The following is a 57,671-nucleotide window of genomic DNA, read 5'->3' as shown; positions in this document are numbered from 1 at the left end:
AATCCTAAGCGAAACAAAGTAAGCCTGACTATCGATGAGCCGAAGATTACGGTCAACGGTGAGAGCATGACGATTGACCAAGCCCCGGTACTCATTAGCGGAAATACATTGGTGCCTGTTCGTTTTGTAGTGGAGGCCCTCGGCGGCGAGGTCATTCCTTGGAACGAAGGGGATACCGAACGGAAAGTGACGATTTTTAAAGACGGACAGATGGCTGAACTATGGCTGGATCAACTGGATCTGGTGGTTAACGGCAAAGTGGTTACCGCCGAAGTACCTCCACAATTAATGAATGAGCGCACAATGATGCCTCTAAGAATTTTGACAGAAAACTTTGGCTGGAAAGTTTCTTGGGATCAGGAGACACTTACTGTCACACTGGAGTAGTTTGAACTAGAAATTCCAATAAGGGTTGGAACTAAATTAAGCTTATAGATCGATAAAACAAGGTCGAATTTTTGAAAAATTCGACAATTCTTGTAAAACTTCTGCATGGCGTCCTTTAAGTGGCATGTAAATATGGTAAAATAGTTCCATCGAAACTCTTCAAATGTTTCCGAAATGTGTTAGTATAGTATCATTGAGGGAATAACCCGATGAGTTAAAGGGGTAAAGGATAGAGTGGGATAGAGTGAAGGTAGATGCCATAGATCGTGTCATTAAGGACGCCATTCATGTAATGGAAAGCAGCAAGTATAAAATATATGAGATCAGTGAAAGCGCCCGCAATGAACTGGATGCCCTGAACCGTGAGCTTCAACAGGTGATAGAGGAGACCACGTTGACCATTCAACAAGTGGATAAGCTTGAGCTGGACTACCGAAGATCGAGAATTCGGCTTACGGAGGTAAGCCGGGATTTTCACCGCTTCACGGAAGAGGATATCCGGATTGCTTACGAAGCGGCAACCCAATTACAATTGCAGCTAACCATATACAGGGAGAAGGAGCATCATTTGAAGATGCGCCGGGATGATCTGCAGAAGCGGATTCGCAGTGTGGAACGGCAGGTGGAACGTGCGGAGACGCTGGTTTCCCAGATGAATGTCGTTCTGGAGTACTTATCCGGTGATTTAAATCAGGTTACGCGTATGTTGGAATCAGCCAAGAACAGACAGATGCTTGGCTTGAAAATTATTATGGCACAGGAAGAAGAACGGAAGCGGATTGCGCGGGAAATTCATGACGGTTTAGCTCAAACGATGGCCCATGTTGTTCTGAGAACGGAGATAGCGGAACGGATGCTGAGTCAAGAAAATCTAGATTCGGTAAAGGAAGAACTGAGCGATCTTAAAGGTCAGGTAAGAGACGGGCTGGAAGAGGTCCGCAAAATGATTTTCAACCTCCGCCCTATGGCCCTGGACGATTTAGGCCTAATCCCCACCCTTCACAAATTTGTACAGGATTTTGAAGAGAAATCGAAAATAAGAACGCGATTTGAATTAGCGGGAAGGGAGAAACGGCTTCCATCCGAGATGGAGGTAGCCGTATACCGTCTGATTCAAGAGGCATTCTCCAATGTATTGAAGCATGCTAAAGCCACCTATATCTCATTAACGATAACCTTTCAGAAGCATATGACCCAAATCGTTATTAAAGATAACGGAATTGGGTTTAATGTCGAGGAGATGGAGTCTAAGATGATCACTAGCAGCCACTACGGTCTGATAGGGATGCAGGAACGGATCGACTTGCTGGAAGGGAAAATCGACATTGAGTCGAAAAAAGGCGAAGGCACCAAAATTACAATGCTGATTCCGATTAATCCTGAGCAAAGGGAGGAATGAAATGGATGGTCATTACCGAAAATCCTAAGAAAACCGTTAAGCTGCTGCTTGCTGACGACCATCAGCTATTTCGTGAAGGTGTCAAAAGAATTATCAATATGGAAAGCGATCTCGAAGTCATTGGAGAATGCGGGGACGGTATTCAGGTCATCGAGCTGTGCAATTCGTTAAATCCGGATATTGTTCTAATGGACATTAATATGCCGGTAGAGAACGGAGTCACCGCGACCCAAAGATTGAAGGAAATTTTTCCATCGATTAAAGTAATTATCCTTTCGATTCATGATGATGAAAGCTATGTTTTTGAAACTTTGCGGAAAGGGGCTTCCGGTTATCTGCTGAAGGATATGGAAGCTGAATCTCTAATCAATGCAATCCGATCCGTCGTTTCTGGACATGCCTATATTCATCCTAAAGTAACCGGTAAACTGATTAATCAGTTGCGGCGCATGACCTACCTGGAAGATAGCGGGAATTCCTCGGACGGTTCCGTAGTTAATGAAGCAGGGGTCAAATATATTCATTCACCTAATAGTCCGCTGACGCGGAGAGAAGCGGAAGTGCTTCGATTAATGGCGGAAGGCAAGAGCAACAAGGCAATAGGGGAATTTTTATTCATTAGCGAGAAAACAGTAAAGAACCATGTGAGCAGCATTTTGCAAAAATTGGAAGTGGACGATCGTACCCAAGCGGTAATCATTGCGATTAAGAATGGCTGGGTAACGTTGTAGGAACCCGATTGCTCATGGCGGCATATACTATCTCCATAAGGAGGGTAGCCGCTATGGGGATTGGGTTGCTTTTTATAGGCGGAGTTTATGGGGCCGCTGTTTTGGTTGTCCACCTGGTCTGCTATTTCCAACAACAACGAGGAACGTCGAAGGTTACGAGGTTTATTTTCACTACGAAAAATAATGCGAACTTAATAGAGTGGTATTTATATTCCTTATTATTTACTTCCTGGTTGAGGGGACGCCAAATTAAGGTTGCCGTATTCGACGATGGTTCGACGGATGAAACGCTGGAGATTGCCCGCAGGGTAAGAAGGAGCCGGGAGGATTTAGAAATCTATGAATCTGTCGCCGGTTTTGAGGAGTACATTCGGGCTCACCAGGAAGAGACGCTTCATATCGTATCGTTGCAGCAAAGTACGCAGAAACCATTAACAACCTTGCGTTGGTAAACGCTTACGTGGAAAAGGAAGGAATTCATGAAAGTAACTGTATACTCGGTTCAAATCCAGGGAGAATGGAGATGGAAGCTCTCGCTGGATTTTCAAATGGATGTCTCTTATTGGTTAGGCGGGCAAGGCCGTAGGGCAAATCGTTTGATTCGAATAGAGCCGGAGCTATCTGTTGGACAGGCTGCCTGGTTGATAGAGAATTTGTCGAATCAGCCGATTTCCCTTCATCAGCTTTCCTCCGCTAAGGAGGAGTTGGAGCGCCGAATCCGCAAGGAACCTGTAGGCTTGCAAATAAACCCTATTCAATTTCAGCTAATAGAAAGCGAAGAAAATGACGAAATAATAGATACGGAGATTCTTCAAATAACCAAGAAAGCGGCAGGACGGTTGCAGGGCCGGTCTCTTTTGTATGAAGAGATTCAGTCGTTGCTTGGCTACGATAATCTATTATTGGGAAAGAGGGAGCTCCGCCGCGCTATTCAGTTGGCTTATTTGCAGGGATGGATCTTGTTGGGAAATGGGATGGATAAAGTCGTTCGAAGGAAAGGCTGGAAAAAAACGCTGGGCTACCGGTGCAGAAGATGCGGAACCGATGAAAGCCGGATGTTCTGGTCTGAATGTCTCCACTGCGGACAGCCCTGTCCGTACTGCGAAGAATGCCTCAATATGGGGCGAGTCCGGTTTTGTTCTTTATTTGTCCAGGGAATCCGGATGCAAGGCAGTCCATCTGCATCGGATGATACCGTGCCTCTGGGAGAGCAATTGAAGCAGCATCTCCAGGAACGGTGGGGTCTAAGTCCGGCTCAAACGGAAGCGTCCTATGCCGGATTAGATTTCCTGGCTTCACGATCAGGTGCCAGGAAGCATTCCAGACAATCAGAGGACAATACGTTCCTGATTTGGGCCGTCACGGGGGCAGGGAAGACGGAGATGATTTTTCCATTAATAGAACATGAGCTCCATCGCGGCCATCGGGTGCTGATAGCGACTCCGCGCAAGGATGTTGTATTGGAATTGATGCCGAGACTCCAAGCTGCCTTTCCCGAATATTCCCTCGTGACACTATACGGAGGGAGCCCGCAGAAGTGGGAGCAGGGGGATATTACTCTGGCCACGACCCATCAGCTTCTTCGCTTTCACGGATATTTTGACATGGCCATTATCGACGAACTCGATGCTTTCCCGTATCATAACAATCCCATGCTACAGTACGCGGCGCGCAAAGCCTTGGCTGAGCAAGGAAGAACGATATTCCTCTCAGCAACCCCTCCTCCACCGATGCAAAAGGCCGCAGCCCGCAAAAAGCTTCCACATGTCAAAGTACCTGTTCGATATCACAGACACCCGCTTCCTGTCCCGAACCTTATTCGAATGAAATCGGTGGCTTCTTGTGTTCAGAAGCAGTCGCTGCCCGCAAATTTGCTGAAGGAACTGCAATTATCCGTAGAAAGAGGGGCTCAGCTGTTTATCTTCATCTCGAAGATTAAATGGGTCGAGCCGCTAGTGAAGCTGTTGAGAGAAGCTTTCCCGAACATTGTGATCGAGGGGACCTCCTCCATGGATCCTTTTAGAGCGGAGAAGGTCATCCTCTTCCGTCAGAGCAAGATCAGAATGCTGGTGACAACGACCATTCTGGAGAGGGGAGTAACGGTTCCGCGGACCGATGTATTTATTCTGAATGCGGATGCCGAATTATTCGATGAAGCTTCCCTTGTGCAGATGGCCGGACGAGCTGGAAGATCGAAGGATGACCCAGACGGAAGGGTATTCTTCGCGGCGGAAGACAGAACCCGCTCCCAGATCGGGGCAATTCGCCAGATAAAGCAGATGAACCGATTAGCCATGTCCAAAGGGTATCTTCTTCAAACGAAAGGGGAATGAACGATGCCGCAAACTCCCGTTTCATCCTTCCGCAGCAAGCTAAAGGAGTGGATCCACAAAGCCGGAGGAATTTTGGCGCCTCCATTTGAGGTATGTTCTTATTGCAGGTCTCATACTCGTGCACAACCTAATGAGCTGGGGTTGTGTGAAGCTTGTTTTAGTCAAATCCCATGGATCATCAATGTTGAATGTGATCGTTGTGGAAGGGCGGAACAGTGTCCGGATTGTACTCGGCGCCAGGAGACTTATTTTGTGAGAAATCGCAGTGCCGTGAAGTACGACTCTGTGATGAAGGACTTGCTGGCGCTGTATAAATACCGGGGAGATGAACGGCTTCAAACGATTTTTTCTACGATGCTTGTTCATGCTTTTCACCTTCTTCTGCAAAGCGAGAAGCTGTCGATTGAAGATTTCCGCTGTATTACATATGTTCCGGTGAATGAGGAACGCCTGGAGGAACGGGGGTTTAATCAGGCGGAGAGGTTTGCGTCCGGGTTGGCGAACAAGCTTCGGCTTCCCGTCCGGTGTACGCTTATACGTACTCGCAACACCCCCAAGCAGAGCTTTAAAACAAGGCAAGAGCGGTTATCCGATCTGCAGGATGCTTTCGCCCTTCATCCGTCCTTGTATGATGATCCCTTATGGCTGGACAACCCTTCCCAAAGGCCAATGAAAGTTATTTTGGTCGATGATGTTTATACAACCGGAAGCACCTTGAATCAATGCAGCCGGCTATTGGCTTCATATAGGAATGCACAAGTGTATGGTTTGACCTGGGCCAGATAGCATCGGGCGCTTGATGGGAATGACTGATGGATTGTCGGGCAAATCTTTATCGTAGTATATACGAAAAGCTATACAAAGACGTTAAAAGCCGATAAACTATATATAAAGAAAATCAGCTTAAGCGAAGCTGATTTAGAGAAAACTTGATCCGATCGATGTGATATCGGGAACAGAGAGTAAGGGAAGGGTCGTTGAGGATGGGAGGTTGCTTCATTGGGATTGAACGTTGATAATTGTCCCCGCTGTGGCAAAGTCTATGTGAAAAATTATAAAGACGTATGTCCGTCATGCATCAAAGAAATTGAAAAGCAGTATGAGACTTGCTATCACTATTTAAGGGAGAACCGGAAGGCCAATTTACAGGAGCTGCATGAGGCTACGGAAGTCCCTTATAAACAAATAATCAGGTTTATCAAGGAAGGCCGGATATCGATTCATAATATGCCTAACATGTCTTATCCTTGCGAGGTATGCGGAACGATGATCCGCGAACATACGATGTGCGACTCCTGCCGTAGAAGGCTGGTGAAGGACATTCAGCATACACTGGCGGAAGAGAAGGAGAACGAAGACAAGGAGGCAGGGATGGGATTTAACATACAGGATCGGCTCAAGAACCGTTTTAAATAAATCTAAACTATGAAGTATTTCGTGCCGATAAAGAGGGTGAAGGGTTTATCGGCTTTTTTTATTTGCAAATGAGGTGAGATTATGAAAATTAACGATATACAGCGCATAGGAGCGATCAATCCTTATCAGAGGAATCAGAACGCCTATGCCCAAATACAAGCGGGCAAGAAGGGCAAGCCGAAGGATGAAGTTCAGATTTCACCTGAAGCGAAGGAGCTCTTAAGCTCCAGGACCGAGCCGGCCTCATCGGAGGTCAGCGAAGCCAGGAAGAAGAAGGTGGAGGATCTTAAGAACGCCGTATCTACCGGGACGTACCATGTGGAAGCAGGCAAGATAGCGGAGAAGCTCTATCCTTATATTAAATAAAGCTTTATGGAGATCAGGTGAACCTTATGGCAATAAAGCAGTTAGTTCATGTATTGAACAAGCTGGACGAAATTCATGCCCTGCTTCTGGAATCCGGTGAACAGAAGAAGCAAGCCCTCATTCGGAATGATGTCGCCGCCCTCAACCAATTGGTTCATAACGAGAACAAGTTGATTAAACAGATCGGTCAGCTTGAACAGCAGAGAGCGGTGGTAACGAACGATTTTCTGTTGTCCAAGGGATATAAGCCGAGTGATCGGATTACGGTAGCCGAAATAGCCAAGCTTATATTTAATGCGGAGGAGAAGGGTGCTCTGCTGGAGGCCCAGGGGAGACTTGTAGACACACTGCACCAGCTTAAGCAGCTTAATGAAGCGAATCAGGAGCTGGTGAAGCAATCTTTGGCCTTCATTGAATTTTCCATCGATGTGATGTCGGGTTCCGAGGAAGACTGGTCCTATCGGCATCCCGATCAAACAGCGTCTAAAATACAGAGATCCGGGCTTTTTGACACGAGAGCGTAAAGGAGGCAGCCATCAACGTGAGATCTACTTTTCATAATCTGGAGACGATCCGCAGAAGTTTATTTACTCACCAGACTGCACTGTCTACAACCGGGCATAATGTGGCGAATGTAAATACCCCCGGTTATTCCAGACAAGTGGTCAATATGAGGACATCCCTGCCGTTGGAGCCGGTAGGAATGCAGCGGACGAACATTCCGGGACAGTTGGGGACCGGGGTGGAGTTTGATTCGATTACCCGGGTGCGAAACCAATTTCTGGACGACCAATTCCGCAATGAGGTCAAACACTTCGGAAGCTGGTCCATACGGGCGGATGCATTAAGCAAGCTCGAGGGGGTCGTTAACGAGCCATCCGATACCGGACTAAGAACGGTGATCGACAAGTTCTGGAAATCGTGGAACGACCTGGCCAAGGATCCGGAGAATCCGACCGGACGCAAGCTGGTTAAGGAATCGGCGATTGCGCTCGCGGATGCCTTTAATTTTGCCAGCAAGCAGCTTAAAGATCTTCATGCGGATTTAACGAGCAGCATTGAAGTAAGAGTGACCGAGATCAATTCTCTGGCTGAGGGCATTGCGAGCTTGAACCGGGAGATTCAGAGGATCGAGGGGCTGGGTCATAATGCCAATGACTTGCGGGATCAGAGAGATTTACTGACCGACCAATTGGCGCAGATTGCCAACATTCAGGTTCAGGACGGCCCTCAAGGGTATACCATTGATTTGGCCGGGGCTAATTTGGTTCAATACAACAATGTGACTCCGACAACTGCGGCCAATTTGGAAGCGGCTTTCACCTCCGGAGCGCTGAACGGCGGAGAGGTTCACGGGATGATTGTTTCCCGGGATCGGTATGTTGCCGACTATTTGAATCAACTGAATCAACTGGCCAATACGATTGCAAACGGAGAGGTCACCATCACTCTGCCTGAAGGATCCGTGCTGCCGAATAATACAACCGTCAATCGAGTCATGCCGGACGGTACGGTGCAGCCGGTTACTCTGACCGGAGCCAACAGGGAGATTGGTCCGGGCGGGATGAAGATTGTCGTCAACGGACTTAACGGCTTGCACAAGCTTGGCTATACGCTGGGAGACCCGATTCAGGCGGGCGGGGATTTCTTCACCTCCAAGGATGGCGGGCCGATTACAGCGGAGAGCTTTCAGCTCAATCCGGATATTGCCGCTAACCCCGAGAAGATCGCCTCCTCCCTGCGGACGGATACATCAGGCGGAAGCGAGAAAGTGGTCAAGGGGAATAATACTCTGGCTCTGTTGATGAGCGGCTTGCGGGACGCCTCTTTTCAATTCGGGACGGGGGCCAATGCCTCTTCTGGTTCGATAGACGAGCATTTTCGCTCCATTGTAGGGCAATTGGGCGTTCAAGCCCAGGAAGCGAACCGTTACCTGGATAATCAGATTTCGAAAGTGGCCCAGATTGACGGAGGCCGGCAATCCGTCAGCGGAGTGTCCATAGACGAAGAAATGGGCGACATGATCCGTTTCCAGCATGCTTATACGGCGGCAGCGCGGATGATGACGGCTTTCGACGAGATGCTGGACAAAGTGATCAACGGCATGGGAGTCGTTGGCAGATAAAGCTTAAGATAAAGGAGGGAACGGAATGTCCTTGAGAATTACCCAAGGCATGATGCACACTCAGCTCATGCGCGACCTGAATCGGAACCTGGGCCGGATGCAGAAGCTGCAGGAACAAATGAACAGCGGAATGAAAATCAATCGACCGTCCGACGATCCGGTAGGAATCACCTACGGCTTGAGATACCGGAGCGAGCTGTCTACCAATGAGCAGTATCGGGGGAATGTAAGCATGACTACTTCATGGCTCGAGCATACCGACTCATTGCTTAGTCAGACAGAGGGTATCTTTCATCGATTGAAAGAACTAACCGTGAACGGCTCAACGGATTCGAACTCGGATGAAGCTCGTGATGCGCTCCATAAAGAGATTAAGGAGCTCCGGGAGCAATTACTAGACATTGCCAACAGCAGATTGAGCGGAAAATATGTATTTAACGGACAGCTTACCGATCAACCACCATATACGTCTGACAATGCAGCAAATGACATAACAGATGCGACATTGATTCCTTTGGAACTCGGTACCAAGGTTAAAGTTCCGATTAATCTGTCGGGGAATGATATTTTTGGAAAACCAGGGGCCGATGATAATGCGTTTCAAATCATTGATCAGTTGCTGGTCTCTTTAGAGGAAGGTAAAGTAGAGGACATAGGAAATGCTTTAGACAAAATTGACTCCAGACTGGATCAAATTCTATCCATGCACGCTGAAGTAGGAGCCAGAATGAATCGGGTTGAGCTTATAGACAGCCGATTGAAGGATCTGGAGATCAATCTGGAAACGATGCAATCGAAGGTAGAGGATGCCAACTACCATGAACTTCTCATTAAATCCAAAATCAATGAAAGCATTTATCAGGCATCCTTGTCCGTCGGAGCGAAAATTATTACTCCCACTCTAGTAGACTTCTTAAGATAAGGAGAGGGATGGATGATGCTTCCTTTCCCTTCGATTGAGATTCGTCAACAGTTCGCCAAGATTGGGATAGAAACAAGTCAGGGGAGTATGTCGATCAGACAACACAGGGCAGATATGGAGATCGAAACGACCCCGGCGAAGTGGGAAATCGAGACTCGCCAAGGAGAGTTGTTCATAGATCAAAGCGGAGTATGGGCATCTATGGGACTGGACAGCACTCTTGAGCTGAATCAAAGAATCTATTCCCAGTCGAAGGAAATTGCTTTGCAAGGGTTAGCTCGTATAGTAGAGGACGGAAATCGGATGGCAGCCATTCATCTCGAGGGCAACGCCTTTGCGGAAATTGCCCAAGAACGCATGTTTCAAGAGGTAGGTGTCGAGGTACGGGCGCCTGCCAGCTATCCGATGGTGAAGATGGAATATAAGGTACATAAACCAGATATTCAAGTAAAAGAAGGCTTTTTAAATATACAAGCTCGCGTCAATCCTCCTGAGATTGAATATACACGCGGCAAGCTGGATATTTATATGCGGCAATATGCATCGGTAGATATTATTCCACCACAAATCGATTTGACGAAGTAATCCTTTATAATGAGCTATAGATGAGAAAGGTCTATAGCTTTTTTGTTTTTTTAATTACATGCAATCGGGAGAGTGAGAAGCTATGAAATTATCGACCATACGGTTAGGAGAATTAGAGATTGAGGAAGATCAGCTTATTTATTTCAGACAAGGGCTTCCTGGCTTTGAACGCTTACGCCAATTTGTTATACTTCAGCCGGATGAACAAATTCCTTTTTCCTATTTGCAATCGGTGGAAGATGGAAATATATCGTTTATCATCACAGATCCTTTCATATTCTATCCGGAGTATTCCTTTGAACTCCCTGAGAGTATTAAAGAGGAGTTGGAAATAAAGGATGAGAAGGTCGTTCAGGTCGCAGCTATTATCTCTGTTCGGGAACAATTGGAATCGGCCACTATTAACTTGCAGGCCCCTCTCGTCATCAATACTGCTCGAAAGCTAGGGAAACAAGTGATTCTTCATGATTCAGCCTATAAGCCTAAGCATGCGTTGATTCGTAATAAAGATGAGATGGGGGAGGGCTAAGTCATGTTAGTGTTGACTCGCAAACCGGGAGAATCAATCATGCTAGGGGATGATATTGAATTAACGGTCATTGGAATAGAGGGGGAACAGATCAAGCTTGGTATTAGTGCGCCTAAAGAAATCAATATCTATCGTAAAGAAGTGTATCTGAACATTAAAGAATCAAATAGGGAAGCGGTCGATAGCAGGATTTCGATTGGACAGATAAAGAATCTGATGAAAAAAAGAGGATTGGGTAGATAAAGGTAGGTATATAGGATGATGGGGGCGGAAAATGTCGAAAATTGAGGGATTAAAAGCGAATTTAGGGTTTTTACCTCCTTCATGAAAACCTTCCATCTAACGATAAATATGTATAGAAGCTATTTCTATCAGGTGCGGCCGACCTGATGGGGAAAGCGACCACATGGATGTGGACTATACAAATTTCAAGGAGGAAGAACTCGATGATTATCAATCACAACATTTCTGCTCTGAACACTCACCGTCAATTGGGTGTGAACACAAGCAACTCTGCCAAAAACCTGGAGAAACTGTCTTCCGGTTACCGCATCAACCGTGCTGGGGATGACGCTGCCGGTCTGGCCATTTCCGAAAAAATGCGCGGACAAATTCGCGGTCTGCAAATGGCTTCCAAGAACGCTCAAGACGGAATTTCCCTGATTCAAACGGCTGAAGGCGCTTTGACTGAAACTCACGCAGCTCTGCAACGTATGCGTGAACTGGCTGTTCAAGCTGCCACAGATACTAACGAGGGAGTAGACCGTCAAAAGCTGCAAGCTGAGATTGATGAGCTATCTAAAGAAATCCAGCGGATTTCTACGGATACAGAGTTCAACAATCAAAAAGTTCTGAATGGATCTTTTAAAGACAAAGTTTTCCACATTGGTGCGAACTCTGGACAAAACATTAAATTAACGATTGAAAACATGGGTAATGAAGCTCTTGGTATAAACGGTTATAAAATCAAGGCAGGTACTAAAGATTCTACTGATCTTGGTATTACTATTAATAACGCAAGTCTTGAAAAAGAAATTAAAATTTCTTTTGCAGCATTACAAGGTAATGGCGGGGAAGAGGTTTCAGAGACAACCGCAAAAATTTTAGAAGATGGTACTATAGAAATTACTCTGGCACAAGAAGCAGGTGCGGATGAAAATAATGCGGGAGATATCACTGCAACAAAAAAAGATGTTCTTGATGCTCTTAAAGCGTTGGGCGTTGATGCATATGCTACCGATGCAACGGTTGATTTATCTGATACCCTTACTACTCTTCCCGCGAGTGTAACTGTGGGAGTTGCAACAGAGGATTTCACAACCGTAGACAAAAACAGGGGTGTAAACATCTCCACTCAAGCAGCTGCTGACAAAGCTATCACTACGATCAACAACGCTCTGAACAAAGTATCCGAAGAGCGTTCTAAGCTCGGTGCTAACCAAAACCGCTTGGAGCATACGATCAACAACCTGGGTGCAACTGCTGAGAACTTGGCAGCTGCCGAATCCCGTATCCGTGACGTAGATATGGCGAAAGAGATGATGGAGTTCACGAAGAACAACATCCTTACTCAAGCAGCACAAGCTATGTTGGCTCAAGCGAATAGTCTGCCTCAAGGAGTACTTCAACTTCTAAGGTAATCTATTCAAGGGCGTCTTGGCGGGCAACGGCCAAGAGAATGACTGGGTGAATTGCTGGAACGTCCTTAGAGCCGCTTCTCGACTGCGGAACCGGAAACGGTAAACGTGAACGATGAACAAGCAAGCGGATTGGATAATCAGCAGCCAAGCTCCTGTTTCGAAAGAATGGAGAAGGTTCAACGACTAGGGTAGACCACCTAAGGCAGATGCTATGGTGATGAAATCCGTAGGATGGCTTTTTGACAGGCCATTCGAAGTGCCCAGCCCCTTATTCTAATAGTGAGTTCAAAAAGTAGAGCTTCTCAGCAACTAGAAGATAGGAGCGACTGAAGAAGGAGAGCAAAATGCAGGTACACCTGCATGAGCACCGGAATTCGATGCTGCATGGAAGGGTCGAATTTGCTTCTTGCCCAACTTTACTAACATAAGGACTTTTTGAAATTACCTCTTTTCAGATGAGGGTGAAGATATAGTCTACGCAATGCTCGAAAGACATTGATGCGCGGCAAGCAAACCAACAACCTCAAGGTGTTCTGCAACTTCTTCGTTAATTTATACTTATCAAGAGTGGCGGCTGTTTACAAGCTGCCGCTCTTTTCTTATTTTGCTGCTTGTTTACAGACAGTAGGTTTGGTCCAGATTTTCCGTTTTAATCTTCCAAAAAACATGGGGCATACGATCTTGATCTATTTTTAAATAAAAATCTTATAAAATCTCATTATTTTTATTTAAACTACCGATAAAAAAGATAAGATGTATAAATTAACGGGTTGATATATTGAATAACTAAAAGAAGGTGATAGTTTTGGTAATGAGAGTTGGCGGGTTGGCCACGGGTATGGACATCGATATGATGGTCAAGGAATTGATGAAAGCGGAACGGATGCCTTACGAGAAGTTGAATCAGAAGAAACAAACCTTGGACTGGCAGAGATCGGCTTATCGCGAAATTAACAGCAAGCTATTGGAGTTCCGTAACTTGGCGTTCGATATGACGCTTAACAAGACCTTTAACGTTTCCAAATTTCATTCTTCGGATGATAGTGTTGTTTCGGTCACCGGAAATGCAGCGATAAATGGGAGTTTTAATATTTTTATCAAACAGGTGGCTACTTCTGCTTCCATTACGTCCGAGCAACTCAAGAAAGATGGTCAAGACGGAAAAGTAGACTTTTCAACTACACTAAAAGATTTAGGGTTTAATGGAGAAGGTAGTTTCAAGATAAATGATGTTGAAATTAATGTTAAGGATACGGATAAAATTGCTAATTTATTGGACAAGGTCAACAGTCAAGCAGGGAAGACAGGAGTAAAGCTAAATTACGATGCTACTCTGGAGCGATTGTTCTTTACATCAAGTAAAACCGGCAGTGAATCCAAAATAAAATTAACAGGTAATTCGGATTTGTTTAATTCTTTGGGATTGGCTAATGCCGATTCAGTGGAAGTGAAAGGCGACGATGCAATTGTCGAATATAATAAGCAAAGGTTCGAGTTTTCCACCAACGTTTTTACCATTAATGGAATGACCTTTACGGCCAAAAAGGCTCAGAATACAGGGGATCAACCGATTAATATTTCGGTGACTCATAACACCGATGCCGTAGTAGACAAGATTAAAACCTTCGTAGAGAAATACAACGAATTGGTTGATCTGGTCCACGGGAAATTAACGGAGAAGAAATATCGTGATTTCCACCCGCTATCCGATGAAGAAAAAGAAGCCATGAAAGAAAAAGATATAGAGCGTTGGGAGTCAAAAGCCAAAAGCGGACTTCTTCAGAGCGATCCTCTGTTGAGGACGGTTATGAGCGAGATGAGACTAGCCTTGTCCGAGCCTTTCAAAGGAAAGCAGGGCGAGCTTTCTATTCTGAAAGAAATAGGTATCACCACAGGGGATTACCGCGAGAATGGAAAGCTTCATCTGGATGAGGAGAAGCTTCGTCAGGCGGTTACCGAGCGCCCAGAGGAGGTCACCAAGCTATTCACTTCCGATGATGGTATTAAGTCGACAGCGGGTGACGGGTTTGCAACGCGGTTAAACAACGTATTGAAAGCTTCTTTGGAACATTTAACCAAAAAGGCAGGAACAGCCGACAATTTAACCGACAACAGCTTTTTAAGTAAAGATATTCGCGGCATTGAAGACAAATTAAAAGAGATGTCTAAACGCCTGTTAAGCGTCGAAGAACGATATTATCGGCAGTTTACGGCAATGGAAAAAGCGATAAACCAACTGAATAGTCAAAGTGCTTGGCTGGCACAACAATTTGGCGGTTAATATCCAACCATTAAGCTATGTTCAGGAAACGGAGGAATTCAATTGAACGCGAATTTGCCAATCCATGATAAGACTGGGAATGGCGTGGTGGAGAGGATAATCCCTCTCTCCACTTCCCAAAGCATCTCTGATCGAATGTTATCTTCAATAAAGACACTCAAGCAATTAAAGATGGCAGAGATGAATGGAGAAAAAATCTCCATCAGTGACGAACAGCTGATACTTGCTATTGATCGGGCAATCAAATCTATGCAGGGAAGGCCTACTTCGTTGGAAGTCTCGGTTCATGAGAAGACCAACCAAATCATGGTTAAAGTTTTGGATAATGAAACAGGTGACACAATTAGGGAAATTCCTCCGGAAAAGACACTGGACTTTATTGCAAAAATATGGGAATTGGCTGGGTTAATTGTAGATGAGAGAAGATAGTTTCTATCGCTAGACTGGAGGTTTACAAAATGTATCAAGCGCAGGCGAACAGAAACAAATATTTGGAAACGTCAATTCAGACGGCAACTCCCGCTCAACTGCTAATCATGTTATGTGACGGGGCAATACGGTTCTGCAGAGCGGCAATAGAGGCTATTAAAGCTAACGATACGCCCAACGCCCACCAGAATTTGCGCAAGGCCCAGGATATCATTTCAGAGTTTGCCGCTACGTTGGATAAGAATACGTCTTTTTCTGAAGATTTGCTTAGACTCTATGATTATTTTCTTCATCGATTAGTTGAAGCCAATATGAAGAAGGAGATTGAACCGATTGAAGAAGTGATGGGCTATTTAATAGAATTGAGAGAGACTTGGGTGAAGGCTTCCAAGCTTTCCACTGTTTCTTGAGGGCAGACTCATGGAAAATTTAATTGCTAATTTGGAAAAATTGACGAAAGGCATTGTGGATAATTTAGATGGTGTTACTTATGAACAATTAGAAGATTTCGTGCAGCGGAGAGGCGAAATTATTGCGAAGCTTCAATCCATTCCTTTTTCCCAAATATCCATAAATCCTTATCGTGTGCAGATCCAAAGCCTCCTAAAGTACGATTCAATCATTATTGCCAAGATGGAGGAAATAAGACAGGAAGCAAATGAAGGCTTATCCAAAATTTCCATTGGAAGGCAGCAGAAGGTCGGGTATGAGGCGGTTGGCCCTTATGACAGCGTATTTTTCGACCAGAAAAAATAACCATTTCAAGCGTACCGTTGGAGAAAATCCGGCGGTTATTTTTTTTGCATATACTCCCAATCCAAGCCGAGATATACACACAACAGGTTATCCTCAGCCTGTGGATAATGTGCATAACTTTGTGAATAACTAATGAAAATAAGTTTTCAGCCTGTGTATAAAAACGTTAATGAAATGTGAATTGTGTATTTTCTGATAATTGTCCTTAATTGTATATTATTGACAATCTCTTGAAACGGGTGGTATAGTCAAGGTGTGAATGCGTTTCACATTCAATTGAATAAGAAGGGAATGTTTCGAATGCAAGGTAAAGTTAAATGGTTTAACGCGGAAAAAGGATACGGTTTCATTGAAACAGAAGAGGGCGGGGACGTATTCGTACATTTCTCAGCAATTCAACAAGAAGGCTTCAAATCCTTGGACGAAGGACAAGCCGTAGAATTTGATATTGTAGAAGGCGCTCGTGGGCCTCAAGCAGCTAACGTAACCAAACTGTAATTTATCCGGTTGTCTGCCGATATCTCATATAGAAGGTTACTTTGGAAGCTATTTCTACCCCGGACATCCCGGGGTTTTTTCGTGTTCTTATGCTTTGAAGTATGGCGTAAAATGGATTATAATAGGAATTAGAAGGGAGGAGTTGTTACCATGAAATATAACATTCGCGGCAAGAATATTGAAGTGACCAATGCATTAAGGGAATATGTTCAGAAGAAGCTGGACAGGCTCGAAAGGTATTTTGAGCAACCCGTCGCTTCTGAGGCCAATGTGACCTTGAGTGTGGTCAAAGACAAGCAAAACGTGGAAGTAACGATCCCTCTAACCGGCGTATTGTTAAGGGCTGAGGTCCGGGGAAGTGACATGTATGCTTCCATCGACCTGGTCGTGGACAAGCTGGAACGACAAATCCGCAAGTATAAAACAAGAGTAAACCGTAAGCTCCGCCAAGAAAGCGGAATGAAGAACTATTTTATCGAGGATTCCGAAACTCAAGCTGTTGCACAGGAAGAAGAGGAATTTGAACTCGTTCGTACTAAGCGTTTTACTTTGAAGCCGATGAATGTGGAGGAAGCCATTCTCCAGATGAACATGATTGGCCACAGCTTCTTCGTCTTCTCCAACTCGGACGACTCCGAGAATGTAAATGTAGTCTACCGGCGCCAAGACGGCACCTACGGGTTGATCGAACCTGCCAGATAACCGTTTTCCCAATGCCTGGTCCTCTTATGACGGATCGGGCTTTTTTTGATATCCCATATCCAGGAAATATTCAGGACAAGGGCCTTATTACATCCGGTCTTCCTATGCAGTCATTATGTAATGGCGGCCCCTTTTCTTTCCTGTTGTTGCGGCTTTAAGAGCAAACTGTTACAATTTCTGTATACTTGTCTTTTGTGAATTTTCACTGTTGAAAGGGGCAAACCCATGCTAGGACTTGTTAAGAAAATATTTGGCGATTCAAACGAACGTGAAATAAAAAGAATGCTCAAGACCGTAGAACAGATTAATCAGATGGAGCCTAAGTTCGAGGTGCTGTCCGATGAACAGCTGCGGGCTAAGACCGACGAGTTCAAAGAGCGGCTGGATAAAGGGGAAACGCTGGATGACCTGCTTCCTGAAGCTTATGCGACCGTGCGGGAGGCTTCCAAGAGAACTTTGGGCAAGCGGCATTTTGACGTCCAGTTAATTGGAGGCATGGTTCTGCACGAAGGACGCATAGCGGAGATGAAGACCGGGGAAGGGAAGACATTGGTGGCTACCCTGCCGGTTTATCTTAATGCTCTGTCCGGTAAAGGAGTCCATCTGGTTACCGTCAACGATTATTTGGCGACCGTTGGTTGTGAGGAAATGGGCAAAATTTATACCTTCCTGGGTATGACCGTCGGGCTTAACCTCAATAATATGGACCATGCTCAGAAGCAGGCGGCTTATGCCTGTGATATTACTTACGGGACGAACAACGAATTCGGCTTCGATTATCTCCGCGATAACATGGTTCTGTATAAGGAACAGATGGTCCAGCGTCCATTGAATTTTGCCATCATCGATGAGGTCGATTCAATCTTGATTGACGAAGCCCGGACCCCTCTGATCATCTCGGGGCAGGCGGCCAAATCGACAGATCTGTATTATGCAGCTGACCGGTTCGTAAGCGGACTGAAGGCGGAAGAGGACTACACCGTAGATATCAAGATGCGTTCCGTTACTTTGACCGAAGAGGGCGTAGCCAAGGCGGAAAGAGCCTTCGGCATCGAAAACCTGTTTGACCACCAGAATGTCACGCTCAACCACCATGTCACGCAAGCTTTGAAAGCACATGTAATAATGAAGAGAGATATCGACTACGTCGTTCAAGACGATGAAGTCGTTATTGTTGATGAGTTTACGGGGCGCCTTATGACTGGCCGACGCTATAGCGAAGGCCTCCACCAGGCTATTGAAGCGAAGGAGAAGCTTAAGGTTCAGAATGAAAGCATGACCCTGGCGACTATAACCTTCCAGAACTATTTCCGCATGTATCAGAAGCTGGCGGGAATGACCGGAACGGCCAAGACGGAAGAAGAGGAATTCAAGAAAATTTACGGCCTCGATGTTATTGTCGTCCCGACAAATCGTCCGATGATTCGTAAAGATATGCCGGACGTAGTCTATAAATCCATCAACAGCAAATTTAGGGCAGTGGTGGATCAAATAGTAGAGCGGCACAAGAATAAGCAGCCTGTGCTCGTAGGTACCGTATCGATCGAGAATTCCGAGCGCCTGTCGGATATGCTTAAGAAGAAGGGCGTGCCCCATAAGGTTCTGAACGCGAAATATCATGCGGAAGAAGCGGAAATCGTCTCTCGGGCCGGTCAACCCGGTGCCGTAACGATTGCCACCAACATGGCGGGACGCGGAACCGACATCTTGCTCGGGGAAGGAGTAGCCGAGCTTGGCGGTCTGCATATTATAGGTACGGAAAGACACGAGAGCCGCAGGATTGATAACCAGCTTCGTGGACGTTCCGGACGTCAGGGAGACCCAGGCTCCTCTCAGTTCTTCCTGTCACTCGAGGATGAATTGATGCGCCGTTTCGGTGCAGAGAATATTATGGGAATGATGGACCGGCTTGGGTTCGAGGAAGATCAGGAAATCGAAAGCCGCCTCATTACGAAGGCTATCGAATCTGCGCAGAAACGCGTGGAAGGCAACAACTTCGATGTGCGCAAGATCGTCCTGCAGTATGACGACGTCATGAACCAACAGCGGAATATTATCTATAAGCAGCGCCGGGAAGTGCTCGAATCGGAGAATATCCGTGAGATCACTCTTAATATGATCTACCCGGTCATCGAGAGAATAGTCGAAGCACATTGTCCGGGCGACCAGGTTCCCGAAGAATGGGATTTGCAGGCCGTTGCCGATTATGCCAACGCCACCTTCCTCAAAGAAGGAACGCTTACCGCAGATGAGCTGTGGGGCAAAGAGAAGGAAGAAATCATTGAGAATATTAAAGCCAAGGTTCTCGAGCAGTACGAGGAAAGAGAACAGGAAATTGGCCAAGAATATATGCGCGAGTTTGAGAAGGTCGTTGTGCTTCGGGCAGTGGATAGCAAGTGGATGGACCATATCGACGCGATGGACCAGCTTCGCCAAGGAATTCACCTCAGAGCCTACGGCGGAACAGACCCGCTGAGAGAGTATCAATTCGAAGGGTTCGAAATGTTCCAACAAATGATCGAGAGCATTCAGGAAGAAGTTGCTACTTATATAATGAAAGCTCACGTCGAGACGAACCTCGAAAGAAAGGCTGTGGCTGAAGGTCAGGCGGTCAATCCGAGCGGTGAGCCTCAAGCTAAGCGGCCTGTAGTTAAGAAAGAGGATAAAATCGGCCGCAACGACGCTTGTCCTTGCGGAAGCGGGAAGAAATATAAGCAATGCTGCGGCAAGTAAGCGAAATTCGTCAGCATAAACTATCCAGACACTGAACAGCCGGGTATCAGCTCCATGGATACCCCAATAACATCGATGACTAATTATGAAAGAGGTGTATGCTATGATCGACAGCAGTTGGAAGCATAGCTTGAAAGAAATGGCAAGGCGAATACTTGAATTACGGGGGTCTCTTTGACTTAGATTACAAGCATGAACAGATTGCCGATTTCGAGGAAAAGATGAGCGCTCCCGATTTCTGGGACGATAATGAGCGTGCTCAGAAGCTGATCGCCGAGCTCAATGCGGTCAAGGATGTGGTGGCCGAATTCGAAGCTCTGTCCAAAGAATACGAAGACCTGGAAGTTATGATGATGCTGGCCGAAGAGGAAAACGATGAGGGCATGCTCGAAGAACTCGAGGCAGGCGTTGCTCAACTTGAGGAGAAGCTTCAGAACTATGAGCTTCAGCTTCTGCTCAATGAGCCTTACGACCGGATGAACGCTATTCTCGAGCTTCATCCGGGGGCCGGCGGCACCGAATCCCAGGATTGGGCGGAGCTGCTGCTCCGGATGTATAGGAGATGGGCGGAGAAGCACAACTTTAAGGTCGAGGTACTGGATTATCTGCCTGGAGACGAGGCTGGGGTGAAGAGCGTCACTCTGCTGATTAAGGGCTACAATGCTTATGGGTATCTGAAGGCCGAGAAGGGAGTTCACCGTCTGGTCCGGATTTCGCCTTTTGACGCGTCGGGAAGAAGGCATACTTCTTTCGTATCCTGCGACGTCGTTCCGGAAATCGATGATGATGTAGAGGTGGGGATCCGCCCGGAGGAGCTGAAGATCGATACGTACCGTTCCAGCGGGGCCGGAGGCCAGCACGTCAATACAACCGATTCCGCGGTCCGGATTACCCACTTGCCTACTGGAATCGTGGTAACCTGCCAGACGGAACGGTCCCAGATCAAGAATAGGGAACGTGCGATGAAAATTCTTCGCTCCAAGCTTTACGAGAAGAAAATTGAGGAACAACGTCAGCATTTGGCGGAAATTCGTGGAGAGCAGCGGGAGATCGGCTGGGGAAGCCAGATTCGTTCCTACGTTTTCCACCCATACAGTATGGTTAAGGATCACAGGACCCAAGCGGAATCCGGAAACATTGGAGCAGTCATGGACGGAGAAATCGATTTTCTGATCGATGCCTATCTTCGCCACCAGATTGACAAGAAACCGGATCGGGAATCGACATAAACTTAACATCTATGTAACATCCTACACATAAATGAAATGTGTAGGATGTTTTTATGCAGATGCGAAAGAGCTGTCTTAAGCGATTTATAAAGAGGTGGGACTGTTGAGCAGGGACAATGACAACAACAGAGAAGGAAATCAGGGGGGAGGGATGGAAAGAAGCGGGGGGTCAAATAAAAATAGAGACAGATTCAAATCCCCGGCTCTTTCCGCTCCTTCGCTGATAACAGAGTACGTACTGCTGTTCATCGGTGCTTTCATTATGGCTCTTAGCTTTAATGTGTTCCTGAACCCGAATCAGGTCGCTTCCGGCGGGGTTGCGGGAATATCGACTATCGTTCAGCATGTAACGGGCATCAAGCCGGCTTTCATCCAATGGACCCTTAATGTCCTGCTTTTTGTCGCGGGCTTTAAATTTCTGGGTCGGGATTTCGCCATTAAAACCGCAATCGGCACGGTAGCGTTTCCCTTATTCGTGCTTCTGACGGAAGGAATGCCTTCTCCGACAGATAACGTGCTGCTGGCGTCCTTATACGGAGGGATTCTGACGGGGATCGGATTGGGGGTCGTCTTCAGGGCCAGGGGATCAACAGGAGGATTGGCGCTGGCTTCCCAACTAATTCACCGTTATACAGGCCTCAGCCTGGGAGTAGCCGTGGCTTTGCTGGATGGACTGGTAATATTGACGGCCGGCCTTGTTTTTTCTCCCGAGAAGGCTCTGTATGCCTTGATCGGACTGTACGTCACGAGTAAAACGATCGACCTTATCCAATCGGGCTTTAATTTCTCTAAAGTAGCCTTCATTATATCTAAGGAAGTCGACAGTCTATCCCAGGCGGTGCTGGTCGACCTAGACCGTGGCTTGACCAAGCTGCAGGGGCTGGGGGGCTATACGGGTGATGAGAGAATGGTCCTCATGGTCGTCTTGAATCAATCTGAAGTCTCGCGGTTAAAGACCATTGTCAAGACGGTAGACCCGAATGCATTTGTCATCATCAGCGATACTAAGGAAGTTTTGGGAGAAGGGTTTAAAGTGAACGGCTAAATATGTAAAATAGAAGGGTCGATAAAATAGCTGATTGAATTTTTATACCACAGGACGTATAATAATACATAAGTTTTTTTATTCAAATATAAGAAAGTATAAGTTTCACCTTATACTTGTTCTTATAATTTCATCGGTAAACGCGATTGTCCAAAGGACGGCAGTAGCCGTTTATCCTTGGTTGCATGGAGGAGGGGCTTAGATTATGAATTCATCGATAAGAGCGGCCATTATTGGTTCCACCGGATATGGCGGGGTGGAGCTGATTCGTTTTTTGTTAAGGCATCCCAATGTGGAGATTACATCGGTTATATCTTCATCGAGTGCGGGAAAACCGCTGTCTGACGGGTTTCCCCATTTAAGAGAAATTATAGTAGATCATTTGGATGCCGTTGATATTCCTTTAATCAAGCAGAAGGCGGATGTTGTGTTCGCGGCGACACCGCACGGAGTAAGTGCCGAGCTTGTTCCCCAGCTGCTGGATGCAGGGCTGAAGGTTATTGACCTGTCCGGGGATTTCCGTTTGAAGTCGCCGGCTGTCTATGAAAAGTATTATAAGCGCAAAGCGGCGGATGAGGTCTACTTGGCGAAGGCGGTTTACGGTCTGGCCGAAGTGTTCGGTGAACAATGCCGCGATGCCGATTTTATTTCGAACCCGGGCTGCTACCCGACGGCCACCCTGTTGGGTCTGATCCCGGCCGTGAATGCCGGCTGGATTGATCCTTCGACGATTATAGTTGACGCTAAATCGGGTGTATCCGGTGCAGGCAGGGGGTTAAGCCAATCGTTCCATTATTCGGAAATGAACGAGAATTTCCTGGCCTACAAGGTGAACCGGCACCAGCATACGCCTGAGATTGAGCAGGTGTTAAGCCAGATTGCCGGCAAGGAAGTGCTGACGACATTCACTACCCACCTGGTTCCAATGACTAGAGGGATTCTCAGCACGATGTATGCCCAGTTGACGGATTCCAAAAGCGATGAGGAGTTCATCGACTTGTATCGCGAATATTATAAAGGCCGGCCGTTTGTCCGAATTCGTCCATCCGGCCAATGGCCCGCAACTAAAGAGGTATGGGGCTCCAATTATTGCGATATCGGATTTTCCGTAGACGAGCGTACGGGCCGGGTGACGATCGTTTCTGTCATTGACAACCTGGTTAAGGGCGCTGCCGGGCAAGCGATTCAAAATTTGAATCTGATGATGGGTTGGGATGAGACTACCGGTTTGGAATTTACTCCGGTCTACCCGTAATGATGAGGAAAGGTGAACCAGAATGAATGATCATGAGCAATTTACTGTCGTGCCCGACGGCGGCCTGACGACGCCCGCGGGTTTTCGGGCAGGCGGCCTTCATTGCGGGCTGAAGAAGGTGGAACGCTACGACTTGGGTGCGGTCGTTTGCGAGGTACCGGCGGCTGCGGCCGCGGTTTACACGCTTAACGCTTTTCAGGCGGCACCGCTTAAGGTAACCCGGGAGAGCCTGGCTGCCGGAGGCAAGCTGCAGGCTGTCGTTGTCAACAGCGGTAACGCTAACGCATGCACGGGCAAGCAAGGAGAAGAGGATGCCCGAACTATGCGTGCGGCCGCGGCCCAAGCGTTCGGCGTGGAGGAGCATCTTGTCGGGGTCGCCTCCACCGGCGTTATCGGCGAGCTGCTGCCGATGGATAAATTGGGTGCGGGCATCGCCCGACTTCCGGAGCGGGTAAAGCTTGACGGCAGCGACGATTTCTGCCAGGCCATTCTGACGACCGATCTGGTTCAGAAGATGATCTGCGTCAAGGTTACAGTGGATGGACGTCCGGTTTATATCGCCGGAGCGGCTAAAGGTTCGGGGATGATACATCCGAACATGGCCACGATGCTCGGGTTTATTACGACCGATGCGAATATCGATGCGGATCCATTGCAGAAGCTGCTCAGCGGGGTGACGGATTCTACGTTCAACATGATTACGGTGGACGGGGATACGAGCACGAACGACATGGTCGTGGCCATGGCAAGCGGATTGTCCGGCAGTGCAAAGCTGGCGCCGGGCCATCCGGACTGGGAGGCCTTCGCGGCAGGCTTCCGGCATGTGAGCGAATATTTGGCGAAGGCAATTGCCCGGGACGGAGAAGGAGCGACCAAGCTGGTCGAGGTGCAGGTGAACGGAGCGGCCTCGATAGAGGCGGCGCGGGCTATCGCCAAGACCATCGTGGGATCGAGCCTCGTCAAGTCTGCCTGTTTCGGGGCCGATGCGAACTGGGGACGGATTATTGCAGCCGCCGGCCGAGCCGGTCAGCCGCTCAACACGGAGACGGTCGATATACGCATTGGCGACATATCGGTGCTTGAGCAATCGCGACCCGTGAAATTCGATGAGGAGCGGGCTGCCGAGTATTTAAAGGGCGATCTGGTAGAGATCCATGTCGATCTTCATATGGGAACACATCAGGCTACGGCCTGGGGCTGCGATTTAACCTATGATTACGTGCGGATTAATGCGGCTTATCGGACTTAATAAGGCATTTATTAACTCTAATAGATATATAGGCAAGAAAGCAGTCTGGACGCCAATATGTCAAGAACGTGAGGGGTAGGTGTCCACTGCTCCTGCAAGGGTCGTTTTCATCCTGAAGGATGAAGGATTCAGAATAACGCTACGACATAACTTGTGTTGATAGCAGCGTGAGGAAAGCAGGTGGAGTTATGAGTTACCATTGTTTTGTTATTAAATGCGGAGGCAGCACTCTGGCGGCTCTTCCGTCTTCTTTCTTTGACGACATGAGGAAGCTGCAGCAGGAAGGAGCTATCCCGGTCATCGTACACGGCGGCGGACCGGCTATTTCCAGCACACTTGAGCAATTGGGCATTGAATCCGTGTTCGTTAACGGTCTGCGCAAAACAAGCGAAGAGGTGCTGGATGTCGTTGAGATGGTGCTTGCCGGACGGATTAATAAAGAAATTGTACGTAAAATCCAAGAATCGGGGGCTAAAGCCCTTGGTTTGTCCGGAGTCGATGGCCAACTGATTCAAGCCAAACCGGTGGATAACACGGAAGAGGTCGGCTGGGTCGGGGACGTTACGGCCGTCAATGCTGAACTGATCCAGGGGATTGTCTCCATGGGGTATATTCCGGTCATTGCTCCGATAGGAATCGGCGAGGACGGAAGCCAGCGGTTTAATATTAATGCGGATACGGCTGCAGGGGCGGTCGCTTCCCGAGTCGGAGTGGAGCGTATGATCGTCGTTACCGACGTGCCGGGGGTTATGAAAACCGTTGACGGGGAAAAGAAGGTTCTGCCATCTGTAACCGTGCAGGAAATCGATCAAATGATCGAGAGCGGGGAAATCTACGGCGGAATGATTCCGAAGGTTCGGGCGGCTGTGCAGTGCATACAGGGGCAGGTACGGGAAGTCGTCATTGTCGACGGCACGGTGCCGGAAGTGCTGAGCAAAGTCATACAAGGCGAAGCCATCGGGACGAGGATTGTTAAGGAAGCATGATCGTTATTTAACTAAAAATGGGAAATCCAGACTAAGTTCTGGATGAACATAATATATGCATTTTTAGACGGGAGGGAACAAACGATGGGGGAAGCAAGCAATAAGAGCTCTTTATTTCCAACCTATGCCCGGTATCCGATAACCTTGGTTAAGGGAGAGGGCAGCCGGCTTTGGGATGATACGGGCAAATGTTATTTGGATTTGATGAGCGGTTTAGCCGTCACCAGCCTGGGGCATTCTCCCGCCCAAGTGAAGGAGAAGCTTGTAGCGCAGTTGGATGACTTATGGCATGTCAGTAATTTATTTCATATTCCTAATCAGGAGAAGCTTGCTAAGCTGCTGACAGATGTAAGCTGTGCGGATGCCGTCTTCTTCTGCAACAGCGGAGCGGAAGCTAATGAAGCGGCGATCAAGCTGGCGCGTAGATATCATCAGAAGGTGCTCGGAACCGGACGGTACGAGATCATCACCTTCAGACAGTCCTTTCATGGCCGGACCTTGGCTACCTTGACCGCAACCGGTCAGGAGAAAGTGCAGGAGGGGTTCCAGCCTCTTCCTCAAGGCTTTGTTTATGCACCGTTTAACGATGCATCTGCGCTATCCGGTTACATTACCGACAAGACGTGTGCTATCATGCTGGAGATGGTTCAGGCTGAGGGCGGGGTACGGATAGCGGAGCCCGAATTTGTTCAAGAAGTGGCCAGATTGTGCAAGGAGCACAACCTGCTGCTCATCGTTGATGAAATCCAAACCGGAATGGGCCGCACAGGGAAATGGTTCGCCCATGAGCATTACGGAATTGAACCGGATATCTTTACCTTAGCGAAGGCTCTGGGCAGCGGCTTCCCAATAGGGGCCATGCTCGGCAAGGAGAAGCTGAATGAGGCCTTCGGCGCAGGAAGCCACGGATCTACCTTCGGAGGAACGCCTATAGCTACGGCCGCAGGGATAGCTACCGTAGAGACGCTTCTGGAAGGCAAGCTGTCCGAGCGGGCAGCGGAAATGGGACAATACGCCATGAACCGGCTGAGGGAAGAGTTGAACGGTCATCCTTTGGTTAAGGAAGTCCGCGGTCTTGGGCTGTTGATCGGTATCGAATGTCACGAGCCGGTAGCCGACATTTTGGCGAAGATTCATGAGCAAGGGGTACTGGTAGTATCGGCGGGCCCCAATGTTATTCGTCTGCTTCCGAGCCTGCTGGTTACGAAGGAAGAGCTCGATGAAGGCATTGCCGTCATCAGCAAGGTGATGGCCGGCTATTCGCTCGCCGTTAAAGAGTGAGAAACGATTACTAAATAATTATTTGTGCTTTGAGGCGCTGTCCATAGATCGGCATGAACAATTTCTTTTGAACTGCCGAAACTATTTTGAAGGAATCAACTTGAAAGGAGCGATGACATGACAAATTTAACATCATCCGAAAATGGGCTGAATTTGAAGGGAAGAGACTTTCTCGGGTTAGCCGATTACACCACAGAAGAAATCCAATACTTGATCGACTTGGCCGTAGAGCTGAAACGGAAAAATAAAGAGGGAGAAGTTTATCAGCCACTCAAAGGGAAAACTTTGGGCATGATCTTCGAAAAATCTTCGACCCGTACGCGGGTATCGTTCGAGGTGGGGATGTACCAGCTTGGCGGGCACGCACTATTCCTGAGCCGCAATGATTTGCAGATCGGCCGCGGGGAAACAATCTGGGACACGGCTCAGACCCTGTCCCGTTATCTGGACGGCATTATGTTCCGCACGTTTGCACACCGGACTGTTATTGAGTTGGCTAGAGGGGCTACCATCCCGGTTATTAACGGTTTGTCCGATCTGTCCCATCCTTGCCAGGCGCTGGCTGACTACCAGACCATCTTCGAGAAGAAGGGCAAGCTTCAGGGGCTTAAGCTGGCTTATATCGGCGATGGCAACAATATGGCCCACTCTCTGATGGTGGGAGGCTGTAAACTGGGACTGGACGTCTCTGTGGCTTCTCCGGAAGGCTATGGACCCGATCGCGAAATGGTTGATGTCTCTAGGGAAATCGCTGCGCAAACCGGCTCCAAGCTGGAAATTGTGACCGATCCGAAAGAAGCGGTAGCGGATGCGGACATCATATATACAGATGTATGGGCGAGCATGGGGCAAGAAGAGGAGCAGGCTCAACGAGTCGCCGCTTTCAGCCAATATCAGGTTAATGAGGAACTGGTTAAGTACGCGAAGCCGGATTACCTATTCATGCATTGCCTGCCGGCTCATCGTGGCGAAGAGGTTAGCGAAGGCATCATAGACGGAAATCATTCCATCGTATTCGATCAGGCGGAAAACCGGCTGCATGCGCAGAAGGCAATTATGGCCGCCATTATGTAGCTCACGGACCCATGTGCTTAAGGCAGCAAAGCTTAGGCACCATGCGAACAAGTATAGAGAAGGGTGAAATAGTCATGGCAAAAGATAAAATTGTTCTCGCCTATTCCGGCGGATTGGATACTTCTGTAATTCTGGCATGGTTGAAGGAAACCTATGATGCGGAGATTATCGCGTTCACGGCGGATATCGGACAGAAGGACGAGTTGGACGGACTGGAGGAAAAAGCACTGCGGACCGGGGCATCGAAAGTGTATATCGATGATTTGCGCGACGAGTTTGCCCGTGACTTTATCTTCCCGATGTTTCAGGCAGGTGCTTTGTACGAAGGTCAGTATTTGCTGGGCACCAGCATCGCACGCCCCCTTATCGCCAAGCGGATGGTGGAGATCGCCAGAGCGGAAGGAGCGACGGCTATCGCTCATGGTGCTACGGGCAAGGGGAATGACCAGGTCCGCTTCGAGCTGGCAGCCGCGGCGTTGGCTCCTGAAATTTCCGTGATCGCTCCGTGGCGTCTTGAGTCGTTCCGTGAGCAATTCCCGGGACGCGCCGAAATGATCGCGTATGCGGAGAAGCACGGCATTCCGGTGCAGGCGACGGCTTCCAAGCCTTATTCAACGGACCGCAATTTGCTTCATATCAGCTTTGAGAGCGGCATGCTGGAAGACCCTTGGTTTGACGCAAGCGCCGATTCTTGCAAAGATATGTACGTATTAAGCGTATCTCCGGAGGACGCTCCCGACACCCCGGAATACCTGGAGCTGGAGTTTGAACAGGGGAACTGCGTCGCTCTAAACGGGAAGAAAATGACTCCGCTTGAAGTTATGGATACCTTGAACGAGCTCGGCGGCAAGCATGGAATTGGCCGCGTCGATATGGTCGAGAACCGGTTCGTCGGCATGAAAAGCCGCGGCGTTTACGAGACCCCGGGCGGAACGATCTTATTCCATGCCCACCGCAAAATGGAGTCTCTGACAATGGACCGGGACGTTATGCATCTGCGTGATTCCTTGATTTCCAAGTACAGCACTTTGGTCTATAACGGATTCTGGTTTGCTCCGGAGCGGCTTGCGCTTCAGGCATTGGTGACGGAAAGCCAGAAGAATGTAACGGGTACCGTGCGCATCAAGCTGTATAAAGGCAACGTCATTGCCGCTGGAGTGAAGAGCCCGGTGAGCCTGTACAATCCGGATATTGCAACGATGGAGGCGGATCCGACCCAAGCCTACAATCAGTCGGATGCCACCGGATTTATTCACCTGAACGCACTGCGTTTGAAGGTAGGTTCGGGTGTCGAGCAGAGCAAGCAGAAATAGGAAAACAGCGGGCCGCCTGGTGCGGCTCGCTTGTTGATGGAAAGGGGAAGTACAGTGTCAAAATTATGGGGTGGCCGGTTCACCAAAAAAACGGATCAGCTCGTCGAAGAGTATACCGCTTCGATTCTATTTGATAAAGAGCTTGCGGAAGAAGACATTCAAGGCAGCCTTGCCCATATTGCCATGCTGGCCAAGTGCGGCATCGTTCCGGAGGCCGATGCCGAGCGGATCAAGGAAGGACTGCTCAAGGTTCAGGAGCGGATTCAGCGCGGTGAGATGGAATTTTCGGTGAGTGACGAAGATATCCATATGAACATTGAGAAGGCCTTGATCGAGGAAATCGGTCCTGTAGGAGGCAAGCTGCATACAGGCCGCAGCCGGAACGATCAGGTAGCTACGGATATGCATCTGTACCTGCGCAGAAGAGTAGTGGAATTTGTCGGCATGCTGCATAAGCTTCAATTAGCCTTATTGGAACAGGCCAAGGCCAACCTGGACACAATCATTCCGGGCTATACCCATTTGCAAAGGGCCCAGCCGATCCTGTTCGCCCATCATCTGATGGCTTATGTGTCCATGTTTCAACGGGATATCGAACGGCTTCAGGACAGCTACAAACGGATTAATGTTCTCCCGCTTGGGGCAGGGGCATTAGCCGGTACGACTTTCCCGATCGACCGCCATTTCGTGGCCGAACAGCTTGGCTTTGACCGCGTATATGAAAACAGTCTGGATGCGGTTAGCGACCGGGATTTCATTATCGAATTTCTGTCCAATGCTTCTATGATAATGATGCATTTGTCCCGTCTGTGCGAGGAGATGGTGATGTGGTCCAGCACCGAGTTTGCCTTTATCGAGCTGGATGACGCCTTCTGCACCGGCAGCAGCATCATGCCGCAGAAGAAGAATCCGGACGTGGCCGAATTGGTAAGGGGCAAGACCGGACGGGTCTACGGCAATCTTGTCGGCTTGCTGACGGTCCTTAAGGCGCTTCCGTTAGCCTATAACAAGGACATGCAGGAAGATAAGGAAGGAATGTTCGATACCGTCAAGACGCTGCAGGGGGCCCTGCAATTATTCGCCCCTATGGTTTCGACCATGAAGGTAAACCGGGACCGAATGAGACAAGCAGTCAATCAGGATTTCTCCAACGCGACCGATATTGCCGATTACCTGGTGAATAAAGGGATTCCGTTCCGTCAAGCCCATGAAATTATCGGGAAGACAGTGCTTTACTGCATTCAGAACAAAAAATATTTGCTTGACCTGACTTTGGACGAGTTCAAGCAGTTTTCCGAGCTGTTCGACGACAATATTTATCAGGTGCTGCAGCCGGAACAGGTGGTCAATGCCCGCAACGTCTACGGAGGAACAGCCTCCGAGCAAGTAGCGCAAGCGATTGGCCGGGCGGAGGAAGCCGTCGGGAAGACGGAAGAATGGGTTCAGACCCATCTGGATAAATAGCAAGCAACCATCCATAAACAAGCCCCCCTGCGTGAACAGCAAGGGGGCTTATTAGGTAAGTATTCGAACGGCGCGCAAGATTCTATTATTTGGATAGAACGCTTATACTGCCGATCTCCGTATTTATTTTCACCGATGGACCGTTATTCCCGTAGGATCCTTTCCAGTAGGTGCGGCGGCGTTCTTCCTCTGTCATCCCCGGGAGGTTGGTATGGATACTGCCCATACTGGTTGTAAGCTCCATCGTCATAGGCGCCACTTCGCTAACGATTAGCTCGACCTTGCCAATTTCGTTCTTGATGTTCAGTGGATGGAGAATGGAGGACTGTTCAACGGAGATACTCCCTATATCGCTGCTAACGTTAATCTCCGCATCAATTTCCTTTAACTGAATGCTGCCTATATTGGTATTAACCTCCAATTTCTTTCCAACATAATCATTCAGGTGAACGGAGCCTGCATCGCTTCGGATATGAAGCTTATCAGCTTTCATTCCTCCCAAAGCAATACTCCCCATATCGGACACCAGTCTGACTTCGGAGAAAACTTTATCAGGCAGCGCTACCTCCACGGTCATCGTCAGAGACTGATTATTATTGTTCTGAAGCAAATCCTGAATCCGATCAAGGCCAAACCCTGTCTGTTCGGGATGGAGGACCTCTACGCTTAATTGATCACCCCGCTGCTCAGCTTTGATTTCAGGCTTATATTTTTCGGAAGACTGGCTGGTCAAACGGACAGTAATCGTATCGGACGGGCTGGTAACAAACTGAAGCTTGGCCAAATCGGTCCTTAGGGAAAAGCGGGAAATGTCAGACGAATCGAACGTCTGCTCCTCCTCGGAGCTCTCGGACGTTAACGGTTTCCAGCCATCAGCCGAATCCCGGGTCTGGCCAAATTCCGTACTAATGGCATGGGTGCTTGCTCCCCGCTTCCAGACATAGGTAGCGGCAAAGCCGATGGAACCAATCAGGAAGCATGCAAATGAAAAGAGGGCGAGAAAGGCGACTGCTTTACGTTTCAAGACTTATTCCCCCTTTATCAGATTAACGTTAATTTGGATATATTTCCGTACGGCAATGAAGTACCACTTGACGGAATACCATGACGCGATGCCCGTAAGCATGCCCAGACCGAACACGGCCATAGTTAAGAACAGCTTGTGAATAAAAAGAATATCCCCATAGGGGAACCACCAAATGAACAGCGGCAGAGCCAGCAGGACGAACGTCATGATGCAGAAGGCTAACAGTAATGCGCTAATGGCCAGAAACGGCGGCAGAACAATAATCAGATTAAATAATCCGAGAGCTACGCTGGCTATCAACGGCCGAATCCCTTGGTGCGAGCTATCGATAGCTGGATGCGGATAAACAGCTAGATGGTCATGGGGGGGATGATCCGAAGCGAATCCCAGATAAGCGGTTACCTCGCGTTCATCCTTGCCATTCTCGGCGGCCGTCCGAAACAGGTCTTCATACACTTGCAGAATTTGTCGCCGTTCCTGTTCCGGCAAGCCCTTCAGCTTATATTCAAGGTCTCGGAAGAAATCTTCCTTGGACATCGGTTGCTCACCTCTTTGTTCCATTTCACTAAACTTAGATTACTAGAAGAAGATAGCGCTGCCAAGTCACCGAAGTCATATGACTTGTCATAAATAAAAGACCCTGGTCCAATGTAATTGGACCAGGGCCAGCTTTGCCTTCCTGGATATCAGCGTCCCCTTACCCCGTCTTCTACCATGGGTGCCGGCTGGGAAGGGTTCTCGGCTTTGGCGTCATGAGGAGTAGCGATGAGAGTTGGCTGGGCGGCATAGGTGTCTTTGGAAATGAGTTGGGAATCCGTCCGTTGCCCATTTTCAATCTTATGCCGATAAGTTTCGACAATATAGCCGGGCTTGCCTTTTTGAATCTGCTGCTCTCTGGTCAGGCCGGGATTATACACGTATTTCACCGAAGGCTCCACTTCTTTCACTATAACCGATTCTACATCGTAAGTAATATGACTTGGAGTATGACCGAACAATTTGATGGTCAGCCGGTTTTCGATCAAGGTTGTCTTAATCAGCAAATGACGGCCGGTATTGTTGCGGAACTTGAAATTAATATATCCGTCCGCATAAGTGGCGTCCTGACCCAATTCGACATAGCTGACGGGAAGGGTATGATTCCTTCTTTCCACAATTTCCAGGCCGCCACGCAGAGCGGCATTATACAACGTGCTGGACACCTGGCAAATCCCGCCGCCGATTCCGGTTACAAGCTGCCCGTTCACAATAACGGGGGCTTCCTTAAAGCCGAATTCCGTTTCAGCCCTATGGACGATTTGGCCGTAGTCGAAGACCTCCTGCGGACCCAGCAGCATGTTATCCATTATGCGGGCGGCGGATTGAATATTGTGCATTCGGCCTTCCTCATTAGTCATGAATACTGTGGTAAATTCACTAAACTTGCGGTCAATGCCTTGGGCATTCAGATCTGCAGCCGTCACTTGCGGGTTCTCGGCAAGCAGGGGCAGATGGATGGAAGCCTGGGCGATCTCGCCGTTTAGGCCATTCCACTCTTTATCAAACCATTCCATAATTCTGCGCTTAAGCTCCTGTTCATCTATACGGTATGCCGTTTGCTCGGGTATGATTTCAATCCGGTCATCTTCCGTAATCATTCTTCGGGCATCCTGGGGAGTTTGGCTGTACATATCCGACCATACAGATTTCAACATATTGTGCATTGCATTGTCATTAAAAAATAAGGTAAGCTTTAAGGATGACCCGGAAAGTCTCCAGCGGTTCCCTACTTGTTCGAAACGGTTTCCAGAGCGAAGCTGCTGCAGGACAGTGAAGAAGGGATCCATATCGATTCTGATTCCAAGCTGCTCCATAGTTAACGTATTCGGAGGGGCCTCCGGGCGGTCCGATGTCAAAGCGATCTTGGTTTGGGAGAACTCCCGGGCCGCTTGTTCCAGCTTGGCGACGGTTGAATAATAGGGGGCTCCGGCAATGGACCAGCCGTGCAGACTCATTCCCCTGGGAAATCGGTTCTGAGAGGCATAGCCTATAAGCGCCAAAAAAATTAAAAGTAGAGCCGATAATGCCGAAACAATGATTAATAGGCTCCTCCTTGACCATGGCATGAGAATGACCTCCTTAGATGATGCAACAACCTTTCTTCAATTGTATGAAGAGAATGGACGAGATATTTCGCCTCCTTCTTCATTCGGCGTTATTCGTCACATGTCGGGATAAACTGTTAATTTGGTGAAAATAACGGGGATTTGTTACGTTTTTGATACCAATCTAAAGGAATTTAAAGATTTATGTCGAAGTTTAAGAAGGTTACTACAAACAGGATGTGATAGCATGATTGAAATGCAGGACGTCTGGAAGACTTATCCGGACGGGACACATGCGATAAGGGGCATAAATCTTAAGGTTAATGCTAATGAATTTGTTTATGTTGTAGGCCCCTCCGGAGCGGGGAAATCTACTTTTATGAAAATGATATATAGGGAAGAGCGGCCTACCAAAGGTCAAATTTTTGTTAACGGCTTTAATCTGGAGAAGCTGAAGCCGCGTAAGATTCCTTATGTCCGGCGCAATATCGGAGTGATTTTCCAGGACTTCCGGCTTCTGCCCAAGTTAACGGTCTATGAGAATATTGCCTTTGCCATGGAAGCTATTGAAGCTCCCAAGAAGTTAATCAAGAAAAGAACGATGGAAGTATTGGAACTGGTCAAGCTGAAGGACAAAGCGGCCTCTTTCCCGACGCAGCTGTCCGGCGGGGAGCAGCAGAGAATTGCTATAGCCCGGGCGATTGTCAACAATCCGGCTGTCATTATAGCGGACGAGCCTACGGGAAATCTGGATCCTGAGACCTCATGGGGAATTATGAACTTGCTGGAGGAAATCAATTACCGGGGAACGACGATCATCATGGCTACGCATAACAAAGAAATTGTTAATACCATCCGAAAGAGAGTAATTGCTATCGAACACGGCCAGATTGCCCGCGACCAAGCGAGAGGAGATTACGGCTATGACGATTAGTACACTTGGCCGGCACTTCAGAGAGGGTGGCAAGAACATTATCCGCAATGGGTGGATGACGTTCGCTTCGATCAGTTCGATATCTATATCGCTATTTATACTAGGGTTGTTCCTGATTTTATCATTGAATGTCAATTATTTGACGGAACAAATAGAGAAGCAGGTGGAAATCAAGGTCTTCCTGGAGCTGGAAACGCCGCAGGAGGAAATAGAAGCGATTGAAGCCAGCATTACCGGCATGCCCGAAGTAGAGAAGAACACTTTTGTTTCCAAAGAAGAAGGTTTAGAGATTCTGCGGGAAAAGATGGGGGAATCCGGTGAAGCCTATCTGGAAGGGCTGGATGGCGAGAACAATCCATTGAATGATTCCTTCACGGTAGAAGTCAAGGAACCGAGCCAGGTAGGAATGGTGGCTCAGAAGATTGAAGCCTTGAATACGGGGAAGGACCCGGCTCCGATCGTCAGCGTTAATTATGGCAAGGGGACCGTCGATACTCTGTTTAAAGTAACCTCCATTATTCGTAACGTGGGGTTGGTATTGGTCGTTTGCCTAGCGTTGACGGCGATGTTCCTGATATCCAATACGATCAAGCTGACCATTATGGCCCGTAACCGGGAAATTAAGATCATGAAGCTTGTAGGAGCTACCAACAGTTTTATCAATTGGCCTTTCTTCATAGAGGGGGCGCTGCTTGGATTGATAGGATCGATCATTCCGATCGGTATCCTGTCCTACGGATACTTTGAACTTCTAAAGTCGACCCAGGCCGATATCAGCGTTTTTATGGTGCATTTCAAACCGCTTCTGGAAGTCATATATCCGGTCGGCATTTTATTGCTTTCCATCGGATTAGTTATCGGAATATGGGGCAGCACGATTTCGGTTCGCAAGTATTTAAAAGTGTAGGAGGTATTTCTTTTGAAAAAGTTGTCGTTGTCTCTCACCGCCGTAGTCGTGGCCTTATGCCTGGTAGTGCAGCCCTATACAGGATTTGCCGGTCCTTTGGACGATATTAACCGCAAGCTGGAGAATTTGCAGAAGCAGGAGCAGGAAGCGGCCAAGAAACGGAAGGAAGCCGAAGAGCTTAAGGCTTCCCTACAGGAGCAAAAAAGAGTAGAAATCATTACCCTGCAAGAGATTCAGGAAGAGATTGAGCGGCAGGTAGCCAAGCTGAACGAGCTGAATGAGCAGGTTAATGTGGTAACGGCTACGCTTCATGAAACGACCCAACAGCTAGTAGATGCGGAGGAACGGGTAGAAGAAAGGGACAAGCAGTTGAAATCGAGAGTTCGGGCCATGTATATGAACGGTACGGTGTCCTATCTTGATGTTATTCTTAGCGCGACCAGTTTCTCGGATTTTATCGAAAGATTTAATACGTTGAAGCTGATATCCGGTAATGACAAGCGGTTACTGGAAGCTAACAAAAAGGACCGCGACCTGATCGCGGAGAAAAAGATAGAGGTCGAAATTCAGCTGCAGGAAGCCGAGAGATTGTATGCTGAAGCGGAGGATGTGCGTCAGCAGCTGCTGGCGCGCGAGAAGCAGAAGGAAGTGGCCATTGCCAGTCTGTCCGCCCAAGAGGCAGAAGCTGAGGGCATCAGTGAGGAGCAGGAACAGAGTCTGGTCGCTCTGGCCAAGGAGAAAGCCCAACTGTACAATGAAAAAAATAAATTGATTCAGCAGCAAAAGGCTAAAGAAGCGAAGATGAAGACATCCAATGTAAGCCGAGCCGGCGGGCAGCTGGCCTGGCCGGTTCCGGACAGCGGGATCATTACCTCCGAATTCGGTTATCGGATAGATCCCATTGCCAAGAAGAGAAAGCTGCATGCGGGCATGGATATCGCCGCCCCTAACGGAACTACAATTGTGGCTGCGGACGATGGAGTGGTCTTGATCGCTTCCTGGGTAAGAGGATATGGCAATACGGTTGTGATCGACCACGGCGGTGGAATGTGGACCTGGTATGGCCACATCCGGCAGAATGGAATCAAAGTTAGCGAGGGAGACTCGGTTACAAGAGGACAGAAGATTGCTGAAGTAGGATCAACGGGAGATTCCACCGGCAACCATCTTCATTTCGAGGTCAGAATTGACGAGAAGCCCGTTAACCCAAGGCCGTATGTGGAGTAGAAAATTAATAGCTTGTCTATTATAAACCGCACGTGCTTGTCATATACTAGCAGGTAAGTCAGGGTAGCAAAGGTGGTGCAAGGTTTATGGTTTTTAAAGGCCGTACGGTTTTGGCATTTATTGTGCTGGCTATGTTCGCCAGCAGCATTCTTACTTTAACGATAGTGAGTCCTTCCTTTGCAACCGTCGAAGCTCCGCAAGGAGAAGTAACCCGCAAGGATCTGGACAAGGTCACGAAAGCTTATGAGATTATTCGTCAGAGGTACTTGGAACAAGTCGATCATGATAAGATCATCGACGGTGCCATTCAAGGCATGCTTGCCTCCCTGGAGGATCCGTTCTCTACGTATATGACGACCAAGGAAGCCAAGGATTTCGAGGAGCATATCAGTTCGTCCTTTCAAGGCATCGGGGCAGAGGTATCGTTGGATAACGGCAGAGTGACGATCGTCTCGCCTATTAAAGGCTCTCCCGCAGAGAAATCCGGATTGCGAGCCAGGGACGTCATATTAAGTGTAGACGGAGAATCGCTGGATGGGCTGACTTTGAATGAAGCCGTAGCCAAGATCCGCGGGCCCAAAGGAACCGAAGCAAAATTATCCGTCTTGCGGAGCGGTACCTCGGAACCGGTGGAGATTGTCATCGTTCGCGACGACATCCCCATAGAGACGGTCTACGCAGAGATGCTGGAGGATTCCATAGGCAAGATCGAAATTACTCAATTCTCTTTCCAGACAAGTAAAAGATTTGAGGAGGAATTGAGCAAGCTGGAAGCCCAAGGAATGAAAGGCTTGATTATCGATGTACGGAATGATCCCGGAGGTCTGTTGGATCAGGTGATTCATATCGTTCAGCCGTTTATCGAGAAGGGCAAGCCTATTGTCCAAATCGAAGACCGCAATGGGAAGCGGCAGCCGACGCTCTCCAAGAATCCTAACCCGGCCAAAGCGTATCCGGTCGCGGTTCTTATAAACCAAGGAAGTGCGAGCGCCTCGGAAATTCTGGCCGGTGCTTTGAAGGAATCGGCCGGCAGCCAATTAATCGGCGAGAAGACCTATGGCAAGGGAACGGTACAGGTCACTTTCGAGAAGGAAATGGGGGACGGCAGCAATATCAAATTGACAACCTCCAAATGGCTGACTCCGGACGGGAACTGGATTAACAAGACCGGAATCGAGCCGGATATGAAGGTTGAGCAGCCGGAAATCTTTACAGTCAGACCTTTCAGTAAACAGGTGACGCTAACCTATGACATGGCTAATGAGGATGTAAAAGTACTGCAGACGATGCTTCCTGCCCTAGGCTATTCCGTCAGCCGTAACGACGGATATTTCGATCAGCAGACGGTGGATGCCGTCAAAGCCTTCCAGACGGATAACAGCCTGACGGTCAACGGGGAAGTGGACGAACAGATGATGGGCCTGTTAGAAAGTAAAGTGATAGAGGCGATTCGCGATCCGAACAACGATAATCAGCTGAAGGCCGCTGTTCAATACTTGCGGGAAAAGCTGGCTAACGGTAATTAAAGGTTGCAGCATCGCTGCAGTGCTCTTTTACTGAATACATGCTGAAGACTTATTAACTACCTTTTAGAGAAGCGGCAGGAAATTGAATAGAAACGTAGAATTTGTGAAGAAGGTCGGTTTGCACCGCCTTCTTATTCTTTTCTATTAAGGAGAAATGGAATGAATCCTTGGGTTGATTGGGGAGAGCAGATTGTCCGTGCAGTGGCTCAGCTTCTGCTGAATCCTCTGTATTATATAGGAATCGCCTTTATTATCCTTCAATACCGCCGGCAAATTTCGTTGGAGCGCAAACTATTTCATTCCCGCCTGCATTCCTTAATAGGCGAAACTTGGCGGACGCTGCTATGGGGTTGGCTGGCGGGCATAATGGCATCGGTTCTAATGCTCCTGTTCGGAGTGACGCTATCCCTCCAAGCAATGCTGCTGATTTGGGGGATATCGCTCCTGCTGATGCTGGTGCGGGTCCGTTATTTTTGTATTGCCTATTCTGTCGGGATCATAGGTCTTCTTCATTCCCTGGCACTGTTCGTCCCAAGCGCCGTTGACTGGCCTTGGGCAGGCTGGATATTTGCTACCGCATTATCGGTCAATATCCCATCGCTGCTAGCGTTGGCCGCGATTCTGCATTTGACGGAAGGGCTGCTGGTGCGGTGGCAAGGCAGCCGGATGGCAACGCCTCTCTTTATGGAGAGCAAACGAGGAAAGCTGGTAGGAGCCTACCATCTGCATGGATTTTGGCCTGTCCCCCTGTTTCTGTTAGTTCCTTCCGAGACGGGAATAAGCCATCTGCCGTGGAATCCATGGTTTGTGGAGGGCGGAGCAGCCGGCTGGGGAATGGTCGCTTTTCCCGCGCTGATTGGATTTACGTCATCCACGATCAGCAAGCTTCCCTATCTGAAGGCGAGATTCGATTCGACATTATTATTGGGTTACTCGGTGCTTGTTCTCTGTGCTGCCATCGGAAGCTACTATTGGGAGCCGCTGATCCTGGCGGCCTCCTTGCTGACCTTGCTGCTGCATGAAGGGATGATTGCTTATTCCAACAGTCAGGAGGAAACGGCCCACCCGCTCTATGTGCATGATACCCGGGGCTTGAAAATATTGGCCGTCCTACCGAACAGTCCTGCAGCCGAATCAGGCATCCGGGCCGGAGAAATTATTCGTAAAGTAAATCAGCGGAAAGTGATAACGAAGGAAGGGCTTCATCTTGCGATGCAGTTGAATCCAGCTTTCTGCAAGCTGGAAATTATCAATTTGGATGGGCACTCCAAGTTTGTCAGCCGGGCTATGTTCGCAGGGGAGCATCATCAGTTAGGACTGATTCTCTGTCCGGATGATAAGGCCGTATATTATGTGGAACAGAAGCCGGCTTCGATTTTTGCATATTTCCGCAAGAGAGACAACAGGCTTCGCAGCAATCCTTCCTCCGCCTCCTCTTGAGGGCGGATTAAATAATGAAGCGGACAGGAAGACATTGTAACTTCAGCGTCTTCCTGTCCGCTTCTTTTCAATCGAGTAACGATATTATCTGAGTACGATGATCTCCACCCGCCGGTTCCTTTGTCTATTTTCATCGGATGTATTAGGAACGATAGGCTTGGTATCCGCATAGGCGGTAGAGAGAAACATCGATTCCGGCAGTCCGGCCTCATTCGTGAAGTACCGCAGTACGGACAGCGATCTTTCGGAGCTGAGTCTCCAGTTATCTTTATAATAAGCACCGGTCGCCAGCGGCAAGTCGTCGGTATGTCCTTCGATGCTTATTTTCGTATTCAAGGTCGGGAACAAGCTGGCCAACTTTTCGAGAATCGGATAGGCGTTTTCCCTGAGATCAGCCTTACCTAAATCAAATAGCAGCAAATCATTCAAGGTAATGGCAACGCCTCTTGGGGTGTCGCCTATGGACACGGTGTCTTGCAGCTGTTCTTCTTCAATGTATTCATTGACAATCTTCATCAAGTCCTGAAGGCCTTGCTCTTTCCGCTTATCCATTTCCTCCAGGAAAGCCTCGAAATCCTTAAGGTTGCCTTCTTTTCCTTTGCCTGAATCCATTCCGCCGATGACGCCGGATCCTTGTTGTAGAACCGAGTCCCCTTTGCTGCTGAACTGCAGATGCAAAGTTTGTGCCAGATCGTTATATTTGGTTTCATCGACCTTGCTCATAGCGTACATAATGACAAAGAAAATGAGCAACAGCGTTATCAAGTCCGCATATGTGATCAACCATCGTTCATGATTTTCAGGAACCTCCGGCTTCTTACCTCTCCTCGCCAAATTCTCCACCTACTTCCGCTTTTGAGTTTTTCTTTTGATGAAGGAAGGAGGTCAGCTTTTTGCGAATTAACTGAGGATTCTCACCTGCCTGTAGTGCCAGGATGCCTTCCAGCATCAGCTCCATAGTGGAAATCTGCTCTTTGCTGCGAACTTTAATTTTGTTGGCTATCGGCAGATAGGCAACGTTTGCCGTGGCTACCCCATATAGAGTGGCGGCGAATGCAACGGCAATCGCGGGACCTAGGGAATCCGGATCGCTGAGGCTGCCGAGAACGTGAATAAGGCCCATAACGGTACCGACAATCCCCATTGTCGGAGCGAATCCTCCGGCCGATTCGAATATTTTCGCGTATCCTTCGTGGCGGGCTTCGAGCGCATCCATCTCCAGTTCCAGAATTTGGCGGGTCAATTCCGGATCCGTTCCATCGATAACCATCATTAATCCGTCTTTGAGGAATGGATCATGGTATTCGACAGCTCTTTGCTCCAGGGCAAGAACACCTTCTCTTCGAGCAATAGTCGCCATCTCCACAATGTCGTCGATAATGACTCCTGCTTCTTGCTTCTGTTCTTTAAAAGCCATCCCCATCGCCTTGGGCAGTTCCTTGAGCTTGGACCAGGGGAAGCTGACGATGACCGCGCCGACGGTTCCGCCAACGACTATTAATAAGGCACTGGGAACGAACAAGGCGCTTAAATGACCGCCATCCCATATATAACCCATAATCAGTGCAAACAAGCCCACAATTAGCCCAATAATTGTTGTCAAATCCACGATAGATACCACTCCTAGTTCAGCTTATAATAGTTGGGAGGATAAGGAACCAATCTTGATTTGCAACTCGGTTGCAAACAAGGTATAATAGTAGGAACAAACATTCCTATATTTCAACACATGATAAACGGCAGTTGCCGTTTTCTATCCTTTTTATCGACCGCCAATGTGTAAAAGTTTAGAGGAAATCGCATTCCGAATTTAACGGAGGATTCTTATGAGCGATCTCATATTAAGCAATAAGAAATTTGAGCTGGTCTCCGACTTCCAGCCGCAGGGGGACCAGCCGCAGGCCATTGAGAAGATTGTGCAAAGCATTCAGAGCGGGAGAAGACATCAGACCCTGCTCGGAGCGACCGGAACCGGTAAGACGTTTACCGCGGCTCAGGTTATTGCGCGGTTGAACCGGCCGACTCTGGTCATTGCCCATAACAAGACTTTAGCGGCACAGCTTTGCAGTGAATTCAAGGAATTCTTCCCGAACAATGCCGTAGAATATTTCGTAAGCTACTACGATTACTATCAACCAGAGGCTTATATTCCCTCTTCCGATACTTATATTGAGAAGGATTCGAGCATCAACGACGAAATTGATAAGCTTCGGCACTCTGCTACAAGTGCGCTGTTCGAACGGCGTGACGTCATTATCGTGGCGAGCGTGTCGTGTATTTATGGACTCGGTTCTCCAATGGAGTACCGGGATCTTTTGCTTTCCTTAAGAGTAGGAATGGAGCTGCCGAGAAATCAGATATTGCACAGGCTGGTGGATATCCAGTATCAGCGCAACGATATCAATTTTGTCCGCGGCACCTTCCGGGTTCGCGGGGATGTGGTCGAGATTTTCCCGGCCTCGCGCAGCGAGCATGCGGTGCGGGTAGAGCTCTTCGGGGACGAGATTGAACGGATTACCGAGATTGATGTGCTTACGGGCGAAATTCTCGGCGAGAGAGAACATATCGCGATCTTCCCGGCTTCTCACTTTGTCACGCACGAGGACACGATGAAGCGGGCGCTAGTTGATATTGAACGGGAGCTGGAGGAGCGGCTGGCCGAGTTTCGTAGTCAAGGCAAGCTACTCGAGGCGCAGAGACTTGAACAAAGAACCCGCTACGATATCGAAATGATGCAGGAGATGGGCTTCTGCTCGGGAATCGAGAACTATTCCGGGCCGCTTACGTTCCGCGAGCGGGGAGCGACGCCGTATACGCTGTTTGATTATTTCCCGGAGGATATGCTGGTGGTAGTCGATGAGTCCCATGTCACCCTCCCGCAAATTCGTGGAATGTATAACGGAGACAGAGCCCGGAAGGAAGTACTGGTGGAGCACGGCTTTAGGCTGCCGTCGGCGCTGGACAACCGCCCGCTCCGTTTTGAGGAATTCGAGAGCAAGGTTAAACAGGCGCTGTACATTTCGGCGACTCCGGGTCCTTATGAGATCGAGCACTGCCCGGAAATGATCGAGCAAATTATCCGTCCTACCGGATTGCTCGACCCGATCATTGAGGTAAGGCCAACCGAGGGTCAAATTGACGATTTAATCGAAGAGATCCAGGAGAGAATTCGGAAGGACGAGAGAGTGCTCGTAACGACCTTGACCAAGAAAATGGCCGAGGATTTGACTGATTATTTGAAGGAAATCGGGATTAAGGTTCGCTATCTGCACTCCGACATCAAGACGCTTGAGCGGATGCAGATCTTGCGGGATCTGCGGGTCGGAACATTCCACGTGCTGGTAGGTATTAATCTGCTGAGGGAAGGCCTTGACTTGCCGGAGGTCTCGCTGGTTGCTATTCTGGATGCCGACAAGGAAGGGTTTCTGCGTGCGGAGCGTTCCCTGATCCAGACGATCGGCCGTGCTGCCCGGAACTCGGAAGGCAAGGTTATCATGTACGCGGATAAATATACGGACTCGATGACTAAAGCAATCCAGGAGACCGAACGCCGCCGCGCGATTCAGATCGCCTATAATGAGCGTCACGGAATCACTCCACAGACCATCCAGAAGAAGGTCCGCGAAGTGATTGAGGCAACGAAGGTAGCCGAGCAGAAAGCCGATTATCTGGCCGAGGTAAGGGCCGACAAGATGTCGAAGAAGGACCGCGCGGCACTGATTGAGCGGCTGGAAGCGGAAATGAAGGAAGCCGCCAAGAGTTTGCAGTTCGAACGGGCAGCAGAGCTGCGGGATGCCATTCTGGAACTGAAGGCTCAATCCTGATACGATTTACCCGCCTGAGGTCAGTGAAAGAAATAGCCAATGTGCTTTGATATAGTGGAGAGGGCATTCCTTAAGAGGAGGATTCACATGGCAAGTGATCATATCGTCATTAAAGGGGCGCGAGCCCATAATTTAAAAAATATAGATGTCACCATTCCGAGAGATCGGTTCGTAGTTCTGACCGGGTTAAGCGGCTCAGGCAAATCCTCTCTCGCCTTCGACACGATCTATGCGGAGGGACAGAGAAGATATGTCGAGTCTCTGTCCGCCTACGCCAGACAATTTCTCGGACAAATGGATAAGCCGGATGTCGATTCCATTGACGGACTATCTCCTGCGATTTCAATCGATCAGAAGACGACGAGCCGGAATCCTCGCTCCACCGTAGGGACCGTAACGGAGATTTATGACTATTTGCGTCTGTTGTTTGCCCGTATCGGCCGTCCACATTGCCCTGTGCATGGGGTTGAGATTACGGCGCAAACCATTGAGCACATGGTGGACCGGATTATGGACTATCCGGAACGGACCCGATTGCAAATCTTAGCCCCTCTCGTTTCCGGGAGAAAGGGCGAGCATGTAAAGCTGCTCTCGGATATTCAGAAGCAAGGATTCGTCCGTGTTCGTGTAAACGGAGAGATCAGGGAACTCTCCGAGAAGATCGAGCTGGAGAAGAACAAGAAGCATTCTATTGAAGTGGTGGTCGACCGCATTGTCGTCAAGGAGGGGGTAGAAACCCGCCTCGCTGACTCGTTGGAGACGGCACTTAAGTTGGCGGATGGCCGAGTGCTGGTCGATATTATAGACCAGGAGGAGCTGCTGTTCAGCCAGAACCTGGCCTGCCCCGAATGCGGGTTCAGCATGGAGGAGCTCGCTCCGCGCATGTTCTCCTTCAACAGTCCGTTCGGCGCTTGTCCGGAATGTGACGGTCTCGGCAACCAAATGATCGTAGACCCGGACCTGCTTGTCCCCGATCCTTCGAAATCGATTGAGGATGGGGCGTTTGCCGCATGGGCGGGGAGCACTTCGAATTATTACCCGCAATTTTTGGCCGCCGTATGCGAGCACTTTAATATACCAAGAGAGGTTCCGGTATCCGAATTAACCGATGAACAGATGAAGATCATTCTCCACGGCACGAATGGAGAGAGGGTTCGTTTTCGCTATGAGAATGAGTTTGGAAGGTCGAAGGAAGCGCTGGTTCCCTTCGAGGGGATTATACACAATCTGGAGAGAAGATATCGGGAAACCGCATCCGACGGAATCCGCGAGCATATAGAATCCTATATGAGCGCCAAGCCATGCAGCAAGTGTAAAGGGGACCGCCTTAAGCCGGAGTCTCTGGCGGTAACCATCAACGGCAAGAATATAGCTTATGCGACTCAACTCTCGGTCGGTGAAGCGCAGCAGTTTTTTAGCGATTTGAAATTAAGCGAGAAAGAACAGACGATCTCCAACTTGATTCTGAAGGAAATCAATTCCCGGTTGGGCTTTCTCGTTAATGTCGGGCTGGATTACCTGACATTAAGCCGGTCGGCAGGAACCTTGTCCGGCGGAGAAGCCCAACGGATCCGGCTGGCTACCCAAATCGGGTCCAGTCTTATGGGGGTGCTGTATATTCTGGATGAGCCTAGCATCGGTCTCCATCAACGGGATAACGACCGCCTCATTAAGACACTGGAGCATATGCGGAATCTGGGAAATACGTTAATTGTTGTCGAGCATGACGAGGATACTATGCTGGCCGCCGACTATATTATCGATATAGGTCCGGGAGCGGGTATTCATGGCGGACAGGTTGTGGCTCAAGGAACGCCTGAGGAAGTGATGAAGGATGCGAAGTCCCTGACGGGCCAATATTTAAGCGGCCGCAGATTCATTCCGGTACCTCTGGAACGCAGGAAGCCCAATGGCAAGTGGCTCGAGGTCAAAGGCGCTAAAGAGAACAATCTGCGAAGCGTTAACTTAAAGGTTCCGCTTGGTACTTTCACCTGCATAACAGGAGTTTCCGGCTCCGGGAAGAGCACTCTCATTAATGAAATTCTGTATAAAGCCTTAGCGAGAGATTTAAACGGCGCCAAAGTAAGGCCAGGTTATTTTAAAGAGATCAAGGGACTTGAGCACGTCGAGAAGGTCATCGACATTGACCAATCTCCGATTGGCCGGACCCCCCGTTCCAATCCGGCGACATATACTGGTGTCTTTGACGATATTCGGGACGTATTCGCTGCAACAACGGAAGCTAAGGTTCGTGGATACAAGAAGGGGCGGTTCAGCTTTAACGTCAAGGGAGGACGCTGTGAAGCCTGCCGTGGAGACGGGATAATCAAGATTGAAATGCACTTCCTTCCGGATGTTTACGTTCCTTGTGAAGTGTGCAAAGGCAAGAGATACAACCGGGAAACCCTGGAGATTAAATATAAGGGGAAGAATATTGCCGAGATTCTGGAATTGACTATCGAGGATGCCTGCGAGTTCTTCAGAAATATTCCCCGAATTCATCGCAAGATTCAAACCTTGCTTGATGTAGGACTGGGCTATATGAAATTAGGCCAGCCTGCGACAACCTTGTCGGGCGGAGAAGCCCAGCGGGTGAAGCTGGCTGCGGAGCTGTACCGGAGGAACACCGGCAAATCCATCTATATCTTGGATGAACCTACGACTGGCCTTCATATCCACGATATCGACCGTCTGCTTAAAGTCCTTCACCGATTGGTGGACAACGGGGAATCGGTCATTGTCATCGAGCATAATCTCGATGTCATCAAGACGGCGGACTATATTATCGACCTGGGGCCGGAGGGAGGTAACCGCGGAGGGACGATAATTGCTCAAGGGACGCCGGAGCAGGTTGTGAAATCAGAGCAGTCGTATACCGGGAAGTATTTGAAGCCTATTTTGGAGCGGGATAGAAAACGCACGGAGGAAGCTTCCACTGAACCTTATCTGGAAAAAGAGGATGCGATCGTATAATCCAACCTTCAAGAGACTAAACCGTAAAGCCTGTATGAGATCTGTGCACTTTTGGTTATAAAGGATAGGAGTGCCATAGATCGATTATAATAAAGGTGACAATGTTGTTACAGTTCAAATAAAGGACTTGCAACATTGCTTCTCAGAAGATAACATAAGATAAGATAAGGTATGATAAGGAGGACTATCGATGTTTCTGGCAGAAGGGGCGGAAGCGGCTGCACAATCCACCAGCACATTTACTTTTTTTGATATTTTTGTCTTGATCATAACGGTTATTATTGCTATCGGTCTTGTGAGACTGCTGGCAGCACCACGCAAGAATTTATTCGCTATCGGATTCACAGTTATCAGCTTAGGCGTGTTTGTATTCATGGACATCGTTATGATTAAAGGCTGGATGGGCTGATGCCCGCTTTTCATCCAGCGGCAATGAACACATAGAAGAACCCTTTAATCTTTACAGATTAGAGGGTTCTTTATTTAAATATAAGAAAGTATAAGAGTTTCATCTTATACCTGATCTTACCACATTAGAAAGTTAAAGTTCATTAAAGCATTAAAAATGGAACCAAACTTTCTAATTGGCATAAAAAGCTACCTTTAAAACCGGGTTATTCATCTTCGAAGAGGCTCCGTTAAGAGCTTTTTTTATATTTCATCGGTAAACACGCCCGTCCAAAGGACGGAGACAGCGGTTTATCCTTGATAGACAATATGGGTTGCTTGCAAAAAGTAGAGTAAGAGAGCCCGCTCGCTTTACCTCGAGAGCCTCATAATAGATCTGCTCTCTTTACACCCACCACATCTCCGTTAACGGCTCCTTGATAAGCACCTGTTGAAGGTTTTGCACAGCTTTGGTAAAGCCTTCATCGATCGACATCAGGCCATCCTCATGTTCGATGCTGACAACATAATCGTAGTTGACCAGACGAAGAGCGCTGATAATGTCTGCCCAGGTTTTCAGATCGTGGCCGAAACCGACGGTGCGGAATTGCCATGCCCGATCCAGCATCTGGGTATAGGATTGCATATCGGTAACTCCGTGCATATTGACGTTGTTCGTATCCATCGAAGTATCCTTCGCATGGAAATGGTGGATCGCTCCGGCTTTGCCGAGAATAAGAACCGCCTGCACCGGGTCAATTCCTTGCCACCACATATGGCTGGGGTCGAGGTTGGCTCCAATCGCTTCCCCTGCAGCCTCCCTAAGACGAAGCATCGTAGCCGGAGTATGTACGGAGAAACCGCCGTGCAGCTCCAAGCCGATCTTCACATTCCGTTCAGAGGCGAATTTACCAACCTCCGTCCAGTAAGGAATGACTTTATTTTCCCACTGCCACTTCAAAATTTCCTGATAATCGTTAGGCCAAGGGGCGACCGGCCAATTCGGGTATTTTGCATCCTCGTGGTCTCCCGGACAGCCGGAGAAGGTGTTGACTACGGGGACCTCCAGCTTTTCGGCAAGTTGAATCGTTTTCGTTATCAGTTCTTGGGCTTCCTTGGCCACCGGCTTCTGAGGATGAAGCGGATTCGAATGGCAGCTCAGGGCACTGATTATTAATCCCCGCGATTCTACGGCCTGCTTGAATTGCTTAAGCTTGGCTGCATCGTTAAGCAGAACATCAGGATCGCAGTGGCTGTTACCCGGATAGCCGCCGGTTCCGATCTCGACCGCATCCAATCCTTTGGACGCAATGTAATCCAGGGCTTCTTCCAATGGCTTCTGCGAAAATAGTACTGTAAAAACTCCCAATTTCATACTGGGCACCTCCCGTGATAATGTGAAGCTGAAACAAGGATTCCGCTGATACCATAAGTAGCTGGCGAAACTACCCGGTGCATAGAATCCTCTATCGTCTAAGGTGTTTACAGGTTGGGGCAAATCAAATTCATTATATCATCCTCCTCTGTCAAAAAGAAGGAAAGGAAAGAAGACCCTTGTAGATTTTCATTACGATGTCGATGTTTCCGGAATAAACGATGACCGAGATGGCGACCAATATTTGAGTGCAGACCACACGGAAATAATAGTAGGTTTTCGAGGACTTCTTCTTGTTAACCAGGGACAAGCCGAACAGGTTTTCCAACGCCATCAGGCCGCCATGGTAGAGTCCGTATAGAAAGTAAGGCCAAGTATAACCGTGCCAAAGTCCGATCAGCGTCATAATTAACAGGGACAAGTAGGCACCGGTCCACTTGGAGATCGCTTTGCGTGAGAAGAACATGAAGATATGCTCTCGAAACCAATCCCCCAAGGATGCGTGCCAGTTGCGCCAAAACTGCGTCATGGATGGAGACAGGAACGGCTTCTTGAAGTTTTCCGGAATTTGATAGCCGAGCAGTCGTCCGAAGCCGATGGCGATGTCCGAGTACCCCGAGAAGTCGACGTAGATCAACAGATAGAACCAGAACAGCAGGAAGATGGAATGGTAGAACAATAGTTCCTGTCCCGCTATATAATCAAAGACGGTTCTCATGTAAAAGGCGACGACGACCGCTTTGAACAAGCCGAGAATAATCCGCTTGACGGACGACTCGATTAACGCCGAATCCACCGTGTAAGGCTTCTTACTGTCTGCAATAAAATCGCGGAATCGCAGAATCGGGCCGGAAGTGAAGGTGGGGATAAACAGAATAAAATTGGCGTAATCCAGAGCCGGAACTTGTCCATCCTTGCGGAAAAAATAGGCGAAGTAATAAGCGTCGATTACCTTCAGCACATTATAAACCAGTCCGATCGTGACAATCAGATTGGCTATCGGATGCTCCAGCCAACCATATTCCATAAACCGGGTCAGCGACACTATACCGATGTTGGCGGCAATGAAACCGATGAACCAGGCCAAACGGGCGAAGGTAACCCGGCACAGCAAAGAATAGCCCAGATAATTCAGAACCGTATAAGCGGCATAGAACAAAAAAAGCTTGTAGTTGAACACAAGCAAAAAGCCACAATTAAACAGAAGGAGCAAAATGCGTTTGTTATCCTTCCATCGGCGGGTCAGCAGCAGGGCGGCAATCATGCCGGCCAACCCCATCATCGAGTATATATTAAAGTAAAACATACTTTACGGCTCCCTCGCGATCAGCTAAAACCCTTCATAGATAAAGACGCCCTTCCCGCTAAAATGGATGATGACCAGGACGAGCATAGCCAGATAGATCAGGATTTCGGCGGTTTTTCGAAGGAAAGAAGCCATTGGTCCACCTCCTTGGTAAAGAGAGGAGCTCCCTGCTCACGGTTAATATGAACCAGATCATGGAAATACTGCGGCTCGAAGCTATTCAGCAGATCCAATACAGGAACTTGATGCTCGGCCAGAATCCGGTCCACTTCCTTCTTCAGCTCCGGCATATATCCGGGAAGGGGGTATTCGGGATTATACGGCATCCAGATGACCTTCAATTCTAGCTGTTGTTTCTCGGCGTAATTCATTACCCATTCCAAAGCGTTAAGGTTTTGCTGGAAGTCCGGCATCCTCATATAATTAAATTTCTGCTCGTATTTCTCCCAATCCGCCTGCTTGCTGCCGGGCCCTTCTGCCGGCTTGATTCCGTAATACAGCATCTTGTCGTTCCAGGCCCAATACTCGAACATCTCCTCCGGCTTCCGCTCGCGGAGTGAGGTCACCATCTGCTTCAGCATGCCGATCCCGGCCTCCTTGAAATAGTCCCGGTACTCGTAAAGGTAGGGCTGATACTTCTTCGAATTCCAGGGATAGGTCGGATCGGTTTCCAGCCGGTCCAGCATCGTATGAACGTCGATACCGATGACAAGCTCGTCTTCGAAAGTATACAACGAACGCTCGATAATTTGCTGCAGATCGGTTATTTTTCCGTAAGACAGGCCCATCTCCACGAGGGGATAGCCGGCCTGATCCTCGATATAGGCTCCGGTCACCGCCGAATTGCCGAAGAAAACCCGGCCGGACGTTTCCCAGTTATGCTGGGACAAGGTTTTAGTAAAATCATTCTTGCGGAATCGAAGCGAATTCGTTAACGGATCCCAGCGAGCGACCAGCCAATCCGTCAGCAGGAAGGCGGCGAGCAGTCCAAGAATGAACCCGTTTTTTCTAAGGAACGAAAGGACTCTCACGTCAGTTCATCTCACTATAATGATTTTTCTTTCCAGGCTTCATATTGCTCGCGGAAGCGTGCCGGCCATCCGGATTCCTCAAGCCCGAACTGGGAGAGAAAGGCGAACACCCAGCGCTCTATGCCGAAACCGACGCATCCCGTTACCGCGTTGCGCTTGCCGACCTTAATATTAAAGGCGCTGCCGAAGGTATTGCTGTGGAAGTTGACCGAGCTGCATGCGATCGACTTGTTTAAATAAGGAATGGTGAGCCGAAGCTCATACTTCATTTCCTGATTGCGCTGGAAGGAGGCTTTCACTTGAAAATCGTTCGTGAAGAAAGGATCGTTAGCGACCTCGAGGTAGCTGTCAACCTCCCACTCCCGGGCCAAATCCTGAATATATTCCAGGGACTTCAAGCGATTCTCCTTGACGTAGTCCGGTTTGCCGACGAATACAATCTCCCTCATGCTGAAATCCAGAAGCCTTCCGAAATCGGTATGGTTCCTGGATTCGAACCGGTGACACTTCGATATGGCTGTAACCGCCAATCCGTCTCCTTCGATGGTTTCTCCTTGAAGCCCTTCATAGCAGTGATAGCAGGTGGACGGATTCATAGCGAACCTGGGCTTGGGCATATTAGCATCCAACGCGAGCGGGGCATCCTGCTTCCACCCGCCGGCTTCGCGAACCGATTGGGAGAAGCCTTCAATAACATCCAGGTCTTCACGCAGGTGGGTCAGAAAATGAATATGCTCCGGAAAGGAGGTAAAGTGGTTCGTCTTATTCAGAGTATCGCAATGAATAACGGCCGGGTAAGATTCCTCCGTGACACCGAACGGCTTCGCCACCTTCGTCACAAAGGCATAGTCCATAAATCTCATCAAACTGGAGAAGGGCTCGCGGAAGATAAACAAGCCGGGCTCCAGCACCTTGATCGTCTTGGCCTGGACAAGCTCTGCGATGATATCTCCGTTGTAAGGAAGAGGACCGCGGTTTTCGAACAGGCGGTTTTCCTTGAAGCCGAAGTCCCCTTTCGAGAAACGCTCGATCAACCGCTCCAGCCGCTCGGCAATCACATCGTTACCAAGCGGAGAGTGGTGTACAAGAAGCAGCTCTTGACGAGCCTCGTCCAGACGAATTTCTTCAATATGCTCATCTACAAAAGCGGAAGCGTATTTTAGCTGTCCGTACTGGCCCGGGTCTAACCGTTTCAGTGATACGATGCATTCCATTTCGCTCACCCCGCTAGTTTATTGTGGATAAATTCGGCAATTTCATTAATGGTGTTCAAAGGGTACAGCATCAGGTCTTGATTGGTCACTTCGATTCCGTATTTTTTCTCAATATGGGCAATAAGAGCGGTAGCCCCGATCGAGTCGATGAACCCGTAGTCGAATAGATGAACATCAACCGTAAACTCATCGTCGTCCGGATCGATTTCATAGCGTTCGCGAATATGCTCTTCCAAGTGGCGGACGATTTCTTCCATATCAGTTCCTCCTGATTAATAAGAATGGGTTCTTACTCCCACCGAACGATGATCTCAGAGGCATCACCGTATCGGGTAATGGTATAAGTATGTGCTTCAGCATCTTCTTCCAGCTTCAAATCGTTTCCTTCGAACTGTACGGGCACAGGGCTGTACAGTTTGAATTGCTGCATTCCGGCCTCCAGCAGCTTGATGGTCCATTGCTTCTCTCCTTTGTCGATCTGAAGGGGAACATTGGCCCGAATCAGATGGACCGGGTCGCTCTCCCAACTGATCTGAAGCTTGGTCGGCCGGCTCAGCCCGGTGTAGAGGGTGCCGTCCTTGCTGTAGAAAATATCGGAATCGACCTTCAGCGGATGTCCCGCCAAAGACGGGCCGGATTCAATCCGGACCCCGAGCGTATCCCGGTAAGCACCGGCCTGAGACGGGATTCCGGAAGAATCGGCCGTGATTTGCAGCGTTCGGTGAACGCCCTTGCCGATCGTATCCTTGATCCGGTCCAGCAGGTACATTCCCCACGATTGGCGAACCTCCACCCGGGCCGTCAAGGTCGCGAGGAAGGAGCGGGCCATCTGCGGCTCGGAGACGAAATTATAATCGTGCTCGGTCCGAACCCGATCGAAATATTGGACGAATTTCTCGAAATTCGCTTTCTTCCCTTGGAAATACTCAATATGCTCCATATAGTTGATCGGCATGTCCAACTGAATAATCGATTGATAGATATCCAGAGTAGAGGACGCCGAGCTGCTATCGTAGATGGGAGAAGGTGTATACAGCACCATCGGATGCTTCAGCTCCGGATCCATCAACAGGAAAGGCACTCCCCACATATAGTCGAGATACGAGCGGGGATCGCTGGGCACGAAGGAAGGCCTGAATCCGAAATTAAACCAGATGTCCTGATGGTTCTCGTTGCGCAGCGTCTGCAGCCTGTCCGGATGGTTAATTCTCCAGGTATGCTGGTTGGTCCCGGTATCTGTCCACGGAATGCCGAGCTTGTCGAAAGCTTTGCGGTGCAGCTCGAGCTCCAGCTTCTCCTGTTCATCGCTAATAAAATTATGAAAGAACACGTGCGGATACAGTTCTAAATGATTTTCCCGGGCATATTGTAAAAACTGCTGCAGCTCATCGGCGTATGGAAAATCGGGATCGTCGATGGTCACCGGAATACCGAATTCCACTTGGCCGACGAGCAGATCGTCTATGCCGTCTCCGTTAATATCATACCATAGTGGTACGGAATTATGGCCTCCGACCAAGGCGTGATTGCCGGCCGGATTCAGCTTGTCGCCAACCAGTGGTCCTTGGGCGGTCCAATGATCTCCATCCCGCACGAACAGCTTGATGTCTCCTTCATTGCTGCCGACCAGCAGGTCCAGCCGGCCGTCGCCGCTCATATCGCGGAGCGCAGGCGCCGCGAACCGGCCGACCGCGCTCACGAGCACCTCGCCGCGCTCGAACCGCAGCGGCTCTCCGGCGATGCCGCGATACCGGCGGACGTCGCCGTTCCCATCCCCGACAACCAGGTCGGGGATGCCGTCACCGTCGACGTCCCCCCAGGCCGGCGCCGCGTAGGACGCGACGACGAGCGGGGCGCCGCCTGCCATCACCGGCGTGGGCGGTGCGAAAGTGCCGTTTCCTTGGTTCAAGGAAACGAACACCGCACCGTGCTCATCGCCGATGAGCAGGTCGGGGCGCCCGTCGCCGTCGACGTCCGCCGCGGCGATCGCGGCATAGCCGGAGGCGCGGAGCGGTTCGCCGCTTGGCGTGAGCAGCGGCTCCGGCGCGCCGAAGACGGCGGGCGGCTCAAGCCCGGGCGGCAGCGGCTGGTAGTCGTAAGCGTCCGGGTTCATCCCTTCGTTGGGATACCGGTAGATGAACCCGTCGGCGCTGCCGACCAGCAGGTCCGCCCGCCCGCTGCCGTCAAGGTCGGCGAAGGCCGGATACGCGCGGTAAGGAAGCTCGATCGGCTCCGAAAGCTGGACATATTTCGGGTATTGGGCGAGCTTCAACGGCTGGCCTTCGCTCAATAGCTTCGCTCCGCTCCCGTAGAAGGAGTTCACGTATTCTCCGATGAACTCTGGCTTCTCCTGGGTGCCCTTATTGATGTGAATATTGATAGATTCCCACCATTGCCCCCAATCATAGGAGCCGCGAACGACCGAGAACGAAGGAAGCATGTTGTACTGCTTAAGCATTTCCGTCCATTGAATAGCCTCGAGATCGCGGAAAGCGGGCAGCGCTTCGTAATGGTTCTGGAAGGCCATGGCCGGGCGCCCGTACGGTCCCAATACTTTAGTGATGGAGTAGCCGTACTTTTCCTTACTTATATAAGAAAGAAATTGTCCCCGAAGCTCGTAATTGGCCGCGGCGAACGAGAACTGAAAATAGGGCTCCACGGGAAGCCGGTAGCGGTTGAAATAGGCGGTCCCGTCCTCCGGCGAAGGGCCGTTATATTGTGCGGCCAACTGCTCGAATCCGGCTTGCGGATCCATGCCGCTCTGCAGATCGAAGCCGGTAATGAAATACCGGTTCGGCAGGAAAGCGCTGGTCAGCAGGACCGAGCCTTGACCCACATGATTCAGCGTCATGACCGGAACCTCATTCAAGGTTACGATCGTCTCCGCAGTGCTTGGAACGAGGCCGTATCCCCAGGCAAAGCCGGGAAGCCTGTCCATTCCGGAATGATTCAGGAAATTATCCGCGTATAAGCGGAACACCGTCTGCATCCCGCGGATAGATTCCGTCACCTCAGGATATTGGAACTGCGGGGCGGTATTCTCGGGAAGCTCGACCAACTGCTCCGCACCCAGGAACTCTGGCGGAAACTCTGCGGCAAACCCGTTCTCCAGAAACAGGTGGCCTCCCTGACGGACATAATCCATTAACGCTTCCTTCTTGGCTTGCAGAGATTCCGATTTTAACAAATGAACATCTAAATAAATAGCATCAAATTTAGCTAACTGTTTGGAGCTTAGGTCCGATAACCCGCGCTGCTCCACCCGGACATTCGCAGCTAGCGTCTGTTCGAAATTACCCCAGGCGGACAAATCCGTATCGCTGCCGTTTGTCGCATACAGCAGACGGACCTCCTCCACGCGATTAATAAAAAAAAGAGCGGCAATGAGGATGACCAGAACACTGCCGACAACTGCAATGATTCGTAAAAAGGATTTCACGGGAGTTTCCTCCGTCTCTAAAATGTCACAAGTCATTATAGCATTTTTCGCGAACATTGTTAACAAACGTCGAATAGAGGCGGTAACGGATGAGAGGAAGAACAATGGGGGAATAATGACAATAAACTTTGTAACATTTTCGTAATAGGTGGAACGAAATCCATCCTGCTGCCGTCTATATTAGTAACATGGCAGGGAGTTTGAAAGGAAGTCATAAGGGGGCTTATTGAAATGAAAAAGATGGTCGCGTCTGTCGCAATCATGTCGGCATTGATTATATCGTCAATCGGAGCAGCCAAGGCGGCCGGATGGATGGAAGCATATCGTCCTTATCCGGCGGTAATCGGAGCCCTGGGCGTTGAGGCGGGAGAAACGATCGGGGTTGTTAACAACCTGCCCCAAGCGGTCAACAGAATGCCGTCTGACCGGATCGCATCCGAAGCCCCCTTTAATATAGCAGGACCGGACGACCTTAAGAAGATGGTACAGCTCGGCATGGCCAGAGAAGAAGTTCAGAAGCGGCTGGGACCGGCTTACGCCGAATTTTCCAACAATCTGGACGGTACACCGGTCTCAAGGTATGATCTGGTTCACGGAGCCCTGCTTTCGCCGGACGGTTCAACGATTAATGGGGATGAGGTCGATATAGAAGGGCTGAAGAAAGGTGCACTGCAAGCCCAGTTGTATATAAATTGGAATGCGGAGGGAACCCGGGTCAGCCGGTTTACGGTGTTTTATTCCGACAATGACCGGGCGGTAGTAGAATATCGCGTATTCTCGGATGGGCAGATCAGAGAGATGAAGATTTCCGGGTAAATGGCTGCAGGTTGAGCATTGAAGGACTAAGTTGTGCCATTGTAATTCGGTGATCTGAGAAGCTTGACGGGAAGATTTCGAGCGGCCACGTGTAATATCAGGGCCATGAGAATACAAAAACACGCTAACTGTTCAGGCAGCAGCGTGTTTATAATGACCGATAGCCGGACAAGTCTAGTTTTTCTTCGTAAATAATTGTTTATCGAAAAAGACGAGAAAAGCGAATAACAGCATTCCGATCAGAAGAACCGTCCCTCCGCCGATGAATAATCCGGTTGTGAAGCCGTTGTAGGCTTTGTTGTACAGCAGCATGCCCAGGGGCAGCAGCATGGCGCCGAGCATGGAAAGTATGGCCTGGACCTTAGCCAGCTTGAGCTTCTGCGGCTCGGGAAAAACATAATAGAAAATTCCATATGCAAATAACGACAGCCATCCTACCACAAGAATATGCGAATGCACCGGAATAAAAGAATAGTCCTTACGCCCGGCCATGTCCGATCCGAGTAAGGCTCCCATAACGGAAAAAACCACCGCCACGCGAATCATCCACTTACTGTAAGTTATCATCGCTTGATCGACTCCATTTCCATATAGCTCGTGTCTATATCTATCCGTATTCTCGGTCTCAATATTTCCAAGCGGAGCGCGTCTCTTTCGATTCGCCGTCATTCTTATATCAGGTCCAATACCCTGACCCTATCATTCAATGCGGAAATCGCATTCTTCCCTCAAATAATATTCCTTGCTGTTTCGGGCGTCGGCAAAGCGAATGACGACGCAGTCCGGAGTGATCTTCTCAATAATCCCCCCCTCATCCAATAAAGCATATATGTCATCCGCTGTTTTAGTCCACACGGATACTTTGCGTTGAAGCAGAGCTGCTGCAAACAATTCCATGTCTGTAGTCAGCGATTTAAAACTGTACATTGCGGTCACCTCTAACTCATTAGTTCGCCAAGAGTCGATCAGTTCCTTCCGTGCTCCGTAAAAGTTGCGAAAAAATATTTATGAGCTTTGACACAAAATTGACACATCTTTTTAAGCTTAGATTTAGGAGAAATTAAGGTTTGTTTATTGTTCTCCTTTTCTGGACAGTCAAAAGTTCTACAGCATTAAGAAGCGAGCGAATCGGCGTCAATATCAGTCGTTTCCTGCTTGGATTGGATTATTTTCGTTAGGGATAATTGCGGATTACGAGCAAACAAGCGAAAAATCGACGTGCGCAAATAAGCCATCACCGTGGCCTCGGAAACGACCGTCTTGGGGTGCGTTCTCAAGTAGCGAAAGAACAAGCCCGGAACCCGGCTCGAATAACGGACAGCAATCAGTTGCAATAGCCCCGTGGCGATGCAACTGCACATGACGTAACCTTCAATCGCTTTCACCGTTTGCCGAATGCGGGTTCGTTCCTTTTCATCGGTAACATGCTCGAC

At 48.9% G+C, this 57,671-nt stretch carries 53 protein-coding genes and 1 pseudogene (1 of these 54 running past the window's edge); 40 read left to right on the top strand and 14 right to left on the bottom strand.

All coding sequences use genetic code 11. The features are described 5' to 3' along the window. The 31 genes from FS806_RS08065 to argH all read left to right on the top strand — a co-directional run. A protein-coding gene (locus tag FS806_RS08065; RefSeq protein ID WP_144934296.1) for a stalk domain-containing protein crosses the window boundary here: on the top strand, nt 1-387 show its final stretch. It extends 2,271 nt beyond the left edge of the window; 387 of the gene's 2,658 nt are visible here — the last part of the coding sequence; its start codon lies off the left edge, out of view; the stop codon is at nt 385-387. Between the two features lie 244 nt (nt 388-631). Further along, nucleotides 632-1,786: a sensor histidine kinase gene (locus tag FS806_RS08060; protein WP_144934294.1), complete on the top strand. Its 1,155-nt coding sequence runs from the start codon at nt 632-634 to the stop codon at nt 1,784-1,786. A gap of 5 nt (nt 1,787-1,791) precedes the next feature. After that, entirely contained in the window at nt 1,792-2,517 is a 726-nt protein-coding gene (locus tag FS806_RS08055) for a response regulator (RefSeq protein WP_144934292.1), read from the top strand. A gap of 53 nt (nt 2,518-2,570) precedes the next feature. Further along, nucleotides 2,571-2,969, top strand: a complete 399-nt coding sequence (locus FS806_RS08050; protein ID WP_144934290.1) for a glycosyltransferase family A protein — start codon at nt 2,571-2,573, stop codon at nt 2,967-2,969. A 27-nt stretch (nt 2,970-2,996) separates the two neighbouring features. Then, nucleotides 2,997-4,850 (top strand): ATP-dependent helicase ComFA, encoded by a 1,854-nt coding sequence (locus FS806_RS08045; protein ID WP_144934288.1) that lies wholly within the window; start codon nt 2,997-2,999, stop codon nt 4,848-4,850. A 252-nt stretch (nt 4,851-5,102) separates the two neighbouring features. Then, on the top strand, nt 5,103-5,636 hold the full coding sequence (locus FS806_RS08040) for a ComF family protein (protein ID WP_186328265.1): 534 nt from the start codon (nt 5,103-5,105) through the stop codon (nt 5,634-5,636). 213 nt (nt 5,637-5,849) lie between these two features. Beyond that, nucleotides 5,850-6,266: a TIGR03826 family flagellar region protein gene (locus FS806_RS08035; protein WP_144934283.1), complete on the top strand. Its 417-nt coding sequence runs from the start codon at nt 5,850-5,852 to the stop codon at nt 6,264-6,266. A gap of 81 nt (nt 6,267-6,347) precedes the next feature. Then, nucleotides 6,348-6,632: a flagellar biosynthesis anti-sigma factor FlgM gene (gene flgM / locus FS806_RS08030; RefSeq protein WP_144934281.1), complete on the top strand. Its 285-nt coding sequence runs from the start codon at nt 6,348-6,350 to the stop codon at nt 6,630-6,632. Nucleotides 6,633-6,658: 26 nt separating this feature from the next. Then, nucleotides 6,659-7,156: a flagellar protein FlgN gene (locus tag FS806_RS08025; protein ID WP_144934279.1), complete on the top strand. Its 498-nt coding sequence runs from the start codon at nt 6,659-6,661 to the stop codon at nt 7,154-7,156. 17 nt (nt 7,157-7,173) lie between these two features. Continuing rightward, a complete protein-coding gene (flgK, locus tag FS806_RS08020) occupies nt 7,174-8,757 on the top strand; it encodes a flagellar hook-associated protein FlgK (RefSeq protein ID WP_144934277.1) in 1,584 nt (527 codons plus the stop codon). 25 nt (nt 8,758-8,782) lie between these two features. Further along, a complete protein-coding gene (flgL, locus tag FS806_RS08015; protein ID WP_144934275.1) occupies nt 8,783-9,679 on the top strand; it encodes a flagellar hook-associated protein FlgL in 897 nt (298 codons plus the stop codon). Between the two features lie 12 nt (nt 9,680-9,691). After that, the gene (locus FS806_RS08010; RefSeq protein ID WP_144934273.1) at nt 9,692-10,264 is read left to right on the top strand and encodes a DUF6470 family protein; all 573 of its coding nucleotides are present in this window, start codon (nt 9,692-9,694) and stop codon (nt 10,262-10,264) included. An 82-nt stretch (nt 10,265-10,346) separates the two neighbouring features. Next, complete coding sequence (gene fliW / locus FS806_RS08005) at nt 10,347-10,793, top strand: flagellar assembly protein FliW (RefSeq protein ID WP_144934271.1); 447 nt, start codon at nt 10,347-10,349, stop codon at nt 10,791-10,793. Between the two features lie 3 nt (nt 10,794-10,796). Continuing rightward, on the top strand, nt 10,797-11,036 hold the full coding sequence (gene csrA / locus FS806_RS08000; RefSeq protein WP_144934269.1) for a carbon storage regulator CsrA: 240 nt from the start codon (nt 10,797-10,799) through the stop codon (nt 11,034-11,036). Nucleotides 11,037-11,239: 203 nt separating this feature from the next. After that, nucleotides 11,240-12,433 (top strand): flagellin N-terminal helical domain-containing protein, encoded by a 1,194-nt coding sequence (locus FS806_RS07995; RefSeq protein ID WP_144934267.1) that lies wholly within the window; start codon nt 11,240-11,242, stop codon nt 12,431-12,433. A gap of 811 nt (nt 12,434-13,244) precedes the next feature. Then, nucleotides 13,245-14,714 (top strand): flagellar hook-associated protein 2, encoded by a 1,470-nt coding sequence (locus FS806_RS07990; protein ID WP_260982029.1) that lies wholly within the window; start codon nt 13,245-13,247, stop codon nt 14,712-14,714. Between the two features lie 42 nt (nt 14,715-14,756). Then, entirely contained in the window at nt 14,757-15,143 is a 387-nt protein-coding gene (locus FS806_RS07985; protein ID WP_225312544.1) for a flagellar protein FlaG, read from the top strand. Nucleotides 15,144-15,172: 29 nt separating this feature from the next. Then, on the top strand, nt 15,173-15,553 hold the full coding sequence (fliS, locus tag FS806_RS07980) for a flagellar export chaperone FliS (protein ID WP_144934263.1): 381 nt from the start codon (nt 15,173-15,175) through the stop codon (nt 15,551-15,553). Nucleotides 15,554-15,563: 10 nt separating this feature from the next. Then, the gene (locus tag FS806_RS07975; RefSeq protein ID WP_144934261.1) at nt 15,564-15,899 is read left to right on the top strand and encodes a hypothetical protein; all 336 of its coding nucleotides are present in this window, start codon (nt 15,564-15,566) and stop codon (nt 15,897-15,899) included. 300 nt (nt 15,900-16,199) lie between these two features. Further along, nucleotides 16,200-16,397 (top strand): cold shock domain-containing protein, encoded by a 198-nt coding sequence (locus FS806_RS07970; protein WP_144934259.1) that lies wholly within the window; start codon nt 16,200-16,202, stop codon nt 16,395-16,397. A gap of 150 nt (nt 16,398-16,547) precedes the next feature. Next, nucleotides 16,548-17,099 (top strand): ribosome hibernation-promoting factor, HPF/YfiA family, encoded by a 552-nt coding sequence (gene hpf / locus FS806_RS07965; protein WP_144934257.1) that lies wholly within the window; start codon nt 16,548-16,550, stop codon nt 17,097-17,099. 225 nt (nt 17,100-17,324) lie between these two features. Further along, nucleotides 17,325-19,832 carry a preprotein translocase subunit SecA gene (gene secA / locus FS806_RS07960; RefSeq protein WP_144934255.1) on the top strand — a complete coding sequence of 836 codons (2,508 nt, stop codon included), beginning with the start codon at nt 17,325-17,327 and terminating at the stop codon, nt 19,830-19,832. Nucleotides 19,833-19,935: 103 nt separating this feature from the next. Beyond that, nucleotides 19,936-21,061, top strand: a protein-coding gene (gene prfB / locus FS806_RS07955; RefSeq protein WP_144934253.1) for a peptide chain release factor 2 whose coding sequence is annotated in 2 segments (ribosomal slippage) — nt 19,936-20,007 and nt 20,009-21,061 — 1,125 coding nt in all. Because the reading frame shifts where the segments join, the coding sequence is not laid out codon by codon here. Between the two features lie 151 nt (nt 21,062-21,212). Beyond that, entirely contained in the window at nt 21,213-22,106 is an 894-nt protein-coding gene (locus FS806_RS07950) for a YitT family protein (protein WP_144934352.1), read from the top strand. Nucleotides 22,107-22,311: 205 nt separating this feature from the next. Next, nucleotides 22,312-23,361 (top strand): N-acetyl-gamma-glutamyl-phosphate reductase, encoded by a 1,050-nt coding sequence (gene argC, locus FS806_RS07945; protein WP_144934251.1) that lies wholly within the window; start codon nt 22,312-22,314, stop codon nt 23,359-23,361. Between the two features lie 22 nt (nt 23,362-23,383). Beyond that, complete coding sequence (gene argJ, locus FS806_RS07940; RefSeq protein WP_144934249.1) at nt 23,384-24,610, top strand: bifunctional glutamate N-acetyltransferase/amino-acid acetyltransferase ArgJ; 1,227 nt, start codon at nt 23,384-23,386, stop codon at nt 24,608-24,610. Nucleotides 24,611-24,798: 188 nt separating this feature from the next. Then, on the top strand, nt 24,799-25,596 hold the full coding sequence (gene argB, locus FS806_RS07935; protein WP_144934247.1) for an acetylglutamate kinase: 798 nt from the start codon (nt 24,799-24,801) through the stop codon (nt 25,594-25,596). A gap of 84 nt (nt 25,597-25,680) precedes the next feature. Then, nucleotides 25,681-26,877 carry an acetylornithine transaminase gene (locus tag FS806_RS07930; protein WP_144934245.1) on the top strand — a complete coding sequence of 399 codons (1,197 nt, stop codon included), beginning with the start codon at nt 25,681-25,683 and terminating at the stop codon, nt 26,875-26,877. Between the two features lie 117 nt (nt 26,878-26,994). Further along, nucleotides 26,995-27,951 carry an ornithine carbamoyltransferase gene (gene argF, locus FS806_RS07925; RefSeq protein WP_144934243.1) on the top strand — a complete coding sequence of 319 codons (957 nt, stop codon included), beginning with the start codon at nt 26,995-26,997 and terminating at the stop codon, nt 27,949-27,951. A gap of 74 nt (nt 27,952-28,025) precedes the next feature. Then, the gene (locus FS806_RS07920; RefSeq protein ID WP_144934241.1) at nt 28,026-29,264 is read left to right on the top strand and encodes an argininosuccinate synthase; all 1,239 of its coding nucleotides are present in this window, start codon (nt 28,026-28,028) and stop codon (nt 29,262-29,264) included. 54 nt (nt 29,265-29,318) lie between these two features. Next, nucleotides 29,319-30,728, top strand: a complete 1,410-nt coding sequence (argH, locus tag FS806_RS07915) for an argininosuccinate lyase (RefSeq protein ID WP_144934239.1) — start codon at nt 29,319-29,321, stop codon at nt 30,726-30,728. Between the two features lie 85 nt (nt 30,729-30,813). On the opposite strand, the gene FS806_RS07910 is transcribed toward argH, so the two are convergent. The 3 genes from FS806_RS07910 to FS806_RS07900 form a co-directional block, all read right to left on the bottom strand. Then, nucleotides 30,814-31,752, bottom strand: coding sequence for a DUF4097 family beta strand repeat-containing protein (locus FS806_RS07910; protein WP_144934237.1), 939 nt, complete (start codon nt 31,750-31,752; stop codon nt 30,814-30,816). A gap of 3 nt (nt 31,753-31,755) precedes the next feature. Next, entirely contained in the window at nt 31,756-32,292 is a 537-nt protein-coding gene (locus tag FS806_RS07905; RefSeq protein WP_186328264.1) for an HAAS signaling domain-containing protein, read from the bottom strand. A 149-nt stretch (nt 32,293-32,441) separates the two neighbouring features. Further along, nucleotides 32,442-33,749, bottom strand: a complete 1,308-nt coding sequence (locus FS806_RS07900; RefSeq protein WP_222126613.1) for a VanW family protein — start codon at nt 33,747-33,749, stop codon at nt 32,442-32,444. 337 nt (nt 33,750-34,086) lie between these two features. On the opposite strand from FS806_RS07900, the gene ftsE reads away from it, so the two are divergent. From ftsE to FS806_RS07875, 5 genes are all read left to right on the top strand, one after another. Continuing rightward, a complete protein-coding gene (gene ftsE, locus FS806_RS07895) occupies nt 34,087-34,773 on the top strand; it encodes a cell division ATP-binding protein FtsE (protein ID WP_144934231.1) in 687 nt (228 codons plus the stop codon). Then, the gene (ftsX, locus tag FS806_RS07890; protein WP_144934229.1) at nt 34,763-35,680 is read left to right on the top strand and encodes a permease-like cell division protein FtsX; all 918 of its coding nucleotides are present in this window, start codon (nt 34,763-34,765) and stop codon (nt 35,678-35,680) included. Before ftsE ends, ftsX begins: the two co-directional genes overlap by 11 nt. 12 nt (nt 35,681-35,692) lie before the next feature. Continuing rightward, a complete protein-coding gene (locus FS806_RS07885) occupies nt 35,693-36,907 on the top strand; it encodes a murein hydrolase activator EnvC family protein (RefSeq protein ID WP_144934227.1) in 1,215 nt (404 codons plus the stop codon). Between the two features lie 86 nt (nt 36,908-36,993). Continuing rightward, a complete protein-coding gene (locus tag FS806_RS07880) occupies nt 36,994-38,433 on the top strand; it encodes a S41 family peptidase (protein ID WP_144934225.1) in 1,440 nt (479 codons plus the stop codon). 159 nt (nt 38,434-38,592) lie between these two features. Next, the gene (locus tag FS806_RS07875) at nt 38,593-39,873 is read left to right on the top strand and encodes a PDZ domain-containing protein (RefSeq protein WP_144934223.1); all 1,281 of its coding nucleotides are present in this window, start codon (nt 38,593-38,595) and stop codon (nt 39,871-39,873) included. Nucleotides 39,874-39,957: 84 nt separating this feature from the next. Here the strand turns inward: FS806_RS07875 and FS806_RS07870 are convergent, their stop codons facing one another. Together FS806_RS07870 and FS806_RS07865 are read right to left on the bottom strand one after the other, a co-directional pair. After that, a complete protein-coding gene (locus FS806_RS07870) occupies nt 39,958-40,707 on the bottom strand; it encodes an OmpA/MotB family protein (protein ID WP_144934221.1) in 750 nt (249 codons plus the stop codon). Continuing rightward, nucleotides 40,691-41,482 (bottom strand): flagellar motor protein, encoded by a 792-nt coding sequence (locus tag FS806_RS07865; RefSeq protein WP_144934219.1) that lies wholly within the window; start codon nt 41,480-41,482, stop codon nt 40,691-40,693. The genes FS806_RS07870 and FS806_RS07865 overlap by 17 nt, the downstream gene beginning before the upstream one ends. A gap of 217 nt (nt 41,483-41,699) precedes the next feature. Here FS806_RS07865 and uvrB point away from each other — a divergent pair, with 217 nt between their 5' ends. From uvrB to FS806_RS07850, 3 genes are all read left to right on the top strand, one after another. After that, nucleotides 41,700-43,697 carry an excinuclease ABC subunit UvrB gene (gene uvrB, locus FS806_RS07860; protein ID WP_144934217.1) on the top strand — a complete coding sequence of 666 codons (1,998 nt, stop codon included), beginning with the start codon at nt 41,700-41,702 and terminating at the stop codon, nt 43,695-43,697. 87 nt (nt 43,698-43,784) lie between these two features. Further along, complete coding sequence (gene uvrA / locus FS806_RS07855; RefSeq protein ID WP_144934215.1) at nt 43,785-46,670, top strand: excinuclease ABC subunit UvrA; 2,886 nt, start codon at nt 43,785-43,787, stop codon at nt 46,668-46,670. 190 nt (nt 46,671-46,860) lie between these two features. Beyond that, nucleotides 46,861-47,079, top strand: coding sequence for a hypothetical protein (locus FS806_RS07850; RefSeq protein WP_144934213.1), 219 nt, complete (start codon nt 46,861-46,863; stop codon nt 47,077-47,079). A 384-nt stretch (nt 47,080-47,463) separates the two neighbouring features. Here FS806_RS07850 and FS806_RS07845 read toward each other — a convergent pair whose 3' ends face one another. The 6 genes from FS806_RS07845 to FS806_RS07820 all read right to left on the bottom strand — a co-directional run bounded on the left by FS806_RS07845 (nt 47,464) and on the right by FS806_RS07820 (nt 55,422). Next, nucleotides 47,464-48,432, bottom strand: coding sequence for a sugar phosphate isomerase/epimerase family protein (locus FS806_RS07845; protein WP_144934211.1), 969 nt, complete (start codon nt 48,430-48,432; stop codon nt 47,464-47,466). A 151-nt stretch (nt 48,433-48,583) separates the two neighbouring features. After that, nucleotides 48,584-49,738 (bottom strand): MBOAT family O-acyltransferase, encoded by a 1,155-nt coding sequence (locus tag FS806_RS07840; RefSeq protein WP_144934209.1) that lies wholly within the window; start codon nt 49,736-49,738, stop codon nt 48,584-48,586. A gap of 98 nt (nt 49,739-49,836) precedes the next feature. After that, on the bottom strand, nt 49,837-50,769 hold the full coding sequence (locus tag FS806_RS07835) for a hypothetical protein (RefSeq protein ID WP_144934207.1): 933 nt from the start codon (nt 50,767-50,769) through the stop codon (nt 49,837-49,839). 14 nt (nt 50,770-50,783) lie between these two features. Continuing rightward, on the bottom strand, nt 50,784-51,983 hold the full coding sequence (locus FS806_RS07830) for an aminoacyl--tRNA ligase-related protein (RefSeq protein ID WP_144934205.1): 1,200 nt from the start codon (nt 51,981-51,983) through the stop codon (nt 50,784-50,786). Nucleotides 51,984-51,988: 5 nt separating this feature from the next. Then, on the bottom strand, nt 51,989-52,240 hold the full coding sequence (locus FS806_RS07825) for an acyl carrier protein (protein WP_144934203.1): 252 nt from the start codon (nt 52,238-52,240) through the stop codon (nt 51,989-51,991). A 32-nt stretch (nt 52,241-52,272) separates the two neighbouring features. Continuing rightward, on the bottom strand, nt 52,273-55,422 hold the full coding sequence (locus FS806_RS07820) for an FG-GAP repeat domain-containing protein (protein WP_186328263.1): 3,150 nt from the start codon (nt 55,420-55,422) through the stop codon (nt 52,273-52,275). A 231-nt stretch (nt 55,423-55,653) separates the two neighbouring features. On the opposite strand from FS806_RS07820, the gene FS806_RS07815 reads away from it, so the two are divergent. Then, the gene (locus FS806_RS07815) at nt 55,654-56,238 is read left to right on the top strand and encodes a hypothetical protein (RefSeq protein ID WP_144934199.1); all 585 of its coding nucleotides are present in this window, start codon (nt 55,654-55,656) and stop codon (nt 56,236-56,238) included. Between the two features lie 174 nt (nt 56,239-56,412). Here FS806_RS07815 and FS806_RS07810 read toward each other — a convergent pair whose 3' ends face one another. From FS806_RS07810 to FS806_RS25685, 3 genes and pseudogenes are all read right to left on the bottom strand, one after another. Next, complete coding sequence (locus FS806_RS07810; RefSeq protein WP_260982026.1) at nt 56,413-56,907, bottom strand: hypothetical protein; 495 nt, start codon at nt 56,905-56,907, stop codon at nt 56,413-56,415. 30 nt (nt 56,908-56,937) lie between these two features. Then, nucleotides 56,938-57,165, bottom strand: coding sequence for a hypothetical protein (locus FS806_RS07805; RefSeq protein WP_144934195.1), 228 nt, complete (start codon nt 57,163-57,165; stop codon nt 56,938-56,940). Between the two features lie 185 nt (nt 57,166-57,350). Continuing rightward, nucleotides 57,351-57,671, bottom strand: a pseudogene (locus FS806_RS25685) (hypothetical protein); the annotation flags it as partial.

Origin of the sequence: Paenibacillus sp. 32O-W (assembly GCF_007679495.1) — a bacterium.
GTDB classification, from domain to species: Bacteria; Bacillota; Bacilli; order Paenibacillales; family NBRC-103111; genus Paenibacillus_L; species Paenibacillus_L residui.
Note: the sequence above shows the minus strand (reverse complement) of the source record. Positions and strands in the feature narration are given on the sequence as shown.

Bases quoted from the DNA above. Each gene is read 5' to 3' on its own strand.
- FS806_RS08055 (WP_144934292.1), top strand. From the start codon at position 1,792: ATGGTCATTACCGAAAATCCTAAGAAAACCGTTAAGCTGCTGCTTGCT.
- FS806_RS08050 (WP_144934290.1), top strand. From the start codon at position 2,571: ATGGGGATTGGGTTGCTTTTTATAGGCGGAGTTTATGGGGCCGCTGTT.
- FS806_RS08045 (WP_144934288.1), top strand. From the start codon at position 2,997: ATGAAAGTAACTGTATACTCGGTTCAAATCCAGGGAGAATGGAGATGG.
- flgM (WP_144934281.1), top strand. From the start codon at position 6,348: ATGAAAATTAACGATATACAGCGCATAGGAGCGATCAATCCTTATCAG.
- FS806_RS08025 (WP_144934279.1), top strand. From the start codon at position 6,659: ATGGCAATAAAGCAGTTAGTTCATGTATTGAACAAGCTGGACGAAATT.
- flgL (WP_144934275.1), top strand. From the start codon at position 8,783: ATGTCCTTGAGAATTACCCAAGGCATGATGCACACTCAGCTCATGCGC.
- FS806_RS08010 (WP_144934273.1), top strand. From the start codon at position 9,692: ATGATGCTTCCTTTCCCTTCGATTGAGATTCGTCAACAGTTCGCCAAG.
- fliW (WP_144934271.1), top strand. From the start codon at position 10,347: ATGAAATTATCGACCATACGGTTAGGAGAATTAGAGATTGAGGAAGAT.
- csrA (WP_144934269.1), top strand. From the start codon at position 10,797: ATGTTAGTGTTGACTCGCAAACCGGGAGAATCAATCATGCTAGGGGAT.
- FS806_RS07995 (WP_144934267.1), top strand. From the start codon at position 11,240: ATGATTATCAATCACAACATTTCTGCTCTGAACACTCACCGTCAATTG.
- FS806_RS07990 (WP_260982029.1), top strand. From the start codon at position 13,245: ATGAGAGTTGGCGGGTTGGCCACGGGTATGGACATCGATATGATGGTC.
- fliS (WP_144934263.1), top strand. From the start codon at position 15,173: ATGTATCAAGCGCAGGCGAACAGAAACAAATATTTGGAAACGTCAATT.
- FS806_RS07975 (WP_144934261.1), top strand. From the start codon at position 15,564: ATGGAAAATTTAATTGCTAATTTGGAAAAATTGACGAAAGGCATTGTG.
- FS806_RS07970 (WP_144934259.1), top strand. From the start codon at position 16,200: ATGCAAGGTAAAGTTAAATGGTTTAACGCGGAAAAAGGATACGGTTTC.
- hpf (WP_144934257.1), top strand. From the start codon at position 16,548: ATGAAATATAACATTCGCGGCAAGAATATTGAAGTGACCAATGCATTA.
- secA (WP_144934255.1), top strand. From the start codon at position 17,325: ATGCTAGGACTTGTTAAGAAAATATTTGGCGATTCAAACGAACGTGAA.
- FS806_RS07950 (WP_144934352.1), top strand. From the start codon at position 21,213: ATGGAAAGAAGCGGGGGGTCAAATAAAAATAGAGACAGATTCAAATCC.
- argC (WP_144934251.1), top strand. From the start codon at position 22,312: ATGAATTCATCGATAAGAGCGGCCATTATTGGTTCCACCGGATATGGC.
- argJ (WP_144934249.1), top strand. From the start codon at position 23,384: ATGAATGATCATGAGCAATTTACTGTCGTGCCCGACGGCGGCCTGACG.
- argB (WP_144934247.1), top strand. From the start codon at position 24,799: ATGAGTTACCATTGTTTTGTTATTAAATGCGGAGGCAGCACTCTGGCG.
- FS806_RS07930 (WP_144934245.1), top strand. From the start codon at position 25,681: ATGGGGGAAGCAAGCAATAAGAGCTCTTTATTTCCAACCTATGCCCGG.
- argF (WP_144934243.1), top strand. From the start codon at position 26,995: ATGACAAATTTAACATCATCCGAAAATGGGCTGAATTTGAAGGGAAGA.
- FS806_RS07920 (WP_144934241.1), top strand. From the start codon at position 28,026: ATGGCAAAAGATAAAATTGTTCTCGCCTATTCCGGCGGATTGGATACT.
- FS806_RS07905 (WP_186328264.1), bottom strand. From the start codon at position 32,292: ATGTCCAAGGAAGATTTCTTCCGAGACCTTGAATATAAGCTGAAGGGC.
- FS806_RS07900 (WP_222126613.1), bottom strand. From the start codon at position 33,749: ATGAGTCTGCACGGCTGGTCCATTGCCGGAGCCCCCTATTATTCAACC.
- ftsE (WP_144934231.1), top strand. From the start codon at position 34,087: ATGATTGAAATGCAGGACGTCTGGAAGACTTATCCGGACGGGACACAT.
- ftsX (WP_144934229.1), top strand. From the start codon at position 34,763: ATGACGATTAGTACACTTGGCCGGCACTTCAGAGAGGGTGGCAAGAAC.
- FS806_RS07880 (WP_144934225.1), top strand. From the start codon at position 36,994: ATGGTTTTTAAAGGCCGTACGGTTTTGGCATTTATTGTGCTGGCTATG.
- FS806_RS07875 (WP_144934223.1), top strand. From the start codon at position 38,593: ATGAATCCTTGGGTTGATTGGGGAGAGCAGATTGTCCGTGCAGTGGCT.
- uvrB (WP_144934217.1), top strand. From the start codon at position 41,700: ATGAGCGATCTCATATTAAGCAATAAGAAATTTGAGCTGGTCTCCGAC.
- uvrA (WP_144934215.1), top strand. From the start codon at position 43,785: ATGGCAAGTGATCATATCGTCATTAAAGGGGCGCGAGCCCATAATTTA.
- FS806_RS07850 (WP_144934213.1), top strand. From the start codon at position 46,861: ATGTTTCTGGCAGAAGGGGCGGAAGCGGCTGCACAATCCACCAGCACA.
- FS806_RS07845 (WP_144934211.1), bottom strand. From the start codon at position 48,432: ATGAAATTGGGAGTTTTTACAGTACTATTTTCGCAGAAGCCATTGGAA.
- FS806_RS07840 (WP_144934209.1), bottom strand. From the start codon at position 49,738: ATGTTTTACTTTAATATATACTCGATGATGGGGTTGGCCGGCATGATT.
- FS806_RS07830 (WP_144934205.1), bottom strand. From the start codon at position 51,983: ATGGAATGCATCGTATCACTGAAACGGTTAGACCCGGGCCAGTACGGA.
- FS806_RS07825 (WP_144934203.1), bottom strand. From the start codon at position 52,240: ATGGAAGAAATCGTCCGCCACTTGGAAGAGCATATTCGCGAACGCTAT.
- FS806_RS07815 (WP_144934199.1), top strand. From the start codon at position 55,654: ATGAAAAAGATGGTCGCGTCTGTCGCAATCATGTCGGCATTGATTATA.
- FS806_RS07810 (WP_260982026.1), bottom strand. From the start codon at position 56,907: ATGACGGCGAATCGAAAGAGACGCGCTCCGCTTGGAAATATTGAGACC.
- FS806_RS07805 (WP_144934195.1), bottom strand. From the start codon at position 57,165: ATGTACAGTTTTAAATCGCTGACTACAGACATGGAATTGTTTGCAGCA.